Below are 57,671 nucleotides of genomic sequence, written 5' to 3' on the forward strand. Positions count from 1 at the left end.
CAAACGTCTCATTGTAGATGAAGCTGGACTTTGTAAAAGGGCTCAAAGGATATTCGGCGATGATAATCCGATGCCGCTTACCGAACTTCTTGCACTGGCGGGCTCTAAGGGAGCAACCTTTCTGCCTTGGTGGAAAATTAGATTTAAAAATCCCACACTGCGTTACTTGGCGAAGTATGCTCGTAAGGAAAGAGCGTGGGGTAAAAAATATTATTTTTATTATCTAATTCAGAAGGTGGGTTAAATCATAGGCTATTTAAGGAGGGAATTCGCATTGAAATTAAAAAAATGCGAGTAAAAGAAAAAGTTAGTCAAACTGTAATGGCGATGCTAACCCGATTTTTATGAATAGATCTATCCAGACTTTGCGAAAATTCTATAAATTTGTCTCACATATAGAACTTGGCAGTAACCCACTCGGATTAAGGGGGAATGCTAGCAAGTGTAACCTTGATTCCGCCTACGGCTCCATCAAGGCTATGCTTGCTGTTATTGCCGTAGGAGATACTTTCTCCAGCACAGGAGTTGGCAGAAATGCCTTGAACAGGCACACCAAGCCTTCTTGGAAGCGTGCTCGACAAATGCCCGTGAGAAGGCAGAGAACCACCAATCCTAATTTTGGGCTGTTGTAAAAACAATACCATTAGGTCCTGCAGTTTGACCGCCAGCAGGGCCAAACATTGTTGCTTCTGTTACACCTAAAATTGAAGGTAGAAACAATAAAGCGGCAGAAATAAAGACGAGGGCAATTGGCGTTCCAATTGGAATTTGCGTCGGGTTGTCTTTGTGCTGTTTAAACTTCATAATAGCCCCGATAGAAAATCCCAAACCAGCTAAATAAGCACCAGCAGTAATCAATTTAGCCAGATTCGTAAATGATACAGTAATTGTTGATGCCATTGCTCCTAAAGACCCTACAGGACTTGCTGCTGCACTATGGCTTACTAATGTCAGAAATGTAAGACAAGCAATACTGCTTAACCAACAACTAAAACCAGTTTTATTTATAATGTTATTTCTCACAACTTCTTCTCCAAAATTAACAAAAATTCGTGCATGATATTATTTAATAAATATTATTATCTTGCAAAATTATTAGATTTTAAATGGGTATATTTATATTTAACTGGTAAACAAAACCCTGTTTTATGCCTTATATCAATAAACACATTAATTGTGTCTGCATGCAGACATTATTCTTCGATGCTATATAATTATTTCTGCGCGCAGACATACTATATCTTGGCTTTACTTCACTCAAACAAATAAGTGAGCCTAATGTTTATTACTAAAAGGACTCAAAATGAATAGAAACTCTTCATCCGGATTAATTAGAGCTCTTGGTTTAGGTGCTTTAATTATATATGGTGTGGGGGATATTCTTGGTGCCGGAATTTATGCCCTTGTAGGGAAAATTGCAGGCCATGCAGGTTCATTAACCTGGTTTTCATTTGCTATTGCAATGGGGATTATCTCATTCACAGCATTATCTTATAGTGAATTGGGGAGTCGATTTCCTAAAAGTGGTGGAGTATCTATTTATATTCATGAGGCTTTTGGTACTCAGTGGTTTTCGATGTTAACAGGTTTGTTACTCTTTTGTGCTACTATTCTCTCTATTTCAACTTTATCGCATGCATTTGCTGGATATTTGAGAGCTTTAGGATTTAATATCCCCAGGAGCCTTGATATTTTCGGTTTTTTGCTTATTTTACTTTTAATTAATCTACGCGGTATCAAACAATCATCAATGGCTAATATAATAAGTACCTCAGTTGAAGTAAGTGGCCTATTTATAGTGCTTGGTTGTGGATTTTGGTATTTGGCAACACATCATAGCAACGTTATTGCTACTCCTACAGAAACACCTGGAATAGGTGAGGTGCTTCAAGGAACAGCTTTAGCTTTTTTTGCATTCACAGGATTTGAAGATATGGCGAATATTGCAGAAGAAGTTAAGGAACCCAAAAAGAATCTACCTCGTGCCATATTATCTTCTGTTGGAATTGCTGGGATTTTGTATTTAGGAGTAAGTTGGGTAGCGACAACGATTATTCCAGGGAGTGAACTTAGTTCCTCTGACGCTCCTTTATTAGACGTGGTTAGCAAATCTTCTCCTGCTCTTCCCAAATCTTTGTTTTCAATTATTGCCATTTTCGCCGTTTTCAATTCAGCTTTATTAAATTACATTACAGCATCGCGTCTGCTTTATGGAATGGCAAAAGAAAATCTTCTACCGAAATCGTTACAGAGGGTTCACCCCAAATTTCATACCCCTTATAGTGCCATTTTTCTAATCTTTCCAATAATACTTTGCTTGGTATTAACAAGTAATTTGGGAGATCTGGCAAGTTCTACAAGTGCAATAGTTTTGATAGTTTTTTCATTAAGCAACCTGGCACTAATAAAAATTAAACTTAATACAAAAAAAGAGAGAATTAGTACCAAAATATTTAGAATTCCCTTATTGGTACCTTGTTTCGCAATCGCTTTAAATCTCGCTGCCATCTCATTTTTGCCTCTACACAATATTATCCCTGCTACAGTATTGATTGGCATATGCGGTTTTATTACATGGGTTATCATGAAGGGTTTGTTATCTAAAAATTGATTAAATTTACCTTAACTAAGAAGGTATCATTCATTTTGCTGGAGTTACCAATAAATCAGTAGTAAATCCTGGCTTTACTGAATGGATGCATTGCTTTCCGACTTATTTGGACTCAGGGATTTGGCACCAAAATTTAGCCTTGATGGAGCTGTAGGCGGAATCAAGGTTTTCCCTTTCAATAAAGGAAGTACTATGCATATTGTTTTTTGGTTTTTATTCTTCGGGTATACTTTAGTAGCATTCGCCTCTTCACCTAATATTGCTGATAATTCACAAGATAGAATTGTATCCTTACCAGGCTTTGGTACGCTTAAGAATATAGAGTATGCAGGCTATCTTCCTCTTTCGACTTCTGTTTGTTCAAAGCAAAAATGTAATGCTGTACCAGGTAATTTATTCTATTGGTATGTTGAAAATCGAGAGCATTATGCTGATGCTCCTCTGGTGTTATGGTTAAATGGTGGTCCTGGAGCCGCGTCAATGTATGGTTTTTTTATGGAAAATGGGCCTTATGTAATTAATAAAGATGGGACTTTGTCAGAACGTCATTATTCCTGGAGCCAAAAAGCCAATTATTTAGTAATTGATCAACCAGCTGGAGTTGGTTTTTCTTATGGGGAACCTAATACATTCTCAAATGAGTCAGAAGCAATAGATCAATTATATGGTGCACTTAAGATTTTTTTTCAGCAGCATCCGGAGCTAGAATCGAAACCATTTTATTTGGCTGGTGAATCTTATGCTGGAAAATATTTGCCTCAATTAGCCATTCGAATTATTTCTGAAACAGGGACGACTCCCAAAATTAATTTAAAAGGACTGTTAATTGGCGATGCCTGGGTTAATCCTCGTCTGCAACAACGTGCTAATGCTGATTTTGCTTATTCACATGGTCTTATTGATCGTCAAGTTCGAGATCAAGTATTAAAATTATATGATTTATGTATTAAAGAAATAGACAAAACAATGCCATCAAGTCGCAAAGCAAACCAGGTTTGTAAAAAAATGCAGGAATTAATTGAGAAAGAAAGTGGTGGACTTAATATGGCTAATATTGCCAAAGGTACAGAACCTGATGATGCATTAATGATTCATTATTTAAATAAATCTGAAGTTCGCCACGCTTTGCATGTAGATAAGCGTATTCAACAATTTAACAATTTTAGTAAACAGGTAGCAGATCAGCTTGAAATTGGTGAACAGGATTCTGTTGCCGATTTATATCCTAAAATTCTTGCAGCAGGTATTCGGGTATTGATTTATAATGGTCTAGAAGATGGAAAGGACTCAAATTTTATGAGCACTGAATTATGGCTATCCGCACTTAAATGGCCATTCAAAAATAAATTTGCTCATGCAGCTTCTTGTGTATGGCGTACAGATGGTAAAGTGGCTGGCTATGCTAAAACGTCAGGCGGCTTAACCCAAGTTAAGATTCGCAATGCAGGACACCTCGCCCCTATAGATCAACCGGCAAGATTATTTGACTTATTTAATCACTTTATCAGGAATAAACCGCTGTGTTAATCTTGATTGAACCTGAGTGGAAAAGTATTTAAAGAGAACGCGTTTGGAGTTGGGACAAATTTTAATTTGTTCACAGTGGTTGGGTCTTTTCATATAACATTTAAATGAAACTGATGCCCATGTTATTTCGTGGCCGATACTGAGGGAGTAGTCGGGTTATAATCGACTGCATTTTCCTTATCTTCGAAAGCTTGTCGCTGATTTTGAACACGCTGTTTAAAGGAATTAAAATTTTCCCTACATTGTTGCAAATTATCTTCTTTAGAAAGTTTTTTTTCGTTTAATATCCATTCAGTAAATTTTTGTAATTTTATACCTATGGTAAGAAGTATTCCCGGGGAACGTTCTTCTTTTTTGTGTATAATTTCCTCTACACCAAATGAGTGTTTAGTACCGTATTCTTTAAGAGTTTTTAAAATAGATAAATCTGTATGTTTTGCAGTTTCAACACTTAATTTAATTGATTCGAACAATTGAGCCTGGATCTTCTGGGGTAACTCTTCTCTAATTGTTTCTGCAAAGAGTTTTACTAAATGGGGTTGATTCGTCTCTACAGCAAGCAAGGCGTAATGGAGAAGCTGCTCTGGGGTGAGTTTTTGATCTGACTCCAAAACCTTTTTAAGTAATATAGATACACATTCTGTGTTACTTATTCCACAAGCCCCTTTCTTTCCAATAGCAGCTTCAATCATATCTGGTTCATTTTCATTTTTTTTAAGAATCATTTGTGCTAATTCATTCTTGCTCAAAATAGGATTATCACCCGCAGTATAAATTTCAATAATTTTTTTTAAAATATCGGGATTTCCACCGTTATTTAGGTTATTACCAGAAGCGGCCATGCGAATGTATTGAGCGGCTTTATCTTTGGTAAATAATGTTAAAAAAAGGTTTTTAGTATTCGTATGCTCCTGAAACAGGGTAAAAGCTTTATAACTATTAGAGCTAATACTCATATCAACCAGTTGTCTAAATGGCTCTGGTATTTGCACTATAGCGAGATTATCTGTGGCAAATTGTAATATTTTCATACTATCGTATTTAGCCGCACTCAATAATCCTGCAGCTAAGTCCTTAAAACCGGTGAAATCCTTTTTGCCATCCTTTTCTAGTATCTTAAATTTGTCTTTATTAAATAAATGTATAAATAAAGCAAAATTGTCAAAGCGTGCTGCGAAACTAGTTTGAGAATAAGTGTCTTTCTTGTCACGAGTGCTCACACTTATAGCATTCACATCGATATCCCCATAGATTTCCGACATACTTGGTAGAGAAGGGATACGAGGTTTATCTAAACTATTATTATGACGTATGATATTTACATCAAGGCTGTAATTGCCTTCTTCCCATGGATAAAGTTTTTTAACATGATCCATAAGTGAACTTACATCATCGAAATCTTGAAAGCCGTTTGGATTGTTGGGATCAGCAAAGCGGTATTTACCATCTTTTGTACGAGAAATGCTTGTGGCATGGTTAGGAACATTTAATTGCATCACTTCATCTTCTTGTAAGTTGAGCGATTCGATTGTTTTTTTCCATTTATCAAGTGATGCGATCATACTGATGCGCAGTATTTCTTTTCCTGGGGTCTGAATCATAGATATTGCATCTTTCTCAGTCTTATTGGAAAAAAGCCCTGGTTTATAAGCCATTACTACTTGAGCTACGAAATGGTTTAATTCCATGTCATACTCATTTTTAAGTGTTTCTATATTAGATATTTTATCTAACATTTCATAATATTCATTTTCACGTCCTTCGAGAACATATTTGCAACGAAGAGCGGCAAGACCAAGGCATACCCCTTCTTGATTCATACGAAATGGGAAATCATGGCTTTCAAGATATTTATTTAAATTCGTTATTAGATTGAGTTGTTCTCTTGATAGGCGAGGTTTTTGAGTAGCTTCTCTCATGCAACGATTTTCCTCATTTTGAATTAGCTAAATATTTGCTATAAATCTAAATTGTCAAAGATTTAGCCCGTTAGGTTTTTTTATAATGACATCGATAACTATTAATAAAATTATAGATTAGCTCAATAATTATGCATTATGATTCAAATAAACATTAAAATGCGGTCTGTGAAGTAATGAAGTGATTTTGAATAGATCTCTAGAATAAGGTTGAGGAGGCCATCACTTGTTAGATAATAAATCTAATTAATCCTAAAATTAAATTTAGAATACAAAATATCAGGTAGAATAAATTTCATATCTAACCGAGATGAACCTTAATTAAATAATATTCATTCTGTCAACGACAGGTAAATTGCAGTGGATAAAGAACCGCATGAATTTGATATTTTGGGACTAAATTTATGACTCGAAAAGGGATTATGCTTGGTTTGGTACATAAAGTACCAACGGATTTTCAAAAAGTATTATCTTTTGACATGAAGGCGCTAGCTGCATGGAAAGATATTACACCGCTTGCGCGCAATGAATGGATATGTTGGATTGAGTCTGCCAAAAAACAGGAGACAAGGGAGCGCCGGATTGAGAGGGCATGCAATGACCTTAAAGATGGTAAGCGCCGGCCTTGTTGTTGGCCTGGCTGTTCCCATCGTTAAAATTAAATCAAATTATTGATTTTTCCACTGGGTCTGATTACGTCAATCAAATTTTAACTTGTGCTGTGCGCGGTTATGATTGCCATTGAGTTGAGATCATTCTTCATTATGCAGTTTATTTTATAAGAAATATCGCAAAACTATAGAACACCTATCATAAACTGCGCGGTTTGCAATTTTAGAGCAGCAAGATGTAATTTCTCTGCTTCAAGGCAGCTGGTAAGCTATGAAAAATAATATTAGGAATCCATAGCTTATGTTATATTCAGCAAACCAAGATGTCTACCCTCTTTTAATGTGAGATAAGTCATAAAATTTACGAAATTAAAAAGCTTGCCTACTAACATGCAGTAGGCAATCAAATTTAAGACAAATTGCGTTTTGCAAATACTTTCATGGCAGCAGTCAAAAACTCGACCAAATCAGGATGATAGCGATTAAAGAAATCACGAAAGTCAGGATGGTCCAGATAAATTTGTCCAAGCCCTAAATAAGTATCCTTAGTTGGCGTCCAACAATTATTGACCCAATTATAATGCTGTTGAATAAGGTCCTGCACCTCTGATGATTCTATGTTAAGGCCTTGTTTTACTGCGTTAACAAGTGCAAGATTTAATTGCTCCCCAGAAGCTTTAAAGGCCTCCCAATCGGGCTTTTTCCAATGGGTAACTCTCGCCCAACTGTCATCAATTTGTTGTTGTGAAATAACGCCAGCTTCAACCAGATATTTTTCATGTTCTTGTTGTTTGATGGGGTCAAAGCCCTCAAACATTTCTTCGATATTCATTTTATATTGTCCTCTTAAATGTGAAATGGTTTTATCAATCGTCTGTATGAGTGTTTGTGTTCGCTCAATATGAGACTGCAATGAGGATTTTTGTTTCTGTAACGATTTTATTTTATCGAAATCACTGCAGCTCAAAATTTCCTTAATGTCATTAAGAGGAAACTCAAGTTCACGAAAAAATAGAATTTGCTGAAGTAAAAGTAGCTGTTCTTCCTGATAATAACGATATTGATTATCACCATAAAATGCAGGTTTTAATAAACCAATTTCATCATAAAAACGCAAAGTTCGGGTGCTTACACCAGAAAGCTTAGCTAATTGTTTAATTGCGTACTTCATATTGTATTCCTCTTAAGTCACAAGAGACACAATAAGGGTTAACGTTGCGGCAAGGTCAAGCATTATAATCTACTTTGCAAAATGATTTTTTAATTTTAATTCTTTATATTAGAACACATGTAGAGGAGGACTCATTTTCTCTCTTATCTTTATGATGCTCTCTTTTAGCCTCATCTAAGAAAGTTTTACCGCCTCTTTTAAAGTTCAATTTAGAGCCTGAAAATTGCGGAACGGATTGCGCTGAGGCAACTGAGGTTTCAAGCATTTCAATACCGAAATTTAAGTAATGAATGGCTCTAATCTCACTATTTACTAATCCTTGCACGTTATGTTGATAGTATGTAAGCGGGTCTTCTTCAATAGTAGAAACACTAAAAAATGAGCTTGAGCCGATTTTATTTGATTCTACATTATTGTTTTTGAGCAGCGCACTCATTGCTTTAGTAAAAAATGGGATGCAAGCGGCATTATCATTAAAGCTTCGGTAAAATGGACAGGCAAAGCCTTCTTCTCCGATTTGAAAGATTGTTTTTCCATCAACGTTCTTACAAAAATCTTTACTCGCATAAAGAGACAAGGTAATGGTAGAAATTTTTAAACTGTTTTCTTCAATTGTTTCAGCCGCGAGATGATGCCTGCCTTGCAAATAAGTATTTATGGTTTTAAATAAATCAGCGGGAATTTTGCCCTTATCTGATAGCGTATATGGTGTTTTGAATGTAGCCTCCTTCATGGCTTGATAAGCAGGCTCATCAATAAAAATTCTTAGTGAAATGGGTGTCAGCCCATCCTTTAAATGTCCCACATATTCAGAAACAAGATGTTTGGTATAAGCAAGTACTCCTGGAAGTTCAGTGACTTTATTCAGAGGCCTTGTTGCGCCCGTTGCTTTATATTTAACTTCAACTGCATAACGCAAGGGTTCATTGATCTGATTTTCGTTATTAAAAACTTGAGGATGAATAATGCCCCGCAAACCGCCACTCCCTACAAAATAATTAGTGTCAGGGTATTGTTTTTGTAATTCGTTAAAGTCCTTTACTTCCTGATATTGAATTTTAATTCCAATTGATGTTGCATATTCCCTAAGTTTCTTTTCCAAGTCACTAATTACCACCTTGGAAGGAATACTATCAAGTACCTCTCCAAAGCCTTTACTTCTATCCATTCCCACAAAAGAACTTTGTTCCACATACATTGCATGATTGCGTACAGGAATCTCATATTTTTCAAACATGAGAATTTCTTTTTCCGGGAATTGTAGTTTTAACTGTATTGCACCTAAAAGACCAATAGGACCTGCACCAATAAAAATTATATCAGCCATACTTATTAATACTATTTAGAAAACAGGAAATTATAATAGCAAGTACTAATTTATTTGTATCTGATTTTTTAGAGGTCAAAAAACAAATAAAGTATTTTTCGACTATACTACTTGAAACTTGCTGCCACTTACAATCAACGCCAATGTAGCTTCCTTGTTGCTGCTCAGAACTCGATTGCTTTCACATGCTACTCAATGCAATATTGAAATTTCTGCACTATTTCATACACTGAATAAGCAGAGTTAAATTAAAATACAGGACATCAGCAAAAGAATTGTTAGATATTAATAATAAGGAATGTTATCTCATGAAAAAAAATATTGTTTGCGGATTATTATTTAATTTAATCTGTATTCAAGTATATGCTGGACAACCCCCAGATGCTGTTTCTGAAAAAATATCTACGCGTGCTAAATCCTATGAGGGAGTACAACAAGGAGAGACAACTCAAAAGTCGCACACGATAACAAAAAAGCAATCAATTGAAATCAATTGTGATTATAGGATTTCTCCCGAAATTCAAAAAATTGATAATGCCTTAATTGTAAGCTGGGCAGAATATGCTGTACTCCATTCCTTTAATTTTGATTTGTCGTCCTTTGACACTCAATTGAAAAATTTAAGAACATGCTATACCAAAAATGGATGGATTAGCTTCATTAATGCATTAACAGATTCAGGAAATATTGATTCAATAAAAACCCAAAATCTTATGGTGAGCAGCATGTTGGATGGAAAAGTTCAACTTATTGATGCTCAGGAAACTCAATGGAAAATGAATGTGCCCATTAAAGTTTTTTATAAAAATGATAAAGAAGAAATAACCCATTTTCTTAATGTTTACTTGATTATCAGCTGGAGGAACGCATTTAAACTCGGAATAGTTCAAATAGTCGCAACACCACGTGCCGCTCCTTTATCTCAAAAAGCAGCCGCAATAAAAGAAGCTCTGGGAGCTGTTTCTTTGAGCGTGACTCAGCAAATAAATAGCGCAGAGAACCTGAAAAAAGTGGCTACTTCGTTTCTGACCTCTTTATTCATTGCGTCACGAAGATCGCTTTCAGAGACGGATAGAATCCTAAGTCATCCCGAATTGTGTCTCAAGTTAGAGTATGATATTACAAGACAGCTCCAACACCTTGTCGAAGAACAAAAAGCTCTGGACTATGAGAAAGCAATAAAAACTCTAATGGCAAAGTTAACTTCTTACTATAAAAATGAAATTGAAAAACCTTTAATGGCTAATTCGTTTGTATGGACTAAAAATCAGTTTCTTGCTATTAAATCAGATATTTTTGCTAATAAATTGCCCAAGTTACTCTCCTATTTTAAAGAAAAAGGAACAGTTAATTTTTATGCTGCATTACCAAAATTCGATAAAATAAAAGTAATTAACACGCTAAACACACTCAATCAGCAACAGGGTAGGGAAATAGTTCAACATGTTGAAATTTCGAAACCATCTCAAATTCCGAAAATTACGTTTAACAGACCTTCTGAAGAGAGAGCGGAGCCCATTAATTGTAATTACAAAATTCCTAGCGAGATGAAAACGATTAATGAAGACCTGGTAATAAAATGGGCAGAATATGCCGCAACACAATCTTTTGATTTCAATCCTGTATCAGTAGAGTCTCAGTTACAGAAATTGGAGTCTTGTTATACTGCAAAAGGCTGGACGAATTTTAAGAGTGCTTTAGATAAATCAGGTAACATTGAAGCAATGCGATCCCAAAATTTTATTATGAACAGTAGGGTAAATGGTCAAATAAAACTGCTTAGAACTGGAAATAATCAATGGAGCATCGAGTTACCCTTACAAGTTGTTTATCAGAACAAACAAGTCAACGTAACTCAATTTCTAAATGTTAATTTAACTATGGGACGTAAACCTACAGGCGAGTTTGGAATTATGCGAATTACTGCTCATCTCAAGGATCCGGTTAACGCCGATACAGTAACGCCCAGCCAGCCTCAAGTGACACCGTCTAACGAACGCGGGTTGCAAAATACACAACGATCTACAGTGGAACAACCAAAAAAAGCAGCCCTTATCGATTGTGATTATAAAACTTCCGCTGAAATTAAAAATATCAATCAAGCCATTATCTTGGCTTGGGCTGAGCACGCTGCAACTCAATCTTTTAATTTTGATTCTAAATCTATAGACACACAGTTGAAAAAATTGCAATCCTGCTATACGAAACAGGGATGGGATAAATTTATAAATGCCTTTGAAAAATCAGGCAACATTAAAGCGTTTAAGACCCAAAAACTCAGTGCAACAAGCCAAATAGACGGAGTACCTCAGCTCATTGAATCTAGAGATAACAAATGGATACTCACTCTTCCTTTAAAAATTAACTATCAATTTGAAAATAGTAATGTAATACAATTAATTAAAGTAGATCTAACCATAGGCAGGAAAAGCACTGGTGAGCTGGGGATTATACGACTAAATTCTACATTACGGGTCGCCTCTAACCACTCCTAGAGTAGGGAGAGAAGTCCCAGTAAGTGGTGGCTTGAGGATAGTTTTCGACTTATGAGCACATGCGAACACATGCCTTGGCCGCTCATTATTTTGCTTCTCTATTTAAGTCTCAAGCAGAAGCACCATTCGTATGCATTGTTACCTCAGGCATTTTAATTTCGTTTAATCGGTCTATAGTTGTCTGGATGGAAGATAAGAAAAAAAATTTATTATTTTGATTATTTTGAGTGCCTATTAAACATAGTAACATATTCGTTCTTTCATAAATGTATCGACCTATATCCCATCCAGCATCCTGCTGCAACGCCATTTCTACTGCATTGATTGTATGCATTACTTCATCGTGAAATACATGCAGAAACTGAGAGGAATTAAATTTATAGCTTCGATACATCTTTTGTAACGCCATAAGGCCATCTACAATTTTTTCACAGTATATTGCCTGCTTTTGCAAATTTAAGTTCCCTTGAGATAAATCAAGCCTCTGGACCCATTGATGATACCATTCACCTAAACAAAAAATTATGGATTGTTCTCCTGGAGGTCCTTTAAAATCTGTATTCTCTAATAATAAAATTCCACTGGTTAAAATATAATTTCTATTTAAAAACTCGTTTAATTTTTCTTCTACAATTTTTGTAGATGATGATAGTTCTTCAATTAATTGAGAGATTTTTCTCTCTGAAAGAGAGGGATCAGCATAAAACTCTTGAATTAGATTTAAGGTATTCACTTTTAATTCTTCAATTTCCGAGGATTGAAAATGAAAGCTTTCACAACGCCTGATGCATTGTCCAAACATATGTTCGGCAGTGAATGCTTTATGGAATGACTGAAGCATTCGAACTTTATCTGCAATAACTGAAGAATTCAGGGTCTTAATCATTTGGAGATCGAAAGATAATAATTCTTTAAGCTCTTTCGTTAAGAAATTTAATGCATCATCGTGAGGAACTAACTGACTTTGAGTCAGCATGATAGAACTTTCTAATAACTTTAAATAATCGAATAGAAGAGGACTTTGTTGTAGTAGTAAATCGATTTGAGGCGCAATATCATGTAATAGGCTATAGATCATATCTATATCATTCTCAGGAACAGGTTCCTTATAACATCTGTTTTGCATCACCGCGAATAAAAAACAAAGCAGCTGTTGCCTATCGTAAGGTAATGCTTTCCATCTTTCTTGTGATGTTTGAGCAATTTCCCCCTGTTCTAGCATTCTAGTATACTGCGCGAAATTTTGAGAGCCAATCACATAAGGATGGTAATTTTTTAGCTCAGCCCAAAGCTCTGCTTCGTCAGTGTACTGTTTTTTGGCAATTTCCAATGCGACCTGTTTTGATATAGTGACATATATGGCATAGGGTTGCCATTTTCCTCCCAATAAATATTCAAACTTGTAGCGATTTGATCCCGGGGGTACGGCAACAGACATACCTTGCGTATTAAAAATTTGCGGAAGAAATTGATGACGTATGGGAGTTTTCCAGGCAGTACCACTCTCTTTACAGGGATAAGTAATTTTACCCCTTTTTTCAAGGCCCGATGTTCCGCCAGTTAAATCAATTTGATTACAAAGAGCTGCCGGTATAAAAATGAAATGTACGCAGGCATAATTTAAATAGTTGTTAACCGCTTTCAAGCCCTCATTATGATCAAATTCAAATGTACTTAAGAAACCTGAATTTATATATTTTCTGTATGAGCCTGCTGTCGTTTGCAAGTTCATATGTTCGGCAGGACATACCAAATACTGATCAAAGGGTTGAAAATATATTGCAGAGGAGTTATCTGTTCGAATGAACACTCTGAATTTCATCATGTTCGCAATCAGTTCAACATCACTGAGAGGCATTTCAAATTTTGTTTCCATCGGGTTCTTAGTAAATGAAATGGAAAAATTTTAACTGATGACTCATGATTCGATCAAGTTGATCGATTAGTTTCTAAGTGGAAAGATGTTCAAAACCCAAAAATAAAAGATTTTAGTCTATTTTGTAAAAGCAAGAATATTTGAGTGTGTATTTGGGTTACCTGCGGAATAGCTGTGGGAATATGGAAAGTTGGGGCTCAAAATTAAATTTGTTTTAAAGGCCAATTCTGATCTATAAACTTATCAATTTCTGAAGTTCCAGGCGTAACCTCCTTCATATGAGTAAGGTGCTTTAAGAGTTGGTTAAAGTCTATTCTAGGCATTCGAATCTAAAAATTCTTCCAGAGCTGATTGCGGCCTGTTTCCCATAAGATTGTTTTTCATATTATTTTTAAATGTGACAGGAACACCTCTAATAGCAGTACCACAAACATTTTCAAATTTATCATTTACCATTTGATAGAAAATCCAATCTCTGTATTTTTCTTTATCAGAAACCTGTTTGTAAACTGGCAAAAAAGCCTTGCAGTGTGAGCACCATGATGCATGAACTAATAAGACCGTTTTAGGCATTGCTAAAGCAGCGCAATCTCTGCTAGTGAATGGTTTTAGAGTTGCAAAAGACAGAGTAGGAATTAGAGTTATTAGCGCTATAGCGAAATATTTTGTTACATTTTTCATTTATTGCTTACTCTGGATTTGATTTCGATGAGAGATGATAATGTATATGATAATTCAAATCAATGTATGCATTAGGATATACCCTTGACTATCCAAGGCATGTTTCCAGGCTTATTTGTATGAACAGAAGCGAGTGAATTAATTGGCTCACTGTGTGCAATTGACAATTTGAAACCAAGACCCTTCATTGAAACAGCTTTATCACTAAGACGTGCAATTGATTTCACCAAAGTGCTGCTATAATAATTATATTGAGCTCACGGAGGAGAGAAATATGCTTAGCGTTCACATTACACCTATTATTTCATTAATTGCTGGAGTTTTAATTCTGCTTTTACCACGATTATTGAATTACATTGTCGCTATCTATCTGATTATTGCGGGCATTATGGGTTTAGGATTTTTTCATTAATGAAACTCATACATCACTGTATAAGCCGCTAATTGGGTTTAATTTATACATACCGGTGTTGGTACGTGGAACGCTAATTTGAGTAACCCGTTGTTCAAATTATTGAGTCAAAATGACCCAACCCACCTTATTTAACCCCTTTTTGCATGCCTAATACGATTTTTTTTAAAAGAGCGCTTATCTGTTCTTGCTCCGCTACATCAAGGATTTGGGTAACGGCAGAGTTTAGAGAGGTCCACATTTTTTCAACGTCTGCTCTTAATTTTTTTCCCGTAGAAGTGAGGTTGACCTGCATTACTCTTTTATCTTTGCTGGATGGTGTTCGGGTGATGTGGCCCTGAGCTTCTAATCTTTGTACCATTTTAGTGACAGTAGAGGCATCCAAGCCAAGTCGGCAAATAAGTTCTATCTGGCTCTGGCCATCTCGATCCCATAATTGCATAAGCAAAAGTTCTTGCCCAGGATAGAGATTAAGAGGTCGTAAAAGTTCGCTTGCCATCCCCCTATGTGTTCTGGCAAGCAGGAAAATCAGATAGCTGAGCTCATTACCTTTGACTGCATTCGGAAAACGTAAAACGTCTTCCTCTTTGCAGGAAATTGTTTCTTTTTCAGTTTTCCCTTCTATATTAGCCAATTGAGACTCCCAAGATATGGATGCTTGACAAATACTTTGCCGACCAACTATATTTATAAATAGTTGGTCGGCAAAGTATAGTTTGGTACATCATCTTAAAATTTGCAATCAAGATATGAAAGGTACTCTATCATGAAAAATTTAATGCTCACAGAATCATTCACCAAAGGGAAACTGACATTTAAGAATCGAGTTTTTATGGCCCCCATGACTCGTTCACGTGCTACGCAGCAAATACCTACTGATTTGATAGCTGACTATTATGCGCAAAGAGCATCAGCAGGACTTATTTTTACAGAAGCAACTCAAGTGAGTCCACAGGGTGTTGGCTATATATTTACTCCAGGAATCCATAGTCAGGCACAGGTTGATGGCTGGAAAAAAGTCACGCATAAAGTTCATGTGCAAGGGGGGAAAGTTTATTTGCAACTTTGGCATGTAGGCAGGGTTTCTCACCCTGACTTTCATGGTGGTTTGCTGCCAGTCGCACCTTCTGCTATCGGCTTTTCAGGTCAATCTTATACTCTTTCGGGACCTAAGGATGTTGTTACGCCAAGAGCCTTAGAACTAGCGGAAATTAAAGAAATTATTGAGGATTTTAAAAAATCAGCAAAACTGGCCAGAGATGCGGGCTTTGATGGGGTAGAGATTCACGGCGCTAATGGGTATTTGCCAGCGCAATTTTTGGAAGATGGCTCTAATAAAAGGACGGATGAATATGGAGGAAACCTGGTCAATCGAGCACGTTTTTTAATTGAGTTAACCCAGGCAGTGATTGACGTATGGGGAGCAGAACGAGTCTCTGTCCGTATATCCCCTAACAACCCATTCAATGGCATGAATGATTCTAATCCGAAAGAGACTTACCTTTACCTTGTTGAGCAGTTGGAAAAGCTGCATTTGGGAATGTTACACCTCGTTGAACCCATGCAACTTCCTGATGGGGTACCATTAGCGTCGAAAATAAGAAAATTATTCTCTGGATTACTGGTACTTAATGCGGGCTATACCCTGCAAACAGCCGAAGCAGCAATTAATGAAGGCCGAGCCGATGCAATTTCCTTTGGCAGTAAGTTTATTGCCAATCCTGATTTACCAGAGCGTTTTACAAAAGGTTTTTCTCTAGCTACCCCAGATCCGGCAACTTTCTATGGAGGAGCCGAAAAAGGGTATACAGATTACTCTAAAATGGAATATTGAATTAAGGATATATATGGGGGAGCATAACTATATTATCTATGGATATTCTAATAGGCTCATACATAAATACATCATTAGGGCTTTATTAGTTTAAGGAGCGCGTGATATTGTTAAAGAATTTTCCTCGCTTAAGTTGATACCTATCTGATTTTCTGGATTTAGTAGTGCAGTATTTGTTAAATAAACTTGATCAGTACGTATGGTGGTATTATTTCCCAGAGCTGATTCTACGCTACCGTATCCTTGCTCATTACCTGGAAAAGCATTGGAGTCACTTGGGTTAATAGCACAAACATAGTATTCTTCTCTTTCTTTATCGGTAAAACTAAGAACATCTCGGGCAAAGTGTGACACCTCAATGTGATTAATTTTATTTTGCCCATTAAAAACCAAGTCATAGGTGTTTTCCTCTTCATCCCCAAAAATTGGGAATTCAATTACTTTTATATGAGGAAATGAATAAGTTTCTAAAACATGTTTATAGGCATGTAAATAAATAGGTAAAAGATAACCATGAATATCATAAGCACAATTGATTTTAGCAAAAAATCCCATGCCTACTCCTGTAGCCTTTAAGAAAGCAGGCTTTTTTTCCTTTTCAGCCATTTGGTCCACAGCAATTAGAGCCAAATGTATGTCTTCGACAAGTGAATTAAAAAAAGCTTTTCTATTAAAAATAATTGCATTTTTATTAAAAAAAGTACGATAAAAATGGCCCGAAGTATTTCTGGCAATGTAGAGCAATCCATCTCTTGGTCGAAATAAGTCACCATTACTATCATATTTTGCTAGAACAGCCGCTGCTGATCTAAAATCAGTAGGAGTATCTTCATACAGATGCTTTAAGTGGGGGTGTTCAATAATATCCTGATAAGGATCCATGATAAAAGCTCTATAATGTAAATAAGAATTTTCAAATTGTGCACCTACTTGAGAAAGTAATCCAATTTGAAATGGTTTTTTTAAATTTTGTCGAGGAATTGTATGAGGATATCCACCGACTGCCATTACTGAGCTGTTAGAGGTTATAATTTTTTTTGATGCAATTAAGCGTTCTTGGGGTGATAGTCCTTTCGGATCACCAGGTTGTAGCTTAGCAAAATAATCTTTCTCCTTAAAAGGTTCTCCATTTTGAAAATAACCTGCCTTATCTCCATCAACACTAATTGCTGCAGTTCTTGTTAAAAGACGGGATAATGAATAAGACGTATCGGGATCCGTGCCTAAAGAATCTGGAAAGTATTTTTGATTGAAAAAAACTTTAACACTCTTCTTGTTTTTTTGACTTGTTTCTGCCGGTATTTTGCTTAACCAGGTTTTTTCAAGAGATTGAAGGTAGTTATTATGAAAAAGATAGGGAGATGTATTTTTAATCAGGGGTTGAAACAAAGATAAACGACGCCTCATTATGAAAGTACTCCTTTCAGGAAATTCAATATTTAATTATTGACTGACCTATAATTAATCACAGTGTAATCTATTTTTTTATAACCCACAACTGTGTCATGATTATATTTTTAGGAACATTGCTTATTTCTAAATCAAATTTTACAAACTTATTGAAGACGCTTTATTGAGAAATTACATCAAAAGAAACGTTAGTTTAGAGACACTTAAAACAAATTTTTGCATTTTATTCAACAACTCATTCGAGCAGGTCAATTAAATCATAGTTTGCAGCACACGTTTTGTTCATAACTAATTTATTAGAGAAAAATAAGCGAACTTACCTTATTAAAAAAGTTGCTCAATAGGCATGCTTATATCAAATGTTGTTTAATTAGACACATAGTTTATTTTTGCTACAATTTAAGATAGACCTATCTTGGCGAAAATAAGGGTGGTGCACTATGCGTAAAAAAATGACACAAACACTATTTTCCTCTTCTTTAGTGCCTTCTAGAAGTATTTGGACTCGAGCTTCCGCTTATCCAGTAAAATATGAGGCAACTTGGCGATTGGAGACTTTATGCTTTCCAACGAGTACTTATAATGGCTCAAAGTTGAGTGATTTTAATTTTTTTAATATCTTTACTATGCCTCGGTCACATAATCTTCTATTTAGAGGTATGTCTAAAAAGGAGTCTGATTGTGTATTCAATAAGAAAATGGATGGTTTTGTGGGAAGGAAACCCAGTGTATTCAGAAGTAAAGACAAAGAAAAGATGATGATTGCTCACCAAAGCGGCGATATTATGGGAATCTCTACCTCAATGAGCTTAGATGCAGCAAAAAGTTGGAGTAGGGGTAAAGAGCATGAAATAATGGTATTTGATTTGAATAACATTCCTAAGAGGGAAACGCACCATCAAAAATATGAAGCAGGTGAGTTGGGTGTGAATCCTATTGACGGAGAATATATTGATTTTAGCGGTGAAGCTGAGTGTACTTTAAGTGGCGCCCATATATCCGCTTGTGTTGCAAGGGTTGAGAAAGTTGGTTTACTTTTCTGGAAGATTGAGTTCAATCCTTTATATGTTGATGTAAAAAAGTTACCTCCAGATTTAAGGAGGGAGTTTAAAGATGTAGTGCGTTCTTTTTATGATCTTATTCAAACTAAAAAACCTGATTCTGAGAAAGTTAAAGAATATGAGAAAAAAGAGCTAAATTTTTATCTAAAAGTCGCAGATACACTTGGTTATAGTGAGGAGCATAAAGCGGCAATAGTTTCTCACTTTAAGGGAAAGGGCTTAGAAATTGAGTATAAGGAAGGGCCAGACTTGAAGTAAAAGAATCTTCCGCTATTGAATCACCCCTTGAGTTCATAATTTTCAATTGAAAGAGTGTTAGAAAGAGGGGCTAAAGAAGGAGGAAGCTTAATTCCTATTGCTGGGGAGAACTATGATAAATGATCTCCAGTAAAAAAAGGTTTTGCCTTCGATACGCTCAAATTAAGTCAAGTAATCAGCAGTATAGCTGAGCAACGCTACTTTGGACTTTTTTATCTGTTTTAGTTGGTTTTTTTCTTGATGAAATGTTTGACTAAGGGAGCTCATATCTACTTGATGCAGAAAGTGGAAAAGTATGTTCTCGCTCAACATTTCTTTGAGACTCCTTGCAATATAATCTATTATGCCAATTAGTTAGTCTTTAAAATATTTGGATAGTGAATGATACAGCCTTCTTCTGAAACAGTAATGCCGAAGCGTTTTATAGCAATCGGTGCTTTATCAGCAATGGTTGCCACAATTTTAGGTGCTTTTGCTGCTCATCATTTGAATACACAAGTTAGTGCGTCTCAAATGCATATTTTTCAAACGGGTGTTTTTTATCAATTTATCCATAGTTTGGCTTTATTATTCGTTGGAATGATTCTTTGTCAGTTTGATGCACGAATCATACGAGTTGCAGGATGGTTATTTTTTACTGGCATTTTTCTTTTTTCAGGAAGCCTATATTTATTGAGCATGCTCAACGTAAAGGCAATTGGAGTCGTTACCCCCATTGGCGGCTTATGTCTTATTATTGGTTGGCTATTATTAGCTATTGGAATATACAAGGCTAGTTCGTAATAGAATTTTAAATACAACACTTTTTCATGATTCTTTATTCCTACGTCCCACGGCTTGTCCACGGATCTAGACAGTTTGCAATAAAAACTGGATCCCGCAGACAAGCCCTGAGCGATCCCCGCGAAATTTACCCCTACGTACTGCGCTTTATGCACGTCTACTCATTCCTTCTTTCTTTGCTCCTATCTGGGGAGTCCTCAGGCATAAAGCGCGGTACGTAGAACGTTGAGTATCGTTCATTTAAAAACATAAAGTGACATCCAAATTCGCGTGGTTCTCTCAGGGACAAGCCGCGGGACGTAGTAAGCAAGTGCACTATTTGAATAAAGGGATTAAGTTATAAAGTTTTATCTATTCTCTTTAATATGATTCTATTTTTTATATGCAGATACGCCCCCCATGGGGATGCTTGAACCAGCCCGCTTGTTTAAGCAATGCAACGTCAAATTATTCCCGGCAAAATAAAGTTAAAACTTGCCTGTTTTTCAGATAATATTGTTTTGGAAAATGTTCACAATTTAAAGGTCTAAATAGATATGGAAGTTAAACTGCAAAAGCTTGTTACTTTATGTATTTTTTTTATGTTTTCTTGTTCTGGAAATGCCAATCAAATCAGTTTCTTTGTTTCAGGAGGTCCCAATTTTTCGACCCTTAAAAACGAGCGCCTGGTTGATATTAATGAGAGCATTACCAATGCCTACCAAACCAATACCAAAACAAACTGGCAAGGTTTTTGGGGTATAGGGGCAAATCATACTTTTGAAAAGCCATGGTTTTCATTTTATCAATTATCTTTGGGCGTGTCGGGATATTTTTTCGAGCTGGGGCAAGTAAAAGGAACGGAATTTCCGTTTATCAATGAGGGTCTTTTTGATACCTTGAATTATAATTTTCATGCAAAAAGCGCATCGCTGATGGTTGAGTCCAAAGTAATTTATTCAAAATATGCTTTGAAACCTTATGCTTTGGTCGGTATTGGTCCAGGCTGGAATCGTTTTTATGCATATCATGAAGAGCCGACCGATCCTTTATTAAGCGCTGCTCCTGCTGTAGCCCGTTTTAACAATCATACACAACAGACTTTTTCCTATGAATTAGGTACGGGTCTTGAATACCTGCTGTGGGATGATAAGCAACATCATGTGCAATATCATGCGTCTGTTGGTTATCAATATTTTAATTTGGACAAAGGAACTTTAGGTAACTTGCCAGCACAAACTTCCAAGGATCGCTTGAACATTAAAAATCTTTATACACAAGGGATCCTGTTTACTCTGGCAATTTCTATTGGTTAACAAGGATGAATGCAGATGAAAAAACATATATTGTTCAAAACGCACTGTTTCTGGTGGATGTTGGCCCTGACTTCGGCACAAGCTGCTTCTGTAGTAGAAATTACACCAAGCAGCTCAAGTCCCATCGTTATTTCCCAGGTTGGCTCTACTTATATTACTTATACGGCTAAAAATACTACGTCAAAAACATTGAGTGGTCTTACAGTTGACCCTAACTATAGAGCAACAGCAAATACTCTGAACGTCTCTTTAAGCAGCAATACCTGTACCGTTTTGGCTGCAGGAGCTACCTGTTCCTTTATAGTCTCTTTACAAGGAATTAACCAAAATGCTGAGATCACATTAATGCCGCGAGTCTGTGCCTATAACGGAGCGGTGTGCTCTGTACCCGTATTAAATAATCGTATTAAGGTGACTGCAACAAAAAAACTTCCAAGCAGCCAATTTCCCCTTCCTTACGCCGGTACCTATTACCCAATTTATAATTTTGGGGCAGGACAATGGTTACCGCCAAATCAAGTTCCTATTCCTCCTTTTAATCGGGTTAGCGCCATTTTTGTGGCATTTGCTCACACTTATGCATGGCAAAACGGTGCAATTTTTACCTACGAAGAAGGCCAGCCTAATGAGCCTGCGCGTTTGGCTTTATTGGTACAATCAGCACGTATTGGTAATCCGAATATAAAGATTTTAATTTCATTGGGATGGGGGAAAAAGGATTGGACCTATATTAATAATGACTATGTGAATCATGCCAATATTTTCGTACCCAGCGTGATTCAGTTTATTCGCAGCAATCATCTGGATGGCCTTGATATTGATGATGAAAGCATAGGTGATTCCAGCGGTTCCATTCCTCAGGCCAATTTCGATGGGGTGATTGCTAATTTAAGAAATGCATTAAATTATGCATCACTGCAAGATGGCAAACCCTATTATCTCACTATCACTCCTGCTGGAAATAATGATGAGCCCGGTGGAATTGCAGCAACACAGGTCGATATATTAAATGCCAGGAGCTTTGATTTAATTAACATTCAAACTTATTTTGCTGACGGCAGTTGGGGTAAAGATTTCTTTAATGCACTTGTTGCTATAGGCTATCCTAAAAAGCAAATTGCTAATGGAATTGATGTCCAGGAAACAAATTGTGATCCTGATTATCCTCCATACATTGGTTTAGCTGGAATATTTAACTGGAATATGACTAAGGACAGCACGTGCAGTAATTACGCCAATACCGTCACTATCGCGAATTTGGTGGGGTATTATGGAACCTTGCTTGTTTAAGACAAGCAAGGTAGCGTCAAGTTATCTTGGTAAAATAAGACTAAAACTCGCTCCTTTTAAGGTTTTCGCATCATTTATTGCAAGTATCCCGCCATGTAAACTCACTATGGATTTCGTGATGGATAAACCAAGTCCGATGTGTTTTCCTGTTGTGTCACTTGCATTTAATGTAGTAAAGGGTTCCACTATTTTTTCTCTATCACATTCAGGTACACCTGGACCATCGTCATCTATGCGAATAACTACTGATTTATTTCGATATTCCAAACTGATTAGTATCTCCTTATGTGCGTGTTTTAGCGCATTACTAATGAGATTAGTTACGGCGTGATATAAGAGTTTTGGATCAAAAAATAGCAACTCATTGTCACTTTGTTGGTAATTAAACAGTACGTTTACTTCATAGGATTGATACGTTTTTAATAAATTCTCAAGCCATTGGCGTAGATTAAGCAATTCCTTATTTACTCTAAGTTCGTGTGCCGTACTCTGGGAGTAGAGTAAAAAAGTGTGAATCAACTGATTCAATTCTTGTATGTCTTCTTCGATGCTTTCAATATGTTCTTGCTCTTCAGCAGTCTGAGCCTTAAGTTTTTTTAACGAATCAAGGGCCAATTGTATGGTGTATAAGGGAGTGCGCACTTCATGGGCGACAAATCGTGCCATATTTTGTTGTGATTGCATCAGTACATTTATTTTGTTACCCATAGCAACCACATTTTCATAGATACCTCTTAACGTTGAAATGCGATTTAGATGCACATCATAGTTAAAATGACCTTGGCTGTACTCTTGCGTTAATCTGTATATTTTTGCGCTGTTCCTGCTAAATAGCCATGTGAGAACTGCCACGGCAAAAACAGTCAAAAGGGTTATTGTTATCACAAAATATATTTGAATCTCAGATAATCGAAGTGAAAAATAGGGATAGTTTAACGGCCCCACAGTTATTATTTTGTCACTACCAGGAATTTTAAAATAAACAGTCGTTATCGGTTTTTCATCTGTAGGGATATCATAAACTACATCATTATCTATTAAATTATTTCTTGCGATAGGAGAAATATTGTTATTGTTGATTGAAGTGAGTGTTAAGGGAATTTGATACTGAAGCTGGAGTTTATCTAATGCATCTTCCCATTTACTCATCGGGAGAGTCTTTAATGTGTTTAAAATAAGTGTTCGCATCAAATAGGTCGCACCTTTAACCACGTCATTGATCGATGCCCCCATCTGCACTTTTAAAACAAAAGAGCTCTTGTCAATTCGCTTGTAGGCATAGACATCATGAATACTATACGTCAAAAACATACGATTCTTTGCATCTTTATAAACAATATTACCCGCAATTAATTGTTCTTTTTCTTTATCTGTAAAGGGTAGGGAATTCATATCAATCACTTGTGCCGCCTTAGTGTTCCGCGGCAATAATTTTTTTAGTTCCTTACTGGATTTCGAAATAGATGTGTTTGATTTGAGTACTATGTGCTCGAGTATCGAAAAATTACCTATCCCTAAAATGTCCTGAGTTTTTTGAGACATTGTTCGTATGGAATGAGTAAAGAAAAGATAAAAAACCAAAAGAATAAGAAATAGAATTAATAGTGAAGCGGAAATTGTTTTTAGATATAATTTTATCATTTATTTTTTCCATGAATCCGATAAAAATAAATATCCTTTTCCGTAAATCGTTTTAATTCGATAAGGATTGTCTAGATCATCGCCTAATATCCTTCTTAATCGGGATATCTTAAGGTCAATACTTCGGTCTACACCATCGTATTCTCTACCCCGTAATGCGTAATCAATATTATCTCTGCTTAAAACAGTATCAGCATTCTTTGCTAATAGAGCAAGTAGCTCATACTCACTTGGACTTAAATCAATAGGTTTTCCACAATAGCTGACGCTTTTTTTTATTAAGTTAATCGCCAAATTATCAAATTGAATTTCTTTAGGTTCGGCAATTAAGTTGGGTCTTCTTAAAAGCGCAGTAATTCGCGCTTTTAAGATCTCTTCTTTAACCGGTTTAGTCACATAGTCATCCGCACCCAGTTTAAGGCTAGTTACCTCGTTTTGTTCTGTATTCAAAGCCGTTAACATCAATATCTTCCCGCGATATACATCACGTACCGTTTCACAAACTTGTTCGCCATTCATCCCAGGCAACATGATGTCAAGAATCACTAAATCAGGCTGTTCTCTAATGATACGATAGACAGCACTATCGCCCCGAGATTCGGTCGCTATATGATATCCTTCATCTGTAAGCATTTTTTTTAAGTACTTGACTAATTTGAGGTTATCTTCAACTAACAGTATGTTTATGTTCATCATTTATATTCTATGCAGTTTCATATTAGTGTAGTCATGCTCTCCTAGAATTCCCACTCATTTTTTTCTAAATATATTCAATCTATACAAAGTTTATACAACTGACGCTTAGTGTTTCGATACAATGGATTTATTGAAGAATTGAAATGTAACATTGTAGGAGAGACGACATGCAAACAAAAGTAATCCAATTAATGGCTTCGCTAAAAGATTTAAGTTCATTGCTCTTTAAGTCCAACAGCACAGAGGCTGAGGTAGAAAGGATTAGGAAGAAAGCCAAGATAGAACAAGTATGTGTGGCGACAGTGATGGGCCATGGCATGCCCGAAACTCAGGGCTATGGGGACGTGAATAACGATACGGTTTTTGGCGCTGCGTCACTGAGTAAGCCCGTATTTACTTATCTTGTTTTAAAGCTTGTGGCAGCTGGCAAGCTCTCTTTAGATATGAAGAGGCTTAATGATATTTTGCCTTTTAAGGACTTTTGCCAACAGCATGGTTTTAAATGGAAAGATGATGAAGAAATTACTGAAGAAGATACAGCACGCATTAATGCATTGACGCCAGCGATGATTCTTGCCCATAAAACAGGATTTGATTTGAATCGAAAAGATGAAGTGAATCATCAATTTGAACCCGGCCAAGAATATTATCGGTATTCAGGATTTCCCTTATTTTATTTGCAAAAAGTGATTGAAAAACTTCACGAGCCTAAGCTTGCTTTAATGTCGGAAAATGATTTTTTTGCAGAAAATATACTGTATGTTTCAATCTATCCTCCCAATTTACGGTATACCATTTTTGATATTACTGGGGTGGGAAAATCTGGCACTATAGATTTAAACGCACTCCATTGTAATTTACAAGAGCTTACTGATGTTCAGGAGCTTAATCCCTACTTGCCCAAAATTCTTGAGGAAGTAGCAAAACGTGGCCATACCGCGAATCTTGATATGCTTGCTAAAAAATATGTGTTTGATCCGTTACATATGAACCACAGCAGTTTTGGGAAAAAGCCGTGCGCAGCAAATACATTAACTACTACTGCGAAAGACTATGCACTGTTTGTGCAAGCCTGGATGAACGATGAAACATTACAGTATGCTTTTAATCCTCAAATTCGGATGACCCAGGACCCTTGGGCAAAAGAGACTGTGTCTGATCCCAGAGATTTAAAATATGTCGCTGAATGTTTGGGTTTTCAACTTGAAGTAGATGAAAATGGCAAGCCACTCACCGCGTTTAAGACCGGAGATATGGGGCCATGGAGAGGGTGGGTTGCAATCGATTTAACCGGTGATTTAAAAGAAAGGAAAGCAACCGTTTATTTTGCAAAAGGCCCAGATGAGGGAAATGGACACATTCTTGCAGAGACGCTCATCAAACCTTATTTTCAATTAGAGCATGCGATGAGGTGGTTTAAAGAGAAATATGGTTTTGCTACTGGCTGGGAAGAAAACTGGGAAGCTTTGCAAAAAGTACGATGTATGCGCGGAATGAGCTATCAAGAGCAATCCCCGAAATTGCCTGCACCTAAGGAAGAAGTTACTGCTCCTATTGACAGTCCACAAAAAATGGCTCGACTAATGCCTAAACAGGAGCCAGCACGGCAAACGATTCCATCTCAAGAACAAGAAACACACTCGAATAAACCGATTCAAGAAGTTGAGCAAATAATAGATGAAGATAAAATGCAAGAGGAGCGACAATTTAATCCTGCACCATTTTCTCCTTCTTACTACTAAGTCATTAAGTCTGTAGAGGGGAAAATCAATATTTTTATATTCTTAATTTCGGGGGATTTTAGGATGAGACTAACTGCTAAAGAAATAAGCAGCATAAACTGTGTTTTTTTGAGCTACAGGAGATGATTCAATCTTTTTACTGGTAAGTTTTATCATGTAAATTCAGCTTGGTTATTATCCTATACTTATTAGGGTTGAGCAATAAACTCACACTTGAATTGCTACGTTTATAACTACAGGGAGATTATAATGGCTAGAAATGATGCAAGTAGTAGTGTTGCAATTGTTGCCATCGTAGTAATTGTTATTCTTGTCGCTATTGCAGCATATTATTTCTTTAGGGAGAGTCTTGGGACTACAACATCCACGACACCTGTGGTAATTAAAGAGACTCCGAGCACAACGATAGAGGCGCCTAAAACGACCATAGAGATGCCAAAAGCAACGCCAAATAGTACTGATACAAAAAAATAATATTAAAATATCATCAGTCCTGGCTGCTTGCAGCTGAATCGTCTACACATCGCTGAAAAGCCAGTCCAGCTCTATTCCGACGTTCCGCAGACAAGCCGTAGGACATAGGCAGAGATGTGATCAAAGACAGTATTGCAGCTGGTAAAAACTCCTGGTTGCAAACAACAAGGTTACTTTAAGACAGGCCCGCTGTTGGCGGTGAATTAAGATTCGCTTGTTCGTGTAATGCCGTTATAAAATCGCTTACCGTATGAACTGTTTTGCCATTCAATAACTTATCTGCCAGACCCTGTTTTACAAAGGCTCTGATAGCGCCGCCTAATTCACCCTTACGTAAGGTAGATAAATGCGCTAAAAGATCGACTGGATTTTCTTTTAGAGCATCTTTAAGTGCCGTAACAGCTTCTTTATGTGCCAAATTGCTTTTTTGAGTAGCAAAAAATCCATATTTATATTCTTTGTTTAATAGAGTCTCAAGAGCGAGAGTACTATTTACATAATGAACAACATGTTCATCAATAACTAAATTGGTTTGATGCGTCTTGGTGACAGCCTTTATTAATTGGAGTTTTTCAAAATCTGGGGTGTCTGACTTTAAATTTTTTAATTTATGCAGTTCTTTATTTTTATTTATTTGCTCTTCAATCTCCTTTACTGTTACTTGGGTTAAATCATTGCCGTTTAAGATGACATCAATACAAAGCGCATATATAGGTGATGCTTCTGCAAAAGAAGCAGGGGCTGCAAGTAATATTTTCCTTAAAGCATGACGATATGCACTGTTTAGATAGTCAATGAGTTCTTTTTCATTAATAAGATCCTCTTTGGTATGATTTTTTTTGATAAATTTTAAGGGATCATAATAACCGTCAATAGTATTTAGTTTTGGCATACACGCTGCTCCTTAGCCTGCTTCACAATTTGTTCTCGTTCTATTTGGGGGGAAATTTTTATGAATTTAAACATACCATACACTATGTTTAAAATATAATAAGGATTTGCAGTAATACATTGATGGTGATGCTGCTTATAAAGATTTTTTGGGGATGGTTTATCATGACTGATAAACTATCCCAAAGAAGATCGGGACTCCAGCATAGGAGCATCCATAATTTTTTTAAATTCCGGGACTAAAGAAAGTGATTCACGAATTCTTCTGAAATTATCATTTGTAACATTCTCAAATGCATCCAGAATGTTTAAAACATAAGAATTGTCTTCTGTATCTTTATCGTGAGTTTTAATTAATGCTTTAATTTCTTTAATTTTTTCAGAAATATGTTCCGTATCGCGAGGATCAATCTGCTCTACAATCGCTTTGATATTTTGCACTACAACCGGGATTGTATTGTCCTTATTGTTCAGTAAAGAACTATTCAATACATTGAGGACAGCAAGAATATTTTGTTCTCGTTCGTTGGCGGGTATCTTTATAACATTCATGTGGCATTTTAGTTCCATTTGCTTTTTATGTTCAGCAGGAACAGACATTCGTTTAATATGTTCTTCCATACATTGTGCTAAATTTTCCTTTCTTTCCTTTCGGGCTGCTTCAATAGCACTTTGATGTCCGACTATGAGATGCGGATCCGCCCCATTTCTTAATAAGCAGTTTAATGCATTTTCATTATTTGACGTGTCAATTAATACAATCAAAGGAGAAATAGAATCCCAACGGTTTAATTGGGTGATTTGATTAATCAGCTCTTTTTTAAAAACTGTTTTTTCATATAAATTGGCTAATTCGGTCTGATTTAAAACAGAATCAAAATAATTACTCAAACGAGCAAATTCAAAAGGATCAATTTCAGTGAAATTATTTTCTTCAACTTTTTTATAAAACGCATGTACTTGCGCTTCTATTGCTTTATTTTTAACATCAGTGTTACTCGGATAATGGGTATATCGGGGGCGCTCCTTCAAATCGAGAATATGCACTTTATCAAGCTCAAAAAAGGTATTTATTTCAGGAGGTTTTCTAAAATAAAGTTGTTTATAAATTTCTTTTGCTGCGTCTATTTGCCCACTAGGACTTCTTAAATTGAATTCTCTAGGAATGGTTTCTTTCCCTGCTTGCTTGTCATAATTTGAATCAAATAGATATAAAGTCCCATTCTTGATTCCAGCAGAAATTACATGATTATGAGCACGAAAAGCCATTCCTTTTTCCTGATCTCCTAATTGACCGAGTAAAAAAGCGAGGGAAGTGATGGTAAATTGTCCTTGATAAGATGCTTCTTCATTTAATGTGTCTACATAGGTATGCCAAGCCTTTTGATATCGGCTAAAAAAAACAGGATCCGCTAATATTTCTGGTAATTCGATCTCGTCAATTGATACTGGCTGGCCAGTCTCTCGCTCTTTTTCTTGACGTATCTTCTCTTTTACTTCCTTTTGTGACTGGGCTACTTGTTTTTTTTCATGACTGAATTTTTCCCGATCCATTTGATACATTCTGGTTAGTGAAATGGCGACTTCAAATTTTGATTTTAACTCTTGGCTTAATTGTTCAATAGAACAATCCCAATAAATAATGTCTGAGAATAACTCATAATATTTATTTTCTTTATTTTTTAGCCATAACTCCAGCCAAATAGCAGACAGTCCATTACAATGACCTTCGTTTAGCACATCAATAATGGCTGTAATATCCTCCTCCTTGTACTCCTTGGGTTTAAGCTGATGTTGTATTTTTAAATACACGATAAATTGATTTAGAATATGTGCTTGCTTCCAAGACGGGCCAAAAACTTGAGCGGCAACCTCCCTGAATTGCGCGTCTTCAATATCAGCAACACATTGATAAGGCGTTTTACCCTCTTTATTTCTTATAACATAACTGGCGCCGAAACCTCTCTCATAAGTTTGACTGGCTCTCATGAGCGATAGATTGCCTGATTTTATCAGATGATGAAATAGCGTATTTCCTTCATCATCAACTAACGTAGGTAATTCTTTTATATGTTTATTTTTTGCTAAAATATCTCTAACGCCATCAACATCTTGTCTTTTAATTAATTCGACAATTTCTTTAAAAAGTTCTTCATGTGCCATAATTCGTTCCATCCAGAAGAATAACACTCACGAAATATATTTTTTCGAATTAATGAGTATTTTTTGAACAAAAACTAATTTAAATATAGACAGGCAAAGCCTCATACGCAAGTATTGCTATTTATTGAATAGCTCAAGAAGGAACGGTCGATTTCTAGGTTAGGAAAGGAACTTTCCCCAAATTCCCCAGATAAATTTATTTCGTTCCATTTGGGACATGCAGAAATTTTTATGAATTTAACGTAGCATACAGCGCGTTTAAAAATATTATAAGGATGTGTAATGAAAGTAATACATGATGGTGATGCTGCCTATGAAGATATAATGGCATTATGTTTATTGCTGCTTAATGCAGATGTCGTTGCCGTCACTGTGGCATATGGAGAATCGACTACTAAAATCGGTGCTGAAAATATGAAACGAGTATGTCGGATGTTAAAACCTTCAGCAAAAATCCCTGTTGCATATGGAATTAATTCTGCCTTGGATCACCACGGGACTCCTTTTCCCGAATATATTAATAAAGAAGCAAATACCATTTTAAATAATACTGATGTGCCCACGATAGCAGATTCTCAAGTTACCGATTCTGCAGTTCAGTTAATGTATGACACGTTAATGTCCAGTGATGAAAAAATAACGATTGTAGCCACTGGCCCTTTAACTAATATTGCTCAGCTGATATCTGCTCATCCTGATTGCATCGAAAAAATTGAAAAGATAGTTATTATGGGAGGCGCTGTAAAAGTAGCAGGAAATATTTCAGATCTGCTTCCTGATACAGAAAATACCCTAGCGGAATGGAATATTTACGCTGATCCAAAAGCCGCAGAACTTGTTTTTACCACAAAAAATCTTCCCATAAACCTTGTTCCAATCGATATTACTTGTCAAATGCCTATGACCCGAGAATTTTATGCACGATTGGATAAGGAAACATTACCCTCGTTAAAACTGGTCAAAGATATGTTAACGTCCTTATTACAAGGGATGGGAGAGAAATTATTTTATGATAAATTACAATTTTGGGACAGTTTATCAGCCATGATCGCTTTGAATCCTGCTATGGCAACATTTGAGGAACTCTCACTCACAATTGACTTAAGCACAAGCCAGACAAAAATAGATGAAGCCTCAAGCGCTAAAGTAGCTCGTGTTCAGGTGGCAACCTCGCTCAACAACGTTGAGGCAGCTTATGATGCATTCTTAAGATTAATGAAAACAGGAACAGAACCAGTCATGACGAATTCAAGTTATAACGGAACCTTTTTTGGATTATCTAAACCAGAGGTGTTCTCTTCATCGCACGATCCCGAAAAACAACAGACAAGTGCTCTCACTTAATCGTGTAGCCTGGGTGCAGGTCTGTAAAAGACCAGAACCCGGGTTTCACTGCGTGTTACCCAGGCTTGCTAAGTCTGATGAATTTGTAAGGTAAGCTTAGTAGTGGGGTTTACATTTTCAATTGTGATTCGTTGCTTAATAATGGAGAAAAAGTGGCTGTTGAGGATTTAAAAAAAGAGCTATTCGGAGCTACATTATTTTGAACTGCTGCGCCATAGAATTTTTTTAATTCTTGCTTTAAATTAGGGAAATCGCAAATTGTTCTTCCCAATGCTAAACCTAAAAATATTTCTCTTAAGTTAATTAAATTATTTAGTTCATCGGCTTCTAACCTATCTTTTGCCCGGTCTTTTGCCATATCCCGGGTTAAACTTGGTGGCAATCTATTATCCATTCTCGTGTGCAAACCAAACATACTCGCCGAAAAAGGGAGGCAATGTTCATAGTCAAAAGTTGCTCTACTATAACGTGGTCTCATACAGTTCATCAATGGAAGAAGTACATTCCTATTGTTATCAATATAATATATATCGAATGCAAGAGAACCTTTCCCTCCACATGCAATCTCTATAAAAAGATTACCTAGCTTAATTTGCGCACGGGAGCGTTCACCGGAACCACCGGTGAGAAAAACAATGAAGTCTTCTTTAGTAAAAAGATCACTACGCGACAAATTTAGTTTTTCTTGTAATCGATCAATGAATAATTGAAAATAAATTCTATTAACATCAAGGTTATTTCCCAAAATAATTTGGTCATTGAGATAATCTAATTTCAATTCATTTACAGGGACGTTTTGATTAAATTCTAGTCCGTAAATTAGATCTTTCGCATGCTTTAAATTTTTCTCTGGAAAAAGGTCGGTAGCACTCGTGATGGATATTCCGCATTTCTTAATTTCTTTAGTTGAAGATGAGTTAAATAAAGGAAGGTTTTTGGGCTCCGCGGCACGAGCAAAGTGAGTATGATGTGGCGCTAATAAAATTTCTAATTGTCTAGTAGCATCTCCTATATTACTAAAGATAGTAAGCAATCCTAATTTATCATTATCAACCAGTATTACTAATAATGAATCAATAAATTCTTGTATGGATTTATTAATAAGAGGATTATTTTCAAAATATTCTTCAAAAATTTTTGCAAGTGCAGGCATATCTGTATCCGAAACATTGTCAACTACGATTTCTGTATGAAAATAAGCCATAATTTTAGCTACTAGCTCGTAGTCATTTTTTGGAAAATAAATTGATTGGGGCAAATGAATATTTTGTATAAAAAAAGAAAAATCACGGATGTTATTGCCTGGCATATTAATCTCTAAATGGGAAATGTTTAATTTTACTGCGCATTAAACAGGCGGTAAAGGATTTTGAGCAAGCGTAGTGGAGTGAACCTCGGGTTCCAGTCTTACAGACCTGAACCCAGGATACGATTGCTGGGCTTGTTGGGCCAAGGTCCGACCTACTCTTGCTGTCTACGCCCTGCGGCTTGTCCCGGGTCCAGTGATTAGGGTAGATCCTCTGGATCACGCAGACAGCCGCGGGACGTCGGAATAGAGCTGGGCTGGTTTTTCAGCGATGTGTAGACGATTCAGCTGCACGCAACCAGGCGGCTACCCATAGTATTTTTTTTATGCTAGTTTTTCATGAACTCGCTTCATATTAATCGATTTTTGCCATTTTGAAATAATCAATACAACAATGGCATTACCAATCATATTGGTTAAGGATCTCCCTGAAGACATAAAGCGGTCTACTCCAAGAATTATAACCACTCCTGCAACAGGGATCGTACCTATAGCTGCTAAGGAACTGGCCAATATAATAAAACCGCTTCCTGTAACACCGGCAGCTCCTTTTGAACTGATAATCATGATAAGCAATAAAAAGATTTGCTGTTCAAGAGTGATATGCGAGTTTGTTGCCTGCGCGATAAATAAAGCAGCAAGGGTAAGATAAATTGCAGTCCCATCGAGATTAAAAGAATAACCTGTTGGTATCACTAAATCGACCACTGATTTATCGCAACCTAATTCGATTAATTTTTCCAGTAAATTAGGCATCACTGTTTCAGAAGATGAGGTAGCAAAAACAATAAAAATTTCCGTTTTAAAATACTGGATCACTTTAAATACACTTAAGCCTAAAACAAAATAAAGTACGCTGCCGAGCAGGACCACTATAAATACAATGCACGTTAAGTAAAAACAAATCAGTAATTCAGTCAATTCAAGTAAGGAGTGAGCGCCATATTGACCTACTGTATAAGCCATAGCAGCAAAAGCTGCCATGGGAGCGTAATGCATCATCGCATGAATGATATTATTATCGCAGCGGCAATGATTTTGAATCATGCAAGGGATGTTAGGGCTACTATAGTTTAGTGAGTCAAATAGTGTCAGTTACCGTAATTGGATTCGGAGCCGTTGGGAAATTTTATGGCGGATTATTTATCCTTGCAAAATGCCACTCTTATTTCCTCCTGGAGCCGCAGAGATAGTAATCACAGAATAGTGCATGATTCATCAGGTTGGTTAGAAACAGAAATGAAAATAGACAAGGAAGTAGAATTAATTTTAAATAAGAGAGCAATGCAACATCAGTCGTTCTTTCAATTGTCCAAAATGCAATCTTTGAATTATGTGTTACCGCGCTATACAGCACTGGTGAAGCATCTTGAAATACAGGAGAAAAAGCCTACTTCTGAACTTTAAATTGAATTATGTTGGGTCATTTTGACCTAACTTAATGGTAAAGACGAGTTGAATTTGTTGGGCCGAATGACCCAACCTTAGAATATTTTTCTTAAGTTGACACCGGCTGAAACGAAGTGGAACACCACGGTTTCGGCCTGTACTTTAGACCACGCTGAAGATGCTAAGTTTTAGAGCCTCTTTTCCTTGAGCTATTTGTGAATTTTTTTCTATTGGGTTTATTGTCCGTTGAAGTTATTTTCTTGCGAGTAGGGGAATGTTTTTTGAACTTTGAAACACTATTGGTTGGAGGAACATTATGCTGGGGTTCAAAATCTTCGATTTCAATACGGTTTAGTTTGCGTTGAATTAGTTTTTCTATAGCGTGTAATTGATTTACCTCATCAGCACTTACTAGGGAAACGGCTAATCCTGATGCGCCAGCGCGTCCGGTTCGTCCGATGCGGTGGACGTAATCTTCAGCAACTTGGGGTAAATCAAAATTGACCACACAGGGCAATTGATCAATATCAATTCCTCGTGCAGCAATGTCTGTAGCGACTAAAATATGTAACTCTCCGGACTTAAACTCGGCTAAAGCTTTGGTCCGCTGGGATTGCGATTTATTGCCATGGATAGCGGCAGCATGAATTTGCGCTTCGGCCAATTGTTTCACTAATTTATTGGCGCCATGTTTGGTCTTTGAAAAGACTAAAGTCTGGCTCCATTTATTTTTATGAATTAAATGACTCAGTAAGGCCGCTTTTTGACTTTTATCAACTGGATGTACTGTTTGCTTGATTTTAACTACGGTTGTATTTCGAGGGGTAACATCAATTTCTATGGGTTGGTTGAGAATGGTTTTTACAAGATTACGAATTTCATCAGTAAAAGTAGCTGAAAACATAAGATTTTGCCGGTTTTTGGGCAACCATTTAATAATTCGTTTCATGTCATGAATGAAACCCATATCCAGCATTCTGTCGGCTTCATCCAAAACAAGAGTATCCACTTCATCGAATTGTATGGCGCGTTGCTGATGCAAATCCAATAAACGTCCCGGTGTAGCAACCAGAAGCTCAACCCCGGAACGTAATTTCATCATTTGGGGATTAATTTTTACCCCGCCAAACACTACCGCAGAGCGAAGCGATAGGTGGCCTCCATATTGAATGATGCTTTCATGTACTTGACTGGCTAATTCACGTGTTGGCGTTAGGATGAGTGTACGAGTTCTATTACTTTTAGCCCGGGGTTTGGAGCTGAGTTTTTGTAAAATAGGTAATACGAAACTTGCCGTTTTACCTGTTCCTGTTTGTGCTGAAGCCAGAACGTCATGACCTGATAATATCTTGGGAATGGCTTGAGCTTGAATAGGAGAGGGTTCTTTGTAACCTAATTCGTTAATGGCTTGAAGTAACGGTTCGATTAAACCTAACGACTTAAAACTCATGCAGTTTCCTTTATTTTATTGGGCACGGTGAAAGGGGAAATGGTTTTGTTTTCATTTCAAATTGTTTATTTTCAGGGCAATTGTATCACACATATTAGAGAGTACGTTAGTAAATAAACCGCCTTGAATCTCTGGTCGAAACAGTTGTTTGCCAAAGTAGGGATGAAAAATGCTTTCTGGAATATTCCAGAAAGCATTTAATAAGTTATGCTATTTTATTTATAAATTATAACTCATTGCTTGTTCATATTTTTGAAAGTATTGATCTTTTGCTTTCTCATCTAATCCATTCCAAAAAGCTTCTGTAGTTGGTTTAGGAGACATTTTATGGCGAATATTTTGAGTTTCTTCTGATAAATAAGATCTAAATTCAATATCTAAGGAGTCATATGTTCTTGATTTTTTATAAAGATAATCTTGGAGAATAACTTCTTTTTCTTCTTTTCCTATCATATTCCAATATTCGCTGGTTGGTATATGGTTAAAAAATTTTACGCGTACTTTACGTGTTGTTTCAGAAATATGGGCTTTAAGATCAGCATCAAGTTGATCCCATTCATTAGTAAAGAAACTTGAATTGCTTCCTGAAATGGAAGGATTTTTTTCTGCTTTCTGCATTGCTGATGGTGCATCGAGCACTTCAGTAATGCCGTTGTGTAAATCTTCTGGAGATTTAACTTGAATTGCTTTAAACCCATGTGCTCTTGCTTCTGATACATTATGAAAGGAGTCATCAAAAAAATATATTTCTTCTTTATTAACATTAAATCGTATGGCAATTGCTTCTAATCTCGGCACCTTGCTGCCATCTTTACCTTTTTCTGGACCCATATAATTTTCAGGTGGAATATTTACTCCATAGCGTTTAAAAAAATCCAGGGTACGTTGAATTACCTCTTTATCTAAATCCGCACCATTATTTGTTACTAAAACGATGTGAATGCCTTTTCTTTGAGCATGCTGAAGTAACTCTGCTGTTTTTTGTCCTCCGACCATTACTGAATATGCTCCTGGAATAATTTCTTTCCCTACACACATGGGTTGCCCTAGACCATTGTCATTATGTTCCGAACCAGTTTGTAATGTCTCTGATACATCGAATGCTAGTACTTTTGTCATATTGATCTCTTGTCATCCAAAAAAAAGAAATTATACCCTAAATTTATTAAAATTTCCTTAAAAATGATTTTATTTTGAATGATATGATGTAAATTTGATCAATTGAGATGCTTTATAATGGTGTATGCTTGGTTGCACTTCATTCACCAGGCTCTGCTTGCTTTCCAAAGTATATTGAACTAAGTATTGTTTATGTCCATGGAAACACTTTCTTGACATGCTCTTATTGCTTTGCTTAAGATGGTTACCATGCTGCCTTCCTCAAACGATTTGTATTATTTTATTGAAGTATGCCAAACGTTGAATTTATCACGTGCTTCTGAACGCCTGGGAATTAGTCAACCATCTTTAAGCAGCGCAGTCAAACGACTTGAAAATGCAATTGGTACCAGTCTCTTTATTCGCATAAAAAATGGATTGAAATTAACTAAATCAGGGGCGCAATTTTATGCCCATGCCAAGCAATTGATTCATTTATGGGAAACCGCTCGCGCTGAAAGTCTGGCAAGCGTTAATGAAATCCAAGGGGATTTTGTTCTTGGTTGTCATCCTTCTGTAGCACAATATGATTTGCCCTTATTTATGCCCCAATTGCTTGAGCAATATCCTCAAATAAGAATTACCCTGAAACATGATTTATCACGCAAAATTCTCGAAGGAATTATTAATTTTTCCATTGATATTGGTATTGTTGTTAATCCAGTAAGGCATAGGGACTTGATTTTGCAAAAGCTTTACGATGATGAGGTCGGTTTTTGGCAGCCTAATGATAAAAATTTCATGAAAGAGCAGAAGATTTTAACCTTATTATGTGATGTTGATTTATTGCAAACGCAAAAATTACTCAAAGATTTGGAGGCAATGGGTATCAAGGAATATCGTTTATTGCCTACCTCAAATCTGGATGTAATTGCCAGTTTGACTGCGGCGGGGTGTGGTGTGGGCATTTTACCTCGCTCAGTAGTGTACACTCATCATCAGTCATTGCTTTCCCAAGTCCCGAATACACCTATTTTTCATGATGAAATTTATTTGACACATAGGCCGGAGCAAAGGCAAGTCAAAGCGTTACAGGTTATAGTGCAAACAATCCGTGATTCGTGCAAAAACTTGCAGCACTAAATGGTTAAGCCACATCTGAAAGAATGTCTTCTTCTAAATGTTCATTAAACCAGCGGGTTAAGGTTTCTTCACCTAATTGCTCGTAAATGTAATTCAAAAACAGCTCCAATTGGTTCGTGAAATCTTCTTCAGTAAACTGCAATTTTTCACGCATATTGGGAATATGATGCAAATATTCACCAAAGTAGTGATTACAGAATTCATGGTAATCTAAGGTAATCAGAATAAATTCATGCCACATATTATCGATAGGTCTCATTTCTTCATGCATCACAGGAATGAATTGCAGTTCTGGGTTACCAGGAGTGGCTTTTAAATCATATTCGTGTTTTACACTGAGCCATAGATATTTGAGCATGTCGGTAAACAGCTGTTCTGCAGAAGCAGAAAAACCAGGAAAATTCTGCTTAAATCGCTCTATAACTAATGGGTTTTTGTATTCCAGTAATAGTCTAAGATTGGGTAACTTTTTCATGGTCATTCTCACAAATAGTCTATGGCTAACAGGATATTAGGAATAGCGACAGCATTTGCAGCGCATCATGCCCTTAGCTATTTTGGCCCTAACGATTTGTTGCACTAGTTGTTTTTTCATTTTTTCTCTCCATTGGTAATAGTGTTTTTAGCATAATTTATATGGAGCGTTTTAACTATAAAGAAAAAGCTATCGCTGTAATAGTTTATGGCCAGGTAGCTGGTAACCAGGCTATGTTTGCTGTTCTGCTGTAAAGTCTATAAGTTTTCATATAATAAAAATTCGTATTATTGTACTAAAATTAAAACGAGTAGTATTAATTGTGAGTGTTTATCATGCCTAAAATAAAAATTGCCTCTATTGATTGGGATGGTTGTTTAAGTCATGCGTCTTATCAAACTGCTGTAAAAGCAGATTTTCATAACAAACCAGAAGAACGAAGAAAATTTCCAGATTTATGCATTGAGCATAATCCATTATTAATTAATAAACTAAAAGAATTGGGAATTAATAAAATTATGGTAGGCTCCAATCGTCAAGACATACGCGGCGATTCCAGTGATACATATGTTAGAGAAAAGGAAACAATATATCAAACTGGTTCATCCTATCCAAATTTGCAAGAAATAGCGACACACATAGGAGCTGAATTTGATACGTTCTTATTAGGTGATTTATACAGTGGGCTTGAGCCGGGAGCAACTCATAAAGCAGCAATTGCATTACAAAAAGATTACAATTATCCACCAGACTTTAAATGTGCTACAGAAGGTAAAAAAGTTTCTGAATGGGAATTTGAAAAAAACAAAATATCTTTAATCTATGCGCAAATTCAAAAGTTAGCTTTGCAACATCCTAATGATGAGGTGGAATATACCTTTTTTGATGATAGGAAAGAAATTCTTGAAGCAATAGAAAATTTTTTCCGGGCTAATCCTGAAATGATACCTGGTAATGTGAAAATTAAAACATACCGCTATTATAATACTGTGGAATCAAAAGATAGAAATGACTCTGTTATGAAACTAGAGGAAAGAGAAACTCTAGAGTCCAACCCTACAGTAAAAGCTAACCCCAACTATGATTTAACTCTGCGCTTATGGGCACACAAATCTATGGATCAAACAAAGCAGGGACAGCTTGTGGCAACTCCAGAACTTTATGCCGCATTAAGAGAAGCACATGATACGGTAGTTGAAACCCCTAGAGTGGAGGTTCATAAAATAGCACGAGAGGCTAAAGCTCTTGAATTAAAAAATGCGGTATTTAAGTTTGAAGAAACATATCCGGGCTATGGCAAAATAGCGGAAAAAGTACAGGAAATCTTGGTTGATAAGTCTTCTTCAAAGAAATTTGGTGGAGCTTCCGACTGGGCTGACCTTCGAAATAATCTAATTAAGCTTTATCAAGACGCATGGGATCGTGAGCTTAAAAAGGGCAAATTAACTACAGGCTATTCGGCAGTTTTAAGAGATATCACCAGAGAATTATCGGCAAACTATCCTGATATACTTAAGAATGTAAAAGAAAGTTTACGATTTGAATATGAAAGACAAGCTTTAGAGCAAAACAGTGGACCTTATCATCATGGTCAGCTGCATATGTTTTTGCAAGAAGATTTTGAAAAAGATTGGAATAAATTTACTGGAGCAAACGCCAGCTTATTTCAACGATTCGCTAAAACTATCGTGCAGCAGTTTAAAAAACCACCCGAAGAAGAAAGTGATCAGGAAAGAGAGAATGTAGGTCTGCATTGATTTTGCCATGAGTTTTTGCCGTGCCTGGATTGTCCTTATTGAGACATAGGTAGCACTATCCATACAATTTTAGATAAATATGGTTTGGTAACAAAACAAAAGAGGAGGTGTTACAAAGCAGAGGGGACAAAACTAACTAATGGTAAAAGTCCTAATGAGTTGTGGTGTGCAGATTATGAAAGTGAATTCCAATTGGGAAGTCCAAGGAGAATAATTCATTCAAATTAATCGTACCTATAAAAGTGGATTTTTTATTTCATTTTGCACTGGTGCGGCTGGGGAAAATAAATAGATAAGCAGTAATATGAGAAAAATAATTATAGAAATATAAAATATAATTTTTGCATTATTTGTTAATGAAGGATCGGTACCTTTATATCCCATGTATCCTGAAACAATTGCTATCACTAAAAAAATAAAAGCCGTGGTTAACATTTTATCTTTCCTTTTTCAGAGTTAAAGAGTATCTATTGCTTTTGTCGAAGTCTCATTTATTTAATTATAGATATCTTTTGTAAATTCGTTTTTTCAGGGATGGTTTAGGGGCTGTTTACAATTCTATCCCCAAAATACTCCGATTTTATGCGCCCAGTAAGGGAATAACTTTATTCTCTACGTCCCGCGGTGTGTTCGCGGGACGTAGGCGAGAGAGATTTTTCCTTAACGTGATGCCATAAGTGCATACTCCGTTTCTGTGCCCTAAAATCGGAGTATTTGCCTCAAGATAACGATTGTAAACAGACTCTATTAGAACGGGCATTGTTTTTTTGAATTATTTATGATGAACTTGTTTGTTTTTGCATCGCGATTATGTTAAAAATCATGTACTTAACGCCGCAATAAAGCGGCAAAATATTCTTTATCTTATAAAGAGATTTTCATGGACGAAAATAATAATAAATCCCTGGCTCTTCATGTCTGGATAGTCTGTGCGCTGGGTTTGTTCATTGATGGTTATGATTTATATATCGCTTCTGTAGCAGAGCCTTTTATTAATGCTTTATACCATCCATCCTCGCTTATGATTGGCCTCACTCAAGCTGCAGCACCTCTTGGTGCAGTATTTGGTGCAATCATTGTTGGACGCATGGCAGATATGTTAGGCAGGAAAAGCATGCTCATTATAAATCTTGTCTTTTTTGTATTCATTGCTATTTGTTCTGCTTTTGCCTGGAATATAACCTCTCTTTGTGTTTTTCGATTTTTACTCGGTTTTGGCGTGGGCGCTGATTATCCTATCTGTGCCGCTTATTTAGCTGAAATGATTCCGCCTCGTAAAAGTGCCCAATTTATCGCAACTGCTATGTTTATCAATTGCCTTGCCTCACCAATAGGTGTCATTGTTGCCTGGCTTTTATTTAAACTGCATCCTCAACTCGACGTTTGGCGATGGATATTTGCTTCAGGGGCAATTCCTGCACTTGTAGGGCTGTTATTTAGAGCGAAGCTGCCAGAGAGCTTTTTATGGCAAGTCCATCAACGGTTAAAACCACGCTCAAGACGTGCTGTTTTTACGCATTATCAATTGATGTTCTCGCCAAGAATGATAAGAGCCACTGTTTGTCTTTGTCTTTGCTGGTTTTTATTAGATATATCGTATTACGGGATAGGGTTATTCACTCCTTACGTCTTACAGGCATTTAATCTTTCGAGCGCAGCAAATTTCCTGAATGCACAAACGGAAGTTCTAAAAAGCACTTTAGTGGTCAATATCTTTGTTTCCTTAGGTGCTTTTGCAGTCATCTTTTGTGTAAATCATGTATCTTTAATTAAACTGCAGAAAACAGGATTTCTCTTTTCGTTTGTGGGATTATTAATTCTTAGCATAAGCTATCTGCTCCCAAGTGCCAGCATTATTTTTGTTGGATTCATCCTGTTCAATTTTTTTATAAATTTTGGCCCAGGAATTTCAACTTATCTGCTGCCTGCAAAACTTTATAACCCTGAGTTTAAAGCCACCGGACATGGATTGGCAGCTGGAACCGGAAAATTTGGTGCGTTTATTGGCACGGTATTCCTACCTATCTTCCAGGCTCACTTGGGTATTTATCTGACTTTAGCGATTCTTGCCGGCACTCTTCTACTGGGTTGGTTGTTAACAAAATGGTTAGAAAGGGAAGAAGGTAAATTAGCTACTCTTGCGGATTCAATTTCTGAGAATACATTGCTATCAACGTCTTAAAAGGGGACATCATGGATTATCAATTGAGTGCAGAGCAACAAAATTTTTGGCAAAAACAGGGGTTTGTAATTTTGCGAGATTTTCTCTGTATTGATCTGAAACAACATCTGCAAACCTGGTGTGATGAATTAACATCTTGGCCTGAAACACCAGGAAAATGGATGAAGTATTTTGAAAAAAATGCGGAGGGTGGACGTCAGCTTTGTCGTGTTGAAAATTTTATTGATTATCATAAAGGGATGTATGAGGTGGCTAATAGTTCACGTACCTTAAACTTAGTGTCCTCATTAATGGGAGAGCAGGCAGCTATTTTCAAAGAAAAAATTAACTATAAATTCCCGGGTGGGGGAGGATTTAAACCTCACCAAGATGCTCCTGCTTTTATTAGTTTTAATCAACGATTTCACATCACTATGATGGTGGCAATCGATGAGTGCACTTTAGAAAACGGTTGTTTACAAGTAGTTAAAGGAGGAGCTAATAAGCCTGTAATTCTTCCTCAAGAAGTGGATGGTTCGATTAAAAAGGAAATTGCAGAGACCCTCCAGTGGACGCCAATTAAATGTAAAACGGGAGATATCATTTTATTTGATTCGTATTTACCCCATTATTCGGAGGCGAATCGTAGTAATAAACCACGCCGAGCAATTTTTATTACTTTTAGCAAATTTTCTGAAGGCGGAGTGATGCGGGAGGCTTATTATCAGGATAAACGGGAAAAGTTTCCTCCAGACTGCGAACGCGATCCCAATAAAGATTACTCAGCAGGTGCTGTTATTTATAATGTCGCTAATCCCATTAGTGAAATGATGCAATGAAGACAATAAATCATATCGACCAAAAAATTGATAGGGCTTTCCAGTGCTTGTATCTCTCCAAAGATATGGATTACATTGGCGAGTCTGTGTCGCAATTAGAACATGCATTACAGTGCGCCTATTTTGCTGAGCAAGCAGGGCATAGCCAGGAGGTCATTCTCGCGTGCTTATTTCATGACATAGGGCATTTTGCTTCGAATACCAAGCAAAATAAGATGGCAGATTTGGGAATAGTGCATCATGAGTGGATCGGTGCGACATTAGCATACACCCTGGGATTTTCTGCAAAAGTTGCATTGCTCATTGGTCACCATGTGAACGCCAAACGTTATCTGGCAGGAAAGAAAAAAGACTATTTTGAGCGTTTATCTACAGCAAGTAAGAAAACGCTTCTCTTTCAAGGCGGGGTAATGTCTGATGAGGAGATGCTGCATTTTGAGGCAAACACTCACTTTAAAGATATATTACGCGTGCGAATTAATGATGAAAAAGCCAAAGAAATTGGTATGGAAGTTCCCGATCTTGATTCTTATCGTCCTTATTTATATCAGCATTTTGTAGAAACAGTGAGATCAACTGAAAAAATAGTGCTCCCAAATTTTGTAGATAATGCATGGGTAGAGCAATTTAAAGCGTCACTTGAGGTTTAATGAGAGCAATGAGAACAGATAATTTCGATTGAATCCTGATTCCAATGGAGAAAATGGCAGGTCAATCGACTTAAGAATTCATTGGGCACAAAAATAAATATCGCTTTATTGGGAAAAAAAAGTTAGAATATTTGCTAAAAAATTTTACATGATGTCGCTATTTTAAATAAAATTTTTCTCTTAAAGTCGGCTCGCCGCTCCATAATCCCAACGGCCAAGAATGAATATGTATGCACAAACAACTCAGGAAAAAAAACAGTTCTGGATTATTTTACTAATCGTTTTAATTAGTTTTATTGGTTCATCTATTGCTTACCCCATTCTTCCTCCGTTGTTTTTACAATCTACTAATCAGTTAATAATTTCACCGGAATGGAGTGAAACGAGCAGGCGTGTTTTGCTGGGGCTAACCCTTGCAATTTTTCCTTTGGGGCAATTTATTGGTTCCCCTATTTTAGGGAGAAATTCTGATTTGTATGGTCGCAAAAAAATATTGGTCATCAGTTTGGCGGGAAGCATGCTGGGGTATTTGTTGACAGTCATAGCATTTTGGATAAACAGTTTCTGGCTCTTATTATTCAGCCGCTTTTTAACAGGATTCATGGAAGGAACTTTTGCTGTTGCCAGGGCATTGGCATCAGAATTAACTACCATTAACAAGTTTATAAGCTTTGGTAGAATTAACAGCATGGCTGGCATTGGTTATATCATTGGACCTATTATTGGCGGTTTATTATCCAATCCAAATATCATTTCCTGGTTTTCATGGTCGTTCCCTTTTACTTTTGCAGCATCTGCTTCAATGATTACCCTGAGTCTCGCCTGGTGGAAATTACCAGAACATAAAACTCTATCCAAACCTGAAAAAAAATCTATATTAAGTCAACTCAATATTATCCGACAATTCAAGCTCTTATTTCAAAATCATCCTCATTTAATCCATTTGCTCATCGTCAGTACGCTATTTACCTTCGCAGTGGATATGTTTTATGAGTTTGGCCCGGTTTACCTGGCCGGAAAATGGTTTATGTCTCCAGGCATGATTGCGGCTTATAACGCAGCATTGTCAGCTGCCCTTGCTTTAGGCGCCGCATGGCTTCCACATCATCTTTCAAAACATATGCCCATTCATAAAATGATAACCTTAGCCATGATGACCACTGCTTTGATTTTTGCTGCGATGGTTGCTTTTCAATATCCCTCAACCCTATTTTTATTTTTCGCATTGATTGGATTTAGTATTACTACCGTTACAACAACTATGACGATCCACATCTCAAACATGTCTCATACTGCCATTCAGGGTGAAGTCATGGGCGCACAATTAAGTTTGCGTACTTTAGGTGATGCCATTATTTGTTTTGTTGGTGGTTTTCTGATTGTTGTGTCAATTATTACCCCCATTGTTTTATGCTGCATCACCGCATTGACTGCTGGAGTTCTGTGTATGGTGTATTTAAAACCATCATCCCAAGAGTTGTGATAATTCACCAGTACCATTACGCTTGACAGGTCAATGCCTTTCGTTGTCTTTAGCAATCTTAGACGCTTTATTGAAAAAGAGTGTTTCATTTGATTAACTTATTAATTAATAAACGATTTATTTATTTTGGGTAAACCTATAATTTTTCCGTGAACTTTGTTAAATTAATTCGCTGTTGTTTTTATCAGAAGAAGTTTGCTTAAAGCACTTTTTTTCGTGTGGTTATTTTTTTAAGGATGAAGAAATTGTTAAAGAGTAAGTATGGATTTGCATTAGCTATTTTTGGATTGACTGTAATTAGTGTTCAGCCAAGTATTGCAGCTACATCGCCAGTAGTAAAAAAGCCTGCCGTTTGGAAAGATCAGATTGAAAAAAAAGTTGAGTGGTTTGCAATGAGCTGGCGTCCTTTTGCAACTGTATCATTAGGTGCGGCATTCACTGATGATGCAGGTAAGTCGCAATTTATTTCTATTGACGATCCTGTTCAAGACGAGTCTTTCAGTTATGATGCCGACAATACGGATCAATCTAAATTTATATACGGTGTTTCGCTTGGGATAGAAATTCTCTTAAATCCGAGTTGGTTTTTGCAAACAGGATTTAGTTATTATCAACCTATGGAGTTTCATACCCACGGTGTTGTGACACAAGGTGCGTCGGATGTATTAATATTTGATTCATTTTCATATAAGTATGATATACAGGCGCACCAGGTATTATTTGAAAACAAACTCTTGTATAACTTGATGTATCAATCGCTAACTTTCCATCCGTACATTTCAGGAGGTGTAGGGGTTAGTTCGAATACTGCAAAAGATTACAGTGTTAATATTGTACCGCAGTTTAGTACCTTCAGTAATCAATTTAAGGATGAGACGCGTACTTCTTTCTCTTATAGAGTAGGGGCAGGCGTAGATTATGAGGTGACAAATCATATCCGTGTAGGTGTAGGCTATCGATTTTCTGACTTTGGTAAAGTAGAGCTTGGAAATGCTTCAATCGACGGAGTTCCAACATTTAATAATTTATCGCAATCTCATTTATATACTAATGAAGTATTGGGGCAAATTACTTTTGTGGTTTAAAGGGATATAAAACTTAGTTTGGTTTTATGGAGTCTCCGGAAAGTACAAAATTTATTTCAGATGCTTAAATTTTAGGGACATGATTGGCGTTTTGAGAGTTCCATTTAAGGGATTTAATTCATTCCTCTTATGCAATGATATTGTCTTGAGCTTTGGCATCTGTACTTGAATTAACAAGATGTACTTTTCGAGTAGCTTATTTTTAAGCATTGTATTAGACGATCAAAGGATGAACAATGAACTATAAATATCATTTGTGTGTTGGTTTTTTGGGGGCTGTTACTTCAATGACCAGTTTTGCCTTACCTTTCAATATTACTCCCCAAGGTATCTTACCTTCCACTGTTCCTCTGGGAGGAAGCGTAAATGCTGCATATACAGTGACAAACAACACTTTATCAATGCGTTTTAATAATTTTGTTAAGTGGTTTCCGCCCAATGTAATTCAAGTACTCGAACCAACAGACCCCACTGTTTGTCCTCTTTTTTTTAATTTAGGACCCAATGGCTCTATTAATCAAAGCTGTACTTTAAAATTGAAAATATCCGGTGCGGTTAATCGTGATGATCCTGATCCACACCATCATTTATTTGCTTGTTTTCCCGGAGGTAAAACTTGTGCCGGCCCAACACTTGCCAATTCATTAAACGTAAATGTAACCAGTGCTCCACCTGAAACGCAGATTTCTGTTGCAGTGGGGGGCTATGGAACTGCGAATGGAGGATTTCCACTCGTTTATACAAGCAATAATAATGGTGCCACCTGGCCTACTCCAGTATTACCACCAACTGCTGGTCTTCCCGGTAATCAAGTAGCACTTTTTGGTGTTGGGTGTAGTGGAAATCTTTGTACTGCTGTTGGTGCGGTTTTGGGAGATATAGACGCAACGCTACCTTTATCCTATTCAAGCTCAGATAGAGGTGCGAGCTGGTCTGCTCCTTATCTATTTTTACGTACTGGTCCTCTTGCAACAAGTGATGAAGTGTTCCTTCCCGCTGTGAGTTGTGTGGATAACAAGTGTGTGACTGTAGGATATTGGCGAGAAAGTGTTTCTGGAAATCGTTATCCGCTTACCTATTCCAGTTCTAATAATGGAGTCACTTGGTCTCAGCCTAATTTTCTTTCAACCGCAGGTCTTCCACTTGGAAATCAGGGAGCGAGACTTGGTTCGGTTAGTTGTGCAGGAACAAATTGTTCGGCTGTTGGTTTTTATAATGACGCTTCAGATGATCGGCAACCTGTGAGTTATTTTAGTGCGAACAATGGGGTTACATGGTCCGAAGCAATCATACCAAGTATTGCTAATTTTCCAGCTGGGTATGTAAGTGGTGCTAAGTTGATGGGTGTAAGCTGTGTTGGAGCTAATTGCAGTGCTGTAGGTGAAACTCCTGACCCTGCAAATCCCAACGGGCACTTACCTCTAAGTTATACCAGTTCCAATGGTGGAATTTCCTGGTCTTTAGTAAGGTTTCTTTCCATAAATGCCTTGCCGCCAGGAAACAGAGGAGCGTTTCTAAATAGCGTGAGTTGCTCCGGTGTTCGTTGTTCTGCGGTGGGATATTATGACACAGTTTCTGGGCAATCATTGCCAGTGAGTTATTTCAGTGCAAACAATGGAGTGACTTGGTCAGAAGCTATATTGCCTCCCATAAGCGGGATCCCTGCAGGATTTGGGAATGCCCAATTAACCGGCGTTGCATGTAAAAATAATATATGTTCCACTGTAGGGTATTATGATCTTATGGGCAATACATTTCCTTTAACCTACCAAAGTTTGGACAATGGAATAACCTGGACAATGTTTTTACCCAGCATCGCGTCTATTCCTGGTGCTATTGCGGCGCTTACGTTTAGTGTAGGTGGTTCTCAAGGTGGTCTTTTACAGACCTAGTGCGGAATGAAGCTAACCCAAGGTGTTTTCTTGGGTTAGCAAGATTGCTCTAGTGTGTGTAAAAACGAATATTTTTATTTTGGAATTTATCTAGTAAATTATTTACAGACCTTGATTGTAGGTGTAAGAGCTTCTTTCTAGTTTGGGAAAGTTGTTATTTTCAACCGTAGAGGGCCTAGCTAAAAATCCATAATTGAGTATGCCAGCTATTGGCCATTGTAATTGTTGATGCTCAATTACTTTACCATGGCATGAGCTCAAAATAAGTTGACCATTATTATTAAAAATAGAGAAATTTTTATTATCGGGTAAATTTTGTATTGTCTCCTTAGATAAAGAGGTCGTTCTGGAATTAGTGATAAGTGCTGTATACAGAAAATCCATACGGTTTTCTAAGGATTCATCATGCATCGATTCAAAATATTTTTGCGCGCAAAAAGATAATGAGGCTGCACTGCCTGCAAGTGTTTTTACAGAGCCTTTTTCTCCAGAAGGAAGTCTGCCTTCTTTCATCAGAAAATTACCGTTATTATCTGCCAAATAGAAACTATTTTGCTCTTTCCGAATATCCAAACTTCCTAATTTATAGGTTCCATCTTTACAACCTGTGGGGCCTAAGGCATCGGTTACAAGAATGATTTTGTTTTTAACTGCATTCTGGATGAGTGAAATAAATGAGGGGGATAAATGGACACCATCAGTAATGAGCTCCACACCAGGCGGACAATGTTCAGGATTTTCGAGTATCCATTGTACTACATGACTTTTTGCGTCACTTAAAGTAAGTGGTCGTGTTTCCCTACTACACGATTCTTGACAACCATTGCCCAGATGCGTAAATCCACAAGCGCCTGCTGCAATAGCACGGCTAATGATCTCCTTATCATCTGGATTGCAGTGACCAATAAACACTTTTACAAAAATACCTTCTTCCTCAAGGGTCTTTGTCTGTTTAATGAAATCTTCTGCACCTAATAAATCAGGGGCAATGGTAATTTTCCAGTGTTTAATATGAGGCGCTACATCAATAATATCCCTAAATTTTTCCATACAAATACTATGTTGCAGCGCCTCTTTAGCATGAGCGCCTTTGCAACTTTCTGAGATAAAGGGACCTTCTAAATGCACACCAAGAATCTGAGTACAACCAGGGGTAGGATTCAGTTCGTGTTTCCAAATGAAATCATTAATTTTTATCAGTGATTTTTTTAAAGCGGGGATAGGCATGGATACTAGAGTTGCTAACGCATAAGAAAGCCCTGTTTTTCCTAGTTCTTTGACAATACGCTCCAATCCCTCCTGACTCATTTCATCGCCTAAATCAGCGAAATCAATACCCCCTTGGCCATGAACATGGGAATCTAACATCCCTGGCATGAAGAAATAGCAGCCTTTAGAATCAATTATTTTATCCTCTTGCAAAGAGGATAAAAAATCGTCATCAATATTGAAGATTATTCTTGCCCCATCTTCGGTAACTTGCACGTGTTTTAATTCTTTAAGCCCGGCATCGTTATAAACATAAATATTTTTAATTAGCATTTAATATCCTCGTAGGGATGAGTTCCACAAACAATTGCTAGGAGCTTAATCTATTTCCGGTCAGAGCTCTAAATATCATATTTTAGAACGGGACCTCCACAAGAAATGCCCTAGAGTTTCGCTGCTAAATTGGCTAAAATTGCGCGTCGATAAATCAAATTTTTTATGATTTTATTGGCATCCTGCATTAGGTAATTGTAACAAAATATGGGAATGAATGGAGAGTGTTTAATAAGGGTTTGTTTCAACAAACCTAATATGGATTTTCTTTATTCTGAACTCTTAATTTATATTGGATATAACACCTCGATTTCTTGGAGAAAGTATTTATGTTTAGCCGCATTTTTGTTAGGGAAACAGCTGAAGGCATGGCAAGTAAAGCTGCTCGAACCATTCAAATGAAAATCATGGAAAATAATCAGAAAAAAATACCTACCGTTTTGGGACTGGCAACAGGAAGTACCCCTGAGCCTTTATATAAAGAATTAGTTCGTCTGCATAAAGAGGAAAACTTAGATTTTTCATTAGTCATCACGTTTAATTTAGATGAGTATTTAGGGTTAGAACCAACACACATTCAATCTTATAATTACTACATGCATCATCATTTTTTTGATCACGTTAATATCAAAAAAGAGAATATTCATATGCTTGATGGAACTGTTCCATTGCAGTCAATTGAGCAGCATGCGAAAGAATATGAAGAAAAAATTCAAGAAGCTGGTGGAATAGACATTCAAATTTTAGGTTTGGGTGTGAATGGCCATATTGGCTTTAATGAACCAGGCTCTTCATTTGATTCTAAAACACGATTAATAAAATTAGATGATAAAACTCGCGAGGCGAATAAACGATTTTTTAATTCAAAAGATGAGGTACCAACCCATGCCATAACAATGGGAATTGGAACGATTTTACAACACAGTAAAGCATGTTATTTGCTCGCCTCAGGCGCAGCTAAGGCAGATATTATTGCTGCTGTTAATCTGGCTTCGGCACCGAATCAAGATATTCCGGCAACAGCCTTATATGATCATAAAAACGTTACAATCCTGCTTGATAAAGAAGCGGCATCTAAGTTGCCGTCATCGATTAAACCAATCAAATCGCCATTATTGTTTCGAAGCATCTATGCTCCTAAAATTTCAGAAGAACCAAAAATTGTTCCTGTTCATGATGGCCTTAACGAGATAAAAATAAATCTAAGCTAATAAGACATCGAAAATAGGTACCCAAGCCCCATATTTAGAAAGACGAATATGGGGGTCTATTTATAATCGTTTAGTTCCCAGACTGGAGTGATGCTTCAATGCACGAGGCCTATGGGAGCAGAAAAAAGAAGCAATCCAAGGAAACAATTCAAAGGATGACATCCTGCTATACCCATACTGCTGGCCTTGGTGTTGCTTTTAGGTTTACCGATTGCAATTTGGTTCGAAATAGCTCCCCGCCTGCGCGGGGATGACAGAGTTACTTGTGAATTGAGTAAAATTAATACTAAATACTCTTAGCTTGACGGACATGATCGCTAAGCCCGAACTGATTAGTTAATGTGGGCAATCTTATTGATAACCTGCCTGGCCATTTTGATAATTTATCTGGTTTTTTCTATATTTTGTTTGGTAGTTCGATTGGCCATAATTTACTTGACCATTTTGATAATTTATCTGATTTTTTCTATATTTTGTTTGATAGTTCGGTTGACCATAATTTACTTGACTACTTTGATAGTTTATCTGGCCATTTCTATATCTTTTTTGATAATGTACCTGGCCATTATGATACCCTACGTTACCTTTATAATATTTGGTATTCCCATATCCAACATAGGTCTTATTGTAGTAACCTAGAGGTTTATTATAGTTTCTATAACCCGTGTAATATCTTGTTTTGCCAGTATTATAGACGATATTGTTTGAGTAATATCCTCTTGCTCTAGAGTAAGAGCTAGGCCAATAACCATAAGTATTACCATAATAGCCACTATTCCAGCCGGCTCCATAATAAGTACCTGTCCCATAACTACCTACCCTATAATAGTTAGTCGTATATCCTGGAGGAGTATAACCAGAAGAATAGACATAATTGGCGCGGTATCCAGGTGAGTTCCCAGTTGTTGTGGTACATCCACCTAGACCTAATAGAGTTGCAGCAATCCCCACGAACTTAATTGTTTGGTTCATAATGACCTCCTGTCGTTAAAATGCAATTTTATTGTAGTATTAGATTATAGTTTGATCAAATTGAATTTTAATAAATCATTGCCAATAGAGTTTAGGTAGGAGTTCATTGCGATGTTTGAGGTATATATCATCGAGCGTATGTTAAATTAACAAGGGAAAACCTCTATTTTTGAGACTGGACAAAGTCTTTTATTTTAGTAAAGCAATAATGGAGAAATGCTTCATTGAGTTTCATTTTAGAAATTTCTTCTTTATGATCTTTTAAATGAATTATTTCAATCACTGGAATATTTGCATCTAAGTTAAGGGAGTGAATGGTTTCTTTTGTATCCACTCCATATCGATCGGGATCCAATCTTCCATTTCCATGTAAGAGGCAATTTCGAATTTTAGAAATATTGACTAGCATTTTCCAATGTTTGCTATCAATAGTGCATCCTTGTTCGCTCAGGATGGGTTCAAAGCGTGATATGCTTGCATTTTTCTTAATTAGCAGTGGGGTACATTCATAATACAAGGCTTCTTCTAGTTTGGCATAAATTTGCAGGAAGGTTGATTCAACTAGAGTCTGCTGGCTTTGTTTATAAAATTCCAGAGCATGCATTTCATCTATTGTAAGTTCATTAATATTTTTCTTCGATTCGAGAGCCGCGCTCTCCTTTTGAATGGATGCGGCCACTAATTCATATAGTTTTAATTGATATTCAATATGAATTGTTTTTAGAAATTTAAATTGATTCATTGCTCATTATCCATGTCAGATAGTTTTTCTGCCAAGAAAATAAACTGAGTAGAATAACATTTTGAGAAAGTTATGTCTCATCCGAAGATGGTGAATAGCTAAGAGCTCTACTCCTTAACTCTATCTCTGACGGAAAAGTTTTCTCTCTTTTTGTCACATTATTAATGGTGGAAGTATTGGGTTGAAATAAAGGATCAAAATGCGGAACGTCTTCTTCGGGCTCTTCTCGGTGCTCATCTGAATCTTGCGGTAATATACTATAGCTGTGCTTTACCTTAACCTCTTCTTTATTTAAACCCAATGCAGTATAGAGATAATTTATTGTTGGGTCAGCAATTTTATAAGCGCCAGTTACCGCCAGGGCTGGCACAAGTAAAACAGAAACTACGGCAGCTGCTGCAGCAGAACCCACAGTAACCGGTATAAGGAGGGCAAAGAAAAGTATACCTGTCATTGATAATGAAGTAATTATGGGGCCATTTCCATGGTTTGAAGTCATAATATTTTTAGGAGGATAAAGCCAGTCTGTAAATCTTTCGGACAGCTTTCCGGCAGACCATAAAGCACCGCCTATAACAAGAACAGGGGAAACCAGAGCAAGCATGGCCAGTAACAATGCTACTATCACTACACTTGCAGCAGCAGAGAAAGGCAATAGGAGTATTGTTAATATACCAGTCAGGGCTCGTTTCATTTTTTATCATACAAGGAAAGTGTTTGTTATTTTAACAACTTGACCTTAAGTAATTCTTAACAAAATTCATTGAAAAAAATAAGGCGAAATAAACATTAATTATTGAATAAAAACAGCTCTTTTTACCTAGTGTTGTCCTGAAAGTTGGAGCTTGATTTCGCGCATAAAACGTGAAGGCATTTTGATTTATATCATGATTTTTGTGTTTTTTTATTGAACAATTTGTGAGCTCTTAAGCTATACTTTTTTGTATGGAATATAGAATAGAAAACACTCATTATGATTAGCAAAGAAGAGGTTCAACGACGTAAATTTGTGGATTCTCAAGCGTTAATGCAAAGCATACGTCAAAATCTTTCAGAGTGGCAGAAAACTGAAATGCCTTCTCAATACCGCGAGGCACATCAGGATGTGACACAGGCTGTAAGCAAAGAGCTCGACCGATTAGATAAAGCTTTAGCCGATGCCACCTCTCCTGATAAGGGAGGCCGTCTTGACGAAGTTTATGAGTCGCTTAAAGACCTGAGTAAAAAAACCACAACAGCACAACTGTTGAGTAATGCTGTGATTATGACCTCTGATCTCAGTCAAGAACAGCGAGTTGATCCAAAAGCACTACAGGAAATGGGTATAAATTCAGTGAGAGTTGCATGGAATCTGGCCACTGACTTAGCATTTGATAAATCTAAATCTTTGACTGAAAAAATGGGGGGATTTGCAAAGGCTTGCATGCAAGGGACGATTGGGATGTGTCAAGGTGCCCTAAAGGGGTTTGAGGAAGGTAAGGGTTTTTTTGATACTGTAAGTAAAATGGTAGGAGCGAGCTTCGAACAAGGCATGGGAGGGTATAATAAATCACTTGTTACGAGTTTACTGAGTGAGAAGGACCGAGGCAAGCAAATTATAACCGATCTGCGAGCAGCACATGACAAAGTAGCGCAGGAGCTTGAAAATGATCCTGATAATCCCATAAAGCAAGCGCGAAAAGCAATTATCGACGAGGAAGCCCGATATTTAGATGACCTTGAAAAAGATTTAGCTAAAAATGAAGGTGAAAAACTTTCAAATACAGTACGTTCTTTAGAGTTATTACAATTAAGCCATGCGGGTACGTCACTTCAAAGTTCTGGCTTGTCATTCCTGCATCGCCTGGTTCTGGGTAATGACAAAAATTTAAAGAAAGAGACAGTAGAGCAATTAGGAAAGGATACGGTAAATATCACTAAAAATATAAATCAAATACTTGATGATTCGTCAAAAAGTTTGCCATCAAAGTTGTGGAATATGACTAAAGCTTATGCCAGTGCAGCAGGAGATGGGATAACAGCGTTCATAAAAGGCTTCGAGGAGAAGGGCAGTTTAAAAGAAAAATACGTACATGCTGTAGAAAGCGGTTTTTCTACTTTTATGAATAAATTTTCCAAAGCTCTTGATGAAATTAATCCCCAAAAAAAATCAGAAGCCGAACCCGATTTGCTCCAGATGGGTAGCCCTAAATCAACGCAAAAAACAATGCCTCAAGGAGCTACTCTTCCCCCAAGTAATGAATTACTCTCTCCCAGCGAGAAAGAGCCCCCTAAAGTAGGGACTGTTAAAGAAGACAGCGATCTGATTATAAAACACAGTTGATATCAACAGTTTTATCCCAACGAATACTTCTTTAGCTATTTAATCGATCTAAATGAGATGAATCACATTGGGATTAAGGAACTACTGAGCGCATGATGGGATTTTGCAGGGAAATCAGTGTCTCTGTTGATTGAATTTCATCGATAAGTTGAATTTTATTCACTAATAACTGCTGTAAGGTGTCTATGGATTGGCACATTACTTTGATAAAAATATTAAAATGATGACCAATAGTGTAATAAGCTTCGATGACTTCTTCTAAATCTTCCAGTTTCTTTAAGACCGCTTGATAATCTTTTGCATGATTCAAAGTAATACCAATGAAACAACAGACATCATATCCTAATCGTTTGGGATTAATGTGTACATGCACTCCTTCAATAATGCCCGCTTGCCGCATTTTTTCTACCCGTACATGAATCGTAGCAGGACTTACAGCGCACGTTTTAGCCAGTTCTGCATAAGCAGTACGTGCATTTTTTATTAATGCGTTCAGTATTTTTCGGTCAAGATTATCGATTGGATAATTTTCAAGGTCTTTCATAGGTTTTTTTTAAAAGTTATTTAAATAAAAGCTTATTTTAATGGATATTATTTTCTTTATATACATTTATTTTAAATTAGAAATAAAAATAAATTAAAAATTCAATATAATGTTAAGTTCATTTTATTATTTTATTTTTGAGGCAGTGTGATGAAACAAGCATTTATTGAAAAACAAAAGCAAATAAGCTTTGTTAAAGGTTTTTTTTCCCGTGAATTGGAGCAAAGATTAGGCCTTATTGAAGTGCAAGGGCCATTATTAACTCGTGTTGGAGATGGTGTGCAGGATAACTTGTCTGGCACAGAACAAGCTGTTTCTGTGAAGGTTAAAGCAATGCCCGACCATTCTTTTGAGGTTGTTCATTCCTTAGCCAAATGGAAAAGAAAATTACTTGGAGAATTTGCTTTTCAAGCAGGGGAAGGCATTTATACTCATATGAGTGCTTTAAGACCTGATGAAGAAGCATTAAGCGCAACCCATTCAGTTTTTGTAGATCAATGGGATTGGGAGCGTGTCATAGACCACAAAGATCGTTGTTTAAGCTATTTGAAAAAAACAGTCATTGAACTTTATGACGCCATAAAAAAAACAGAACATATAGTCAGTGAGCTTTATGGTTTGGTCCCATTTCTTCCTCAGTATATTCATTTTATTTATGCCGAAGAATTACGCGCGTTATATCCTCATCTATCACCCAAAGAACGAGAGCGGGCTATCACTAAAAAATATGGAGCGGTTTTTTTAATTGGAATTGGGGGTTCGTTAGCCGATGGAAAACCTCATGATTTACGCGCTCCTGATTATGATGATTGGAGTTCAGTGAATGAAGTGGGATTGACTGGCTTAAACGGTGATATTTTAGTTTGGAACCCAATAATTGCAGATGTTTTTGAAATTTCTTCTATGGGTATTCGAGTCAATGAAGCCATATTAAAATATCAATTGGCATTAACAGGTTGTCAGCATCGTTTGGATTTTGATTGGCACCAGAAATTAATATCTGGTTCTTTACCTCAAACAATTGGCGGCGGTATTGGCCAATCTCGTTTAGTGATGCTTTTGTTGCAAAAAAAACATATTGGCGAAGTTCAATGTAGTGTTTGGCCTGAATCTGTAGCAGTTTGACCTACGCTACGAAGAAATCGGGCGTAATCCAAGATCCTACAATCCACTTGGATTACGCCCTCTTATTCGAATTTCTTCTATGAATTTATGGCTCTGTTAAATTTAGATGTAACAAGATAGCAAAGCAACATCCATTTGATCCTTTTTTTACACATCAAAAAAATTTTCCAAACTAAACTATAATAATCATACAAATTGTATTTTTAGTGGACAATGTTGGCGCCATAATCATTAAGGAGTGATATATGTCTCATATTAAAAAGATTTTTATGATCTTGATTGTTAGTTGTTTTGTATCAAACTCTTTTGCAGCTTGGGGATATCATAAATCCACCACTGTGTGTAAAGGAGGTACCTGCCATCATACAAATGTTAAAAAAGGCTGTGTTGATGGTCATTGTGGCAAGGTGCGCTATGGTACAACCTGGCATAGATAGTAGATAGATCATGAGATCACACCGTCATGTGATCTCATTATTTATATTTCCCTTAATTGTACTGATCGAATTATTCAAGTAACGTTCTGTTTACAGAAGTCTAAAGTAATTAATTTGACCTAATCGGCTCTCTTTTCTGATTGCTCTTAAATAATACTTATTGATTGGATAGTGATATAAAAGTAAAGTAATATCATTGCCATATAAAAACTAAAGGACTACAATGATGCTAATACTTTTTGTTCCGTCCTGCAAAAAAGCTGTCTTCTGATGCTGAAAACCAACTCAATATTTATTGAGCCTATCTTTGGATTAATAGTTATTAACAATTAGAGCAATAAAAATATTTTTTGAAAAAAGAAGTGAGTAATAAAAACTATTGACGCAAGAAGAAATCTCTAAGGAACTGAGATTTACAAAAAAGGAGCTTATTATGTTTCATGTAGACAATAGTGGTAAAGGCAATTGCATGTATTATGCATATGGCATTTCTTTAATGTATTTTTTACGAATGAAAAATACTTCTCAACTGACA

At 36.7% G+C, this 57,671-nt stretch carries 51 protein-coding genes (2 of these 51 only partly in view); 28 read left to right on the forward strand and 23 right to left on the reverse strand.

The features are described from left to right. On the forward strand, positions 1–244 hold the 3' end of the coding sequence (locus DY223_RS03725; RefSeq protein ID WP_058460673.1) for a class I SAM-dependent methyltransferase. The gene continues 728 nt to the left of window position 1, outside the view; the window shows 244 of its 972 coding nt (coding positions 729–972); its start codon lies beyond the left edge, outside the window; it ends in the stop codon at positions 242–244. 368 nt (positions 245–612) lie between these two features. Here DY223_RS03725 and DY223_RS03730 read toward each other — a convergent pair whose 3' ends face one another. Next, positions 613–1,023 (reverse strand): hypothetical protein, encoded by a 411-nt coding sequence (locus DY223_RS03730; RefSeq protein WP_058460674.1) that lies wholly within the window; start codon positions 1,021–1,023, stop codon positions 613–615. A gap of 280 nt (positions 1,024–1,303) precedes the next feature. Here DY223_RS03730 and DY223_RS03735 point away from each other — a divergent pair, with 280 nt between their 5' ends. Continuing rightward, positions 1,304–2,611, forward strand: a complete 1,308-nt coding sequence (locus DY223_RS03735; RefSeq protein WP_058460675.1) for an APC family permease — start codon at positions 1,304–1,306, stop codon at positions 2,609–2,611. A 192-nt stretch (positions 2,612–2,803) separates the two neighbouring features. Next, positions 2,804–4,138 (forward strand): S10 family peptidase, encoded by a 1,335-nt coding sequence (locus DY223_RS03740; RefSeq protein WP_082642495.1) that lies wholly within the window; start codon positions 2,804–2,806, stop codon positions 4,136–4,138. 122 nt (positions 4,139–4,260) lie between these two features. On the opposite strand, the gene DY223_RS03745 is transcribed toward DY223_RS03740, so the two are convergent. Continuing rightward, the gene (locus DY223_RS03745; protein ID WP_160116272.1) at positions 4,261–5,958 is read right to left on the reverse strand and encodes a hypothetical protein; all 1,698 of its coding nucleotides are present in this window, start codon (positions 5,956–5,958) and stop codon (positions 4,261–4,263) included. Positions 5,959–6,479: 521 nt separating this feature from the next. Here DY223_RS03745 and DY223_RS03750 point away from each other — a divergent pair. After that, on the forward strand, positions 6,480–6,713 hold the full coding sequence (locus tag DY223_RS03750; RefSeq protein ID WP_259293088.1) for a YdeI/OmpD-associated family protein: 234 nt from the start codon (positions 6,480–6,482) through the stop codon (positions 6,711–6,713). A gap of 364 nt (positions 6,714–7,077) precedes the next feature. Here DY223_RS03750 and DY223_RS03755 read toward each other — a convergent pair whose 3' ends face one another. Then, a complete protein-coding gene (locus DY223_RS03755; protein ID WP_058460678.1) occupies positions 7,078–7,839 on the reverse strand; it encodes a MerR family transcriptional regulator in 762 nt (253 codons plus the stop codon). A 103-nt stretch (positions 7,840–7,942) separates the two neighbouring features. After that, complete coding sequence (locus tag DY223_RS19395) at positions 7,943–9,166, reverse strand: hypothetical protein (RefSeq protein ID WP_235810581.1); 1,224 nt, start codon at positions 9,164–9,166, stop codon at positions 7,943–7,945. A gap of 308 nt (positions 9,167–9,474) precedes the next feature. Between DY223_RS19395 and DY223_RS03770 the strand changes: the two genes are divergently transcribed. Next, the gene (locus tag DY223_RS03770; RefSeq protein ID WP_058460679.1) at positions 9,475–11,661 is read left to right on the forward strand and encodes a DotI/IcmL family type IV secretion protein; all 2,187 of its coding nucleotides are present in this window, start codon (positions 9,475–9,477) and stop codon (positions 11,659–11,661) included. 109 nt (positions 11,662–11,770) lie between these two features. On the opposite strand, the gene DY223_RS03775 is transcribed toward DY223_RS03770, so the two are convergent. After that, positions 11,771–13,537: a hypothetical protein gene (locus DY223_RS03775; RefSeq protein WP_058460680.1), complete on the reverse strand. Its 1,767-nt coding sequence runs from the start codon at positions 13,535–13,537 to the stop codon at positions 11,771–11,773. A gap of 315 nt (positions 13,538–13,852) precedes the next feature. Next, the gene (locus tag DY223_RS03780) at positions 13,853–14,218 is read right to left on the reverse strand and encodes a thioredoxin family protein (protein ID WP_058460681.1); all 366 of its coding nucleotides are present in this window, start codon (positions 14,216–14,218) and stop codon (positions 13,853–13,855) included. Positions 14,219–14,492: 274 nt separating this feature from the next. Between DY223_RS03780 and DY223_RS03785 the strand changes: the two genes are divergently transcribed. Further along, complete coding sequence (locus DY223_RS03785) at positions 14,493–14,630, forward strand: DUF3096 domain-containing protein (RefSeq protein WP_082642490.1); 138 nt, start codon at positions 14,493–14,495, stop codon at positions 14,628–14,630. A 127-nt stretch (positions 14,631–14,757) separates the two neighbouring features. On the opposite strand, the gene DY223_RS03790 is transcribed toward DY223_RS03785, so the two are convergent. Further along, complete coding sequence (locus DY223_RS03790; RefSeq protein WP_058460682.1) at positions 14,758–15,264, reverse strand: MarR family winged helix-turn-helix transcriptional regulator; 507 nt, start codon at positions 15,262–15,264, stop codon at positions 14,758–14,760. A gap of 132 nt (positions 15,265–15,396) precedes the next feature. Between DY223_RS03790 and DY223_RS03795 the strand changes: the two genes are divergently transcribed. Continuing rightward, on the forward strand, positions 15,397–16,464 hold the full coding sequence (locus tag DY223_RS03795) for an alkene reductase (protein WP_058460683.1): 1,068 nt from the start codon (positions 15,397–15,399) through the stop codon (positions 16,462–16,464). 90 nt (positions 16,465–16,554) lie between these two features. Here DY223_RS03795 and DY223_RS03800 read toward each other — a convergent pair whose 3' ends face one another. Then, a complete protein-coding gene (locus DY223_RS03800) occupies positions 16,555–17,871 on the reverse strand; it encodes a DUF4804 domain-containing protein (protein ID WP_058460684.1) in 1,317 nt (438 codons plus the stop codon). A 443-nt stretch (positions 17,872–18,314) separates the two neighbouring features. Here DY223_RS03800 and DY223_RS03805 point away from each other — a divergent pair, with 443 nt between their 5' ends. From DY223_RS03805 to DY223_RS03820, 4 genes are all read left to right on the forward strand, one after another. Continuing rightward, a complete protein-coding gene (locus DY223_RS03805) occupies positions 18,315–19,193 on the forward strand; it encodes a hypothetical protein (protein WP_058460685.1) in 879 nt (292 codons plus the stop codon). Positions 19,194–19,574: 381 nt separating this feature from the next. Further along, positions 19,575–19,976 carry a DUF423 domain-containing protein gene (locus DY223_RS03810; protein ID WP_058460686.1) on the forward strand — a complete coding sequence of 134 codons (402 nt, stop codon included), beginning with the start codon at positions 19,575–19,577 and terminating at the stop codon, positions 19,974–19,976. Positions 19,977–20,512: 536 nt separating this feature from the next. Then, entirely contained in the window at positions 20,513–21,271 is a 759-nt protein-coding gene (locus DY223_RS03815; RefSeq protein WP_058460687.1) for an outer membrane beta-barrel protein, read from the forward strand. Positions 21,272–21,286: 15 nt separating this feature from the next. Further along, entirely contained in the window at positions 21,287–22,561 is a 1,275-nt protein-coding gene (locus DY223_RS03820) for a glycoside hydrolase family 18 protein (RefSeq protein WP_058460688.1), read from the forward strand. A 21-nt stretch (positions 22,562–22,582) separates the two neighbouring features. Here DY223_RS03820 and DY223_RS03825 read toward each other — a convergent pair whose 3' ends face one another. Together DY223_RS03825 and DY223_RS03830 are read right to left on the reverse strand one after the other, a co-directional pair. Next, positions 22,583–24,202, reverse strand: coding sequence for an ATP-binding protein (locus DY223_RS03825; protein WP_058460689.1), 1,620 nt, complete (start codon positions 24,200–24,202; stop codon positions 22,583–22,585). Further along, positions 24,203–24,898 (reverse strand): response regulator, encoded by a 696-nt coding sequence (locus tag DY223_RS03830; RefSeq protein WP_058460690.1) that lies wholly within the window; start codon positions 24,896–24,898, stop codon positions 24,203–24,205. Positions 24,899–25,065: 167 nt separating this feature from the next. Between DY223_RS03830 and DY223_RS03835 the strand changes: the two genes are divergently transcribed. Together DY223_RS03835 and DY223_RS03840 are read left to right on the forward strand one after the other, a co-directional pair. After that, positions 25,066–26,640, forward strand: coding sequence for a serine hydrolase (locus DY223_RS03835; RefSeq protein ID WP_058460691.1), 1,575 nt, complete (start codon positions 25,066–25,068; stop codon positions 26,638–26,640). Positions 26,641–26,889: 249 nt separating this feature from the next. Continuing rightward, a complete protein-coding gene (locus DY223_RS03840) occupies positions 26,890–27,114 on the forward strand; it encodes a hypothetical protein (RefSeq protein WP_058460692.1) in 225 nt (74 codons plus the stop codon). Between the two features lie 175 nt (positions 27,115–27,289). Here DY223_RS03840 and DY223_RS03845 read toward each other — a convergent pair whose 3' ends face one another. Both DY223_RS03845 and DY223_RS03850 read right to left on the reverse strand, forming a co-directional pair. Then, positions 27,290–28,006 carry a hypothetical protein gene (locus tag DY223_RS03845; protein ID WP_058460693.1) on the reverse strand — a complete coding sequence of 239 codons (717 nt, stop codon included), beginning with the start codon at positions 28,004–28,006 and terminating at the stop codon, positions 27,290–27,292. A gap of 176 nt (positions 28,007–28,182) precedes the next feature. Further along, positions 28,183–30,168: a hypothetical protein gene (locus DY223_RS03850; RefSeq protein WP_058460694.1), complete on the reverse strand. Its 1,986-nt coding sequence runs from the start codon at positions 30,166–30,168 to the stop codon at positions 28,183–28,185. Positions 30,169–30,450: 282 nt separating this feature from the next. Between DY223_RS03850 and DY223_RS03855 the strand changes: the two genes are divergently transcribed. Beyond that, the gene (locus DY223_RS03855) at positions 30,451–31,512 is read left to right on the forward strand and encodes a nucleoside hydrolase (protein WP_058460695.1); all 1,062 of its coding nucleotides are present in this window, start codon (positions 30,451–30,453) and stop codon (positions 31,510–31,512) included. A 109-nt stretch (positions 31,513–31,621) separates the two neighbouring features. Here the strand turns inward: DY223_RS03855 and DY223_RS03860 are convergent, their stop codons facing one another. After that, complete coding sequence (locus tag DY223_RS03860; RefSeq protein WP_058460696.1) at positions 31,622–32,821, reverse strand: hypothetical protein; 1,200 nt, start codon at positions 32,819–32,821, stop codon at positions 31,622–31,624. A 321-nt stretch (positions 32,822–33,142) separates the two neighbouring features. After that, positions 33,143–33,865 carry a cation:dicarboxylate symporter family transporter gene (locus tag DY223_RS03865; RefSeq protein ID WP_235810582.1) on the reverse strand — a complete coding sequence of 241 codons (723 nt, stop codon included), beginning with the start codon at positions 33,863–33,865 and terminating at the stop codon, positions 33,143–33,145. Between the two features lie 84 nt (positions 33,866–33,949). On the opposite strand from DY223_RS03865, the gene DY223_RS03870 reads away from it, so the two are divergent. Then, on the forward strand, positions 33,950–34,225 hold the full coding sequence (locus tag DY223_RS03870; protein WP_058460697.1) for a hypothetical protein: 276 nt from the start codon (positions 33,950–33,952) through the stop codon (positions 34,223–34,225). 163 nt (positions 34,226–34,388) lie between these two features. Here DY223_RS03870 and DY223_RS03875 read toward each other — a convergent pair whose 3' ends face one another. Further along, the gene (locus DY223_RS03875) at positions 34,389–35,657 is read right to left on the reverse strand and encodes a DEAD/DEAH box helicase (RefSeq protein ID WP_058460698.1); all 1,269 of its coding nucleotides are present in this window, start codon (positions 35,655–35,657) and stop codon (positions 34,389–34,391) included. Between the two features lie 219 nt (positions 35,658–35,876). Beyond that, complete coding sequence (locus tag DY223_RS03880) at positions 35,877–36,776, reverse strand: hypothetical protein (RefSeq protein WP_058460699.1); 900 nt, start codon at positions 36,774–36,776, stop codon at positions 35,877–35,879. A 249-nt stretch (positions 36,777–37,025) separates the two neighbouring features. Here DY223_RS03880 and DY223_RS03885 point away from each other — a divergent pair, with 249 nt between their 5' ends. Next, on the forward strand, positions 37,026–37,898 hold the full coding sequence (locus tag DY223_RS03885) for a LysR family transcriptional regulator (protein ID WP_058460700.1): 873 nt from the start codon (positions 37,026–37,028) through the stop codon (positions 37,896–37,898). Between the two features lie 4 nt (positions 37,899–37,902). Here DY223_RS03885 and DY223_RS03890 read toward each other — a convergent pair whose 3' ends face one another. Then, the gene (locus tag DY223_RS03890; RefSeq protein ID WP_058460701.1) at positions 37,903–38,373 is read right to left on the reverse strand and encodes a glycine-rich domain-containing protein; all 471 of its coding nucleotides are present in this window, start codon (positions 38,371–38,373) and stop codon (positions 37,903–37,905) included. A 335-nt stretch (positions 38,374–38,708) separates the two neighbouring features. Between DY223_RS03890 and DY223_RS03895 the strand changes: the two genes are divergently transcribed. Further along, entirely contained in the window at positions 38,709–40,130 is a 1,422-nt protein-coding gene (locus DY223_RS03895) for a hypothetical protein (RefSeq protein ID WP_058460702.1), read from the forward strand. 234 nt (positions 40,131–40,364) lie between these two features. Here DY223_RS03895 and DY223_RS03905 read toward each other — a convergent pair whose 3' ends face one another. Then, positions 40,365–40,565 carry a DUF1328 family protein gene (locus tag DY223_RS03905; protein ID WP_058460703.1) on the reverse strand — a complete coding sequence of 67 codons (201 nt, stop codon included), beginning with the start codon at positions 40,563–40,565 and terminating at the stop codon, positions 40,365–40,367. Positions 40,566–41,010: 445 nt separating this feature from the next. On the opposite strand from DY223_RS03905, the gene DY223_RS03910 reads away from it, so the two are divergent. The 6 genes from DY223_RS03910 to DY223_RS03935 all read left to right on the forward strand — a co-directional run bounded on the left by DY223_RS03910 (position 41,011) and on the right by DY223_RS03935 (position 48,240). Beyond that, a complete protein-coding gene (locus DY223_RS03910; protein WP_058460704.1) occupies positions 41,011–42,312 on the forward strand; it encodes an MFS transporter in 1,302 nt (433 codons plus the stop codon). Between the two features lie 11 nt (positions 42,313–42,323). Then, positions 42,324–43,130, forward strand: a complete 807-nt coding sequence (locus tag DY223_RS03915) for a phytanoyl-CoA dioxygenase family protein (protein WP_058460705.1) — start codon at positions 42,324–42,326, stop codon at positions 43,128–43,130. Continuing rightward, positions 43,127–43,780 carry an HD domain-containing protein gene (locus DY223_RS03920; protein WP_058460706.1) on the forward strand — a complete coding sequence of 218 codons (654 nt, stop codon included), beginning with the start codon at positions 43,127–43,129 and terminating at the stop codon, positions 43,778–43,780. Before DY223_RS03915 ends, DY223_RS03920 begins: the two co-directional genes overlap by 4 nt. Positions 43,781–44,006: 226 nt before the next feature. Further along, the gene (locus DY223_RS03925) at positions 44,007–45,263 is read left to right on the forward strand and encodes an MFS transporter (RefSeq protein ID WP_058460707.1); all 1,257 of its coding nucleotides are present in this window, start codon (positions 44,007–44,009) and stop codon (positions 45,261–45,263) included. A gap of 236 nt (positions 45,264–45,499) precedes the next feature. Next, positions 45,500–46,348: an outer membrane beta-barrel protein gene (locus DY223_RS03930; protein WP_235810583.1), complete on the forward strand. Its 849-nt coding sequence runs from the start codon at positions 45,500–45,502 to the stop codon at positions 46,346–46,348. Between the two features lie 236 nt (positions 46,349–46,584). Next, positions 46,585–48,240, forward strand: a complete 1,656-nt coding sequence (locus tag DY223_RS03935; protein WP_058460709.1) for a sialidase family protein — start codon at positions 46,585–46,587, stop codon at positions 48,238–48,240. A gap of 102 nt (positions 48,241–48,342) precedes the next feature. Here the strand turns inward: DY223_RS03935 and DY223_RS03940 are convergent, their stop codons facing one another. Continuing rightward, on the reverse strand, positions 48,343–49,782 hold the full coding sequence (locus tag DY223_RS03940) for an N-acetylglucosamine-6-phosphate deacetylase (RefSeq protein WP_058460710.1): 1,440 nt from the start codon (positions 49,780–49,782) through the stop codon (positions 48,343–48,345). A 329-nt stretch (positions 49,783–50,111) separates the two neighbouring features. Here DY223_RS03940 and nagB point away from each other — a divergent pair, with 329 nt between their 5' ends. Beyond that, the gene (gene nagB, locus DY223_RS03945) at positions 50,112–50,993 is read left to right on the forward strand and encodes a glucosamine-6-phosphate deaminase (protein WP_058460711.1); all 882 of its coding nucleotides are present in this window, start codon (positions 50,112–50,114) and stop codon (positions 50,991–50,993) included. Positions 50,994–51,344: 351 nt separating this feature from the next. On the opposite strand, the gene DY223_RS03950 is transcribed toward nagB, so the two are convergent. The 3 genes from DY223_RS03950 to DY223_RS03960 form a co-directional block, all read right to left on the reverse strand. Then, complete coding sequence (locus tag DY223_RS03950) at positions 51,345–51,965, reverse strand: hypothetical protein (RefSeq protein ID WP_058460712.1); 621 nt, start codon at positions 51,963–51,965, stop codon at positions 51,345–51,347. 163 nt (positions 51,966–52,128) lie between these two features. After that, on the reverse strand, positions 52,129–52,707 hold the full coding sequence (locus DY223_RS03955) for a hypothetical protein (RefSeq protein WP_058460713.1): 579 nt from the start codon (positions 52,705–52,707) through the stop codon (positions 52,129–52,131). Positions 52,708–52,777: 70 nt separating this feature from the next. After that, positions 52,778–53,401 (reverse strand): hypothetical protein, encoded by a 624-nt coding sequence (locus DY223_RS03960; protein ID WP_058460714.1) that lies wholly within the window; start codon positions 53,399–53,401, stop codon positions 52,778–52,780. Positions 53,402–53,680: 279 nt separating this feature from the next. Here DY223_RS03960 and DY223_RS03965 point away from each other — a divergent pair, with 279 nt between their 5' ends. Then, positions 53,681–55,030 (forward strand): hypothetical protein, encoded by a 1,350-nt coding sequence (locus tag DY223_RS03965; protein ID WP_058460715.1) that lies wholly within the window; start codon positions 53,681–53,683, stop codon positions 55,028–55,030. A gap of 73 nt (positions 55,031–55,103) precedes the next feature. Here DY223_RS03965 and asnC read toward each other — a convergent pair whose 3' ends face one another. Beyond that, complete coding sequence (gene asnC / locus DY223_RS03970; RefSeq protein ID WP_058460716.1) at positions 55,104–55,574, reverse strand: transcriptional regulator AsnC; 471 nt, start codon at positions 55,572–55,574, stop codon at positions 55,104–55,106. Between the two features lie 150 nt (positions 55,575–55,724). Here asnC and asnA point away from each other — a divergent pair, with 150 nt between their 5' ends. The 3 genes from asnA to DY223_RS19695 all read left to right on the forward strand — a co-directional run. Continuing rightward, positions 55,725–56,699 carry an aspartate--ammonia ligase gene (gene asnA, locus DY223_RS03975; protein WP_058460717.1) on the forward strand — a complete coding sequence of 325 codons (975 nt, stop codon included), beginning with the start codon at positions 55,725–55,727 and terminating at the stop codon, positions 56,697–56,699. A gap of 245 nt (positions 56,700–56,944) precedes the next feature. Further along, on the forward strand, positions 56,945–57,136 hold the full coding sequence (locus tag DY223_RS03980; protein WP_058460718.1) for a hypothetical protein: 192 nt from the start codon (positions 56,945–56,947) through the stop codon (positions 57,134–57,136). 433 nt (positions 57,137–57,569) lie between these two features. Continuing rightward, positions 57,570–57,671, forward strand: the 5' end (the start) of a protein-coding gene (locus tag DY223_RS19695; RefSeq protein WP_058460719.1) for a hypothetical protein. 1,800 nt of this gene lie beyond the right edge of the window; 102 of the gene's 1,902 nt are visible here — the first part of the coding sequence; the start codon lies at positions 57,570–57,572; its stop codon lies off the right edge, out of view.

It is taken from the genome of Legionella bozemanae, from assembly GCF_900450575.1.
In the GTDB taxonomy this organism is placed as follows: Bacteria; Pseudomonadota; Gammaproteobacteria; order Legionellales; family Legionellaceae; genus Legionella; species Legionella bozemanae.

Excerpts from the sequence above, each read along its gene's own strand:
- DY223_RS03780 (WP_058460681.1), bottom strand. The coding sequence starts at position 14,218 with ATGAAAAATGTAACAAAATATTTCGCTATAGCGCTAATAACTCTAATT.
- DY223_RS03895 (WP_058460702.1), top strand. The coding sequence starts at position 38,709 with ATGCCTAAAATAAAAATTGCCTCTATTGATTGGGATGGTTGTTTAAGT.
- DY223_RS03755 (WP_058460678.1), bottom strand. The coding sequence starts at position 7,839 with ATGAAGTACGCAATTAAACAATTAGCTAAGCTTTCTGGTGTAAGCACC.
- DY223_RS03940 (WP_058460710.1), bottom strand. The coding sequence starts at position 49,782 with ATGCTAATTAAAAATATTTATGTTTATAACGATGCCGGGCTTAAAGAA.
- DY223_RS03860 (WP_058460696.1), bottom strand. The coding sequence starts at position 32,821 with ATGCCAGGCAATAACATCCGTGATTTTTCTTTTTTTATACAAAATATT.
- DY223_RS03935 (WP_058460709.1), top strand. The coding sequence starts at position 46,585 with ATGAACTATAAATATCATTTGTGTGTTGGTTTTTTGGGGGCTGTTACT.
- nagB (WP_058460711.1), top strand. The coding sequence starts at position 50,112 with ATGTTTAGCCGCATTTTTGTTAGGGAAACAGCTGAAGGCATGGCAAGT.
- DY223_RS03965 (WP_058460715.1), top strand. The coding sequence starts at position 53,681 with ATGATTAGCAAAGAAGAGGTTCAACGACGTAAATTTGTGGATTCTCAA.
- DY223_RS03880 (WP_058460699.1), bottom strand. The coding sequence starts at position 36,776 with ATGACAAAAGTACTAGCATTCGATGTATCAGAGACATTACAAACTGGT.
- DY223_RS03890 (WP_058460701.1), bottom strand. The coding sequence starts at position 38,373 with ATGAAAAAGTTACCCAATCTTAGACTATTACTGGAATACAAAAACCCA.
- DY223_RS03910 (WP_058460704.1), top strand. The coding sequence starts at position 41,011 with ATGGACGAAAATAATAATAAATCCCTGGCTCTTCATGTCTGGATAGTC.
- DY223_RS03885 (WP_058460700.1), top strand. The coding sequence starts at position 37,026 with ATGCTGCCTTCCTCAAACGATTTGTATTATTTTATTGAAGTATGCCAA.
- DY223_RS19395 (WP_235810581.1), bottom strand. The coding sequence starts at position 9,166 with ATGGCTGATATAATTTTTATTGGTGCAGGTCCTATTGGTCTTTTAGGT.
- DY223_RS03855 (WP_058460695.1), top strand. The coding sequence starts at position 30,451 with ATGAAAGTAATACATGATGGTGATGCTGCCTATGAAGATATAATGGCA.
- DY223_RS03835 (WP_058460691.1), top strand. The coding sequence starts at position 25,066 with ATGCAAACAAAAGTAATCCAATTAATGGCTTCGCTAAAAGATTTAAGT.
- DY223_RS03815 (WP_058460687.1), top strand. The coding sequence starts at position 20,513 with ATGGAAGTTAAACTGCAAAAGCTTGTTACTTTATGTATTTTTTTTATG.
- DY223_RS03745 (WP_160116272.1), bottom strand. The coding sequence starts at position 5,958 with ATGAATCAAGAAGGGGTATGCCTTGGTCTTGCCGCTCTTCGTTGCAAA.
- asnC (WP_058460716.1), bottom strand. The coding sequence starts at position 55,574 with ATGAAAGACCTTGAAAATTATCCAATCGATAATCTTGACCGAAAAATA.
- DY223_RS03840 (WP_058460692.1), top strand. The coding sequence starts at position 26,890 with ATGGCTAGAAATGATGCAAGTAGTAGTGTTGCAATTGTTGCCATCGTA.
- DY223_RS03950 (WP_058460712.1), bottom strand. The coding sequence starts at position 51,965 with ATGAACCAAACAATTAAGTTCGTGGGGATTGCTGCAACTCTATTAGGT.
- asnA (WP_058460717.1), top strand. The coding sequence starts at position 55,725 with ATGAAACAAGCATTTATTGAAAAACAAAAGCAAATAAGCTTTGTTAAA.
- DY223_RS03740 (WP_082642495.1), top strand. The coding sequence starts at position 2,804 with ATGCATATTGTTTTTTGGTTTTTATTCTTCGGGTATACTTTAGTAGCA.
- DY223_RS03805 (WP_058460685.1), top strand. The coding sequence starts at position 18,315 with ATGCGTAAAAAAATGACACAAACACTATTTTCCTCTTCTTTAGTGCCT.
- DY223_RS03875 (WP_058460698.1), bottom strand. The coding sequence starts at position 35,657 with ATGAGTTTTAAGTCGTTAGGTTTAATCGAACCGTTACTTCAAGCCATT.
- DY223_RS03830 (WP_058460690.1), bottom strand. The coding sequence starts at position 24,898 with ATGATGAACATAAACATACTGTTAGTTGAAGATAACCTCAAATTAGTC.
- DY223_RS03735 (WP_058460675.1), top strand. The coding sequence starts at position 1,304 with ATGAATAGAAACTCTTCATCCGGATTAATTAGAGCTCTTGGTTTAGGT.
- DY223_RS03930 (WP_235810583.1), top strand. The coding sequence starts at position 45,500 with ATGAAGAAATTGTTAAAGAGTAAGTATGGATTTGCATTAGCTATTTTT.
- DY223_RS03750 (WP_259293088.1), top strand. The coding sequence starts at position 6,480 with ATGCTTGGTTTGGTACATAAAGTACCAACGGATTTTCAAAAAGTATTA.
- DY223_RS03915 (WP_058460705.1), top strand. The coding sequence starts at position 42,324 with ATGGATTATCAATTGAGTGCAGAGCAACAAAATTTTTGGCAAAAACAG.
- DY223_RS03770 (WP_058460679.1), top strand. The coding sequence starts at position 9,475 with ATGAAAAAAAATATTGTTTGCGGATTATTATTTAATTTAATCTGTATT.
- DY223_RS03820 (WP_058460688.1), top strand. The coding sequence starts at position 21,287 with ATGAAAAAACATATATTGTTCAAAACGCACTGTTTCTGGTGGATGTTG.
- DY223_RS03925 (WP_058460707.1), top strand. The coding sequence starts at position 44,007 with ATGTATGCACAAACAACTCAGGAAAAAAAACAGTTCTGGATTATTTTA.
- DY223_RS03920 (WP_058460706.1), top strand. The coding sequence starts at position 43,127 with ATGAAGACAATAAATCATATCGACCAAAAAATTGATAGGGCTTTCCAG.
- DY223_RS03775 (WP_058460680.1), bottom strand. The coding sequence starts at position 13,537 with ATGGAAACAAAATTTGAAATGCCTCTCAGTGATGTTGAACTGATTGCG.
- DY223_RS03825 (WP_058460689.1), bottom strand. The coding sequence starts at position 24,202 with ATGATAAAATTATATCTAAAAACAATTTCCGCTTCACTATTAATTCTA.
- DY223_RS03785 (WP_082642490.1), top strand. The coding sequence starts at position 14,493 with ATGCTTAGCGTTCACATTACACCTATTATTTCATTAATTGCTGGAGTT.
- DY223_RS03905 (WP_058460703.1), bottom strand. The coding sequence starts at position 40,565 with ATGTTAACCACGGCTTTTATTTTTTTAGTGATAGCAATTGTTTCAGGA.
- DY223_RS03810 (WP_058460686.1), top strand. The coding sequence starts at position 19,575 with ATGATACAGCCTTCTTCTGAAACAGTAATGCCGAAGCGTTTTATAGCA.
- DY223_RS03800 (WP_058460684.1), bottom strand. The coding sequence starts at position 17,871 with ATGAGGCGTCGTTTATCTTTGTTTCAACCCCTGATTAAAAATACATCT.
- DY223_RS03980 (WP_058460718.1), top strand. The coding sequence starts at position 56,945 with ATGTCTCATATTAAAAAGATTTTTATGATCTTGATTGTTAGTTGTTTT.
- DY223_RS03870 (WP_058460697.1), top strand. The coding sequence starts at position 33,950 with ATGGCGGATTATTTATCCTTGCAAAATGCCACTCTTATTTCCTCCTGG.
- DY223_RS03795 (WP_058460683.1), top strand. The coding sequence starts at position 15,397 with ATGAAAAATTTAATGCTCACAGAATCATTCACCAAAGGGAAACTGACA.
- DY223_RS03865 (WP_235810582.1), bottom strand. The coding sequence starts at position 33,865 with ATGATTCAAAATCATTGCCGCTGCGATAATAATATCATTCATGCGATG.
- DY223_RS03850 (WP_058460694.1), bottom strand. The coding sequence starts at position 30,168 with ATGGCACATGAAGAACTTTTTAAAGAAATTGTCGAATTAATTAAAAGA.
- DY223_RS03960 (WP_058460714.1), bottom strand. The coding sequence starts at position 53,401 with ATGAAACGAGCCCTGACTGGTATATTAACAATACTCCTATTGCCTTTC.
- DY223_RS03845 (WP_058460693.1), bottom strand. The coding sequence starts at position 28,006 with ATGCCAAAACTAAATACTATTGACGGTTATTATGATCCCTTAAAATTT.
- DY223_RS03955 (WP_058460713.1), bottom strand. The coding sequence starts at position 52,707 with ATGAATCAATTTAAATTTCTAAAAACAATTCATATTGAATATCAATTA.